A 41,191-nucleotide genomic window follows, 5' to 3' on the forward strand; every position below is an offset into this window, starting at 1 on the left:
GCGCCCTGGCCCAGCCAGGTCAGCGGGTTGAGCGCGATATCCACACCCTGGCCGGCGAGGTCGCGCGGGGAGGAAGGCCCGAGCAGCGGGACGAACATGTAGAAGCCCTCGCCCAGGCCCCAGACCGCCAGGGTTTGGCCGAAATCCTCGGAATGCCCGGGAACGCCCCATTCGCGGGACACGTCGAGCAACCCGCCCAGGCCTAGCGTGGAATTGACCATGAACCGCCCGAGCGTGATCCGCGCCCGGCTGATGTTCCCCTGCATCAGGTCGTTGGCCAGGATGACCGGCGCGCGCAGGTTGCCCAGCAGGTTGCGGATGCCGTTGCGCACCGGCTGGGGCAGGACGTCGCGATAGGCCTCGGCGACCGGCTGCAGCACGAATCGGTCCGCCACCTCATGCACCTCGAACAGGGCGCGGTTGGCGGGCTCGAAGGGGTCGTTGGCCTCGCGGTACTCGGCCAGGCCCTCCGGATCGTCGGCGGGCGGACGCGTGGCGCAGGCGGCGGCAAGGAGGGCGGCGGCGAGCGCGGTCGCGCGCAGCAGGCCGGTTCGGACAGGCGGCATTGCCGCGCCATACAACGTCTCGCGCAAGGGTGGAACCGTTCTGTTGCCCGGGGTTGTTTCGCGAATCACGCGGACCACTCTAACGGGAGACGGTTGGCTCGCGATGAATCGTTGCGTTCCGACCTGTGACGAAACCTTGCCAGCGCGGCCCGGACAGGCGACAGACGCCGCCGCGCCCGAACCGGCGCGAGCGAACGGGAATTGCGCGCGATGAACCACACCACCACCGGCACGCTGGCCCGCTGGCTGACCGGGCCGCGGGTCTCGGCCCTGCCGGCGCCCGCCGAGATGCCGCCGCCGCGCCTGTCCTTCGAATTCTTCCCGCCCAAGAACGACAAGCTCGAGGAACAGCTCTGGGCCTGCATCCGGCGGCTCGAGCCCCTGGCCCCGCGCTTCGTGTCCGTCACCTACGGCGCGGGCGGGTCCACCCAGGAACGCACGCATGCGACCGTCTCCCGGCTGGTGTCCGACACCTCGCTGACGCCCGCCGCGCACCTGACCTGCGTCGCCGCGACGCGGGAGGAAGTGGACGCCGTCGCCCGCCGCTACTGGGATGCCGGGGTGCGGCACATCGTCGCCCTGCGCGGGGACCCGCCGGCCGGCGCCAGCCAGTACACCCCTCATCCGGGCGGCTACGCCCAGGCGGAGGACCTGGTGCGCGGGCTGAAGCGGATCGGCGATTTCGACATCAGCGTCGGCGCCTATCCCGAGACCCACCCGGCCGCGCTCTCGGCCGATTCCGACCTGGATTTCCTCAAGCGGAAGATCGACGCTGGGGCGAACCGGGCGATCACCCAGTACTTCTTCGACACGGAGACCTACCTCCGCTTCCTCGACCGCTGCCTGGCCAAGGGCATCACCGTCCCCATCGTCCCCGGCATCCTGCCGGTGTCGAACTTCCAGCAGGTGGTGAAGTTCTCGGCCATGTGCGGCGCCTCCGTCCCCGCCTGGATGGGCAAGCTGTTCGAGGGGCTGGAGGAGGATGTGGAGACGCGCCGCATGGTCGCGGCCGTGGTCGCGGCCGAACAGGTGCGGCTGCTGCAGGCGAACGGGGTGGACGAATTCCACTTCTACACGCTGAACCGGCCGGACCTGACCTACGCCATCGCCCATATCCTGGGCGCGCGGCCGAAGGCGGCGGGCTGAGGCGGGGCGGGTTCCGCGCCCGCCGGTTTCGGACATATTGGGCGGGGTGGGTGTCCTGGGACTGATGTCCTGGGACGCCGGTCCTCGCGACATGCGCGTTTCGGACAAATTCCGAGCGCCGGGGCGTCGGCCGGTTTCGGACAAATTCGCCGGACGGCTGCGCGGGGCGGTTTCGGACAAATTGGCGGCAGGCATGGCGGCGGGGCCGCCGGCGAGGGACTCGCGGGCGCATCGGGGCGGGCTCTGGCGGGCGCATGGGCGCATCGGCCGGGGACCTCCTGCTGGGTCGCAGCCTAGCCCGGCGGGAGAGGTCAGGGCAAGTTTATTTTCCTATATTGGTGCGGCATCCCGGAGGGGCGCCGCCCCTCCGGGCCTCCCCGCCAAAGGCCGAAAGGCCTTTGGAAACCGATACTTTGGCGCCGTGCGGATGCGGTGGACGCGGCCGGATGAGGTCGGCGATCCTGGCGGCGATGCGAAACGGGACACCATCAGGGCCATGATCCGGCGCGTGCTGCGGCCCGCCACCGCTTTCGCCCTGCTCGGCTTGGCGGCCTGCACAACGCCGGCCCCCGACAGCGCGGCGCTCACCGCGGCCGCGGTCACGTCGGCGCGGCAATCGGAATGCGGCTTCCGCATCGTGCTCCCGACGCGATGGGGCATCCCCGACCGCGAGACGCGAGACCAACTGGACACAGTGGCCATGCTGGCGCGGCGAACGGGCAGGGTGCTCATCTACCCGACCTATGCGCGGGAAGAAGCGGTCAACGACTTCCGTGCCCTCGAAGCGATCGCCATGGGCCATGGCCGGCGGGTGCGGGACCTGCTGGTCGCGCGCGGGGTGCCGGCCGAAACGATCCAAGTGAATGGGCTGGTGAGCCATCCGCAGGCATCGCAAAGCGGCGCCTACGTCGGTGTCTGCGCACCAGGGCGCACCAATATCGAAAATGGCTGGCGCGACCGGCCGGTCGATCCGACGCGGATGGTGCGTGCGCGGATTGGCGGGCGGGCGGATTCGCCCGTCCTCGACATTCCAATCGTCCATCTTGGTCCGTTCTCCTGGAACGATGTCCCCATCGGCGAGGCCGGTTTGAGCGAGTTCAAGCTCGACCGGGCGGACGATCCAGGATCGTTCGCGGATGTCCAGTTTCGCTGCTGGCCGCACATGCAGGATGCGGATTGCAGGCGGCTCTTATCCGTCCGTGTGCAGGAATGGACACCCCGATCCGACACCTATGATGGTGCTGCCGCCGGCAGGCTGCGGACACTTGTCCGCCACGACGACGGCACCGTACCGGAGCATCGACGCATTGCCTTCGCGCGCCGTTGGACCAACGACCCTGGAAGCTCGGCTCACGCGAATTGCTCTCCCCGTAGCCAGACGGGGGCCATCGGGCCGGGGCGCGTCGCCGGAAACGAATGGTCCTGCACTGTGTGGATGGGGCTCGCTCGTGCGCGGATGGCCGCCGCCTTCTGGTTCGACGCGACCAACGAGGCCGAAGCCATTTCAATCGTCGACCGGGCGCATCGCGACCTGCTGCGTTTCGCCCGGCTGGACTGACCGGCGGTGGCGCTGGTAGCCGTGCGCCGCGACGTACGCACCCCGCCGCGTCGTGCTATCCTTCGTCGGTGACCACGCCCGCGCCCATCCCCGATCCCCCGGCTCTCCTCGCCCGCCTGCGCGCGCAGGAAGCCCCGCTGCGCGCGGCCGGCGTCGCCGGCCTGTTCCTGTTCGGCTCGGCCGCGCGCGGGGAAGCCGGCCCGGCGTCGGACATCGACCTTTACATCGACCAGGCGGAACCGGAGCGCTTCGACCTGATCGACCTGATCGCGCTTCGGGACAGGCTGCGGGCGGCGCTGGACGGCGTTCCGGTCGACCTCGCGACGCGAGCCAGCCTGCACCCGGCGCTGCGCCGCGACATCGAGACCTCCGCGACCCGCGTCTTCTGACGCCGCCCCGCTACCCCGCCCTGACCCGCCGATACACCGGCCGCAGCAGGAACGGGCTCAGGAACAGCGGAAACTGGCACAGCGCGAAAAACAGCAGAATCCGCTCATCCGTCGCCGCCGGCAGCACCGCCAGGAACAGCGCCATGTTCCGGTTGCCGGCCAGCAGGCCACCCGCCAGCGCCACCCTCTGCCCCGCCGCCATGAAGGCGAAGGCGGTCACGATGTTCATCCCGAAATTGCCGGCGAAGGCCAGCGCCAGCCCGCCCATCACCCAGGCGGGTTCGGCCAGCAGCTTCGCCAGCATCCCGTCCATCACGCCGAAGCCGTACAGCACCACCAGCCACACCACGGAGCCATCCACCGCCGGGCCGAAGCGCGCCAGCGTCTCGGGTGCGACCACGCGGCGGATGGCGATGGACACCAGCAGCGGCAGCCCCACCACCAGCGCCAGCCGCGCCATCAGCCCCTGCAGCGAAATCGCGAGGTCGATGCCCATCAGCCCCAGCGCCAGCGGCGGCGCGGTGAAGGGCACCAGCAGCGTCGTGATGACGGCCACGACCAGGCTGATCTCCCCATCCAGCCCCACCAGCCGCGCGAAGGCGGGCGACGATGTGGCCGCGCAGCCCATGGCGCTGATCACCAGCGCCGCGCCGAGCGGCCCATCCAGCCCCGCCGCCATCGCGACCGCATAGGTCACCACCGGCAGCACCAGCAGCAGCCAGGCCGAAAGGGCCGCGACCAGCACCGGCCGCCGCAGATAGGCGACGACCTGCGCGAGGTCCACGCGCAGCAGCACCAGCGTCATCAGCCCCGCGACGGTGATGGTCACCACGTCCCGGAACAGCGCGGCGAGCGGCGGGACGAAAAGCCCCACGAAGATGCCGCCCGCGAGCAGCGCGCCGCCCTGTCGGGCGGACCATTCCAGGAATCGCAAAGGCGACAGGGCGGCGGGACCGGCGGTTGGAGGGATGGCACCGCGGTTCTATATCCCCCCACGTGCACACGCCATCCTCGCTCCTCATGCTCCTCGCGGGGCTGGTCCTCACCGCAACCCCGGTCCTTGCCGGCTGCACCGACCCCCCCGCGCCCGCGGTGGAATGGCGGCGCTGCCTGCTCGACCAGGCGGAACTCGCCGATGCGGACCTGACGCGGGCGCATCTGCGCGATGCCTCCTTCCAGCGCGCCGTCCTGACCGGGGCGAAGCTGATCGAGGCCGATGCGATCGAGGCGCGCTTCGTCTCGGCCGACCTGACGGGGGCGGACCTGTCGCGCGCCAATCTCCGCTCGGTGGACTTCACCCGCGCGATCATGCGCGGGGCGACGCTCGCCGGCGCCGACCTCCGCCGCGCGACGCTGTTCCGCGCCGATCTCAGCGAGGCGGATCTCACGGGCGCGAACCTGGCCGGGGCGAACATGTCGGGCGCGATGCTGGGGGGCGCGCGCTGGACGGATGGGCGCAGGGTCTGCGCCGCCGGGTCGGTGGGGAATTGCCAGTAGAAGGCGGGGGAGTGAACTCCCCCGTGCCCCCTCCTTCTTTTTCCGTTGGCAAGCCAGCGCGGATGCGACACTTGCGACCCATGCCCGAAGACAAGGAAGGGAGGGGGTTCGGGGGAGGTTCCCCTCCCCCGACCTTGATCCGATGACCGACTATCTGGACCGCCTGAACCCCGAGCAGCGCGCCGCGGTGGAAGCCGTGGACGGCCCGCTGCTGGTGCTCGCCGGCGCGGGCACCGGCAAGACGCGCGTGCTGACCACGCGCTTCGCCCACATCCTGCTGCAGGGGAAGGCCTTCCCGTCGCAGGTGCTGGCCGTGACCTTCACCAACAAGGCGGCGCGGGAGATGCGGGAACGTGTCGCCGCCATCCTCGGCCAGCCGGCGGAAGGCCTGTGGCTCGGCACCTTCCACGCGCTGGCCGCGCGGATGCTGCGCCGGCATGCGGAGGAGATCGGCCTCACCTCCAACTTCACCATCCTCGACACCGACGACCAGGCGCGGCTGCTCAAGCAGGTGATGGAAGCGGCGAACATCGACACCAAGCGCTGGCCGCCGAACGGGATGATGGGCGTGATCCAGCGCTGGAAGGATCGCGGCCTGGCGCCCGAGGCGGTGACACCCGCCGAGGATTCCGACTACGCGAATGGCCGCGGGACGGAGTTGTACGCCGCCTATCAGGACAGGTTGAAGGCGCTGAACGCCTGCGACTTCGGTGATTTGCTGCTGCATGTGGTGACGCTGCTGCGCACCAAGCCCGACATCCTGGCCGAGTATCACCGCCGCTTCCGCTACATCCTGGTGGACGAGTACCAGGACACGAACCTGGTGCAGTACTACTGGCTGCGGCTGCTCGCGCAGCAGCACCGGAACATCTGCTGCGTGGGGGATGACGACCAGTCGATCTATTCCTGGCGGGGTGCCGAGATCGAGAACATCCTCCGCTTCGAGAAGGACTTCCCCGGCGCGCAGATCGTGCGGCTGGAGAGCAACTACCGCTCGACGCGCCACATCCTTGCCGCGGCCTCCGGCTTGATCGCGAAGAACACCGGGCGGCTGGGCAAGACGCTGCGCAGCGGGCGCGCGGATGCGGAAGGGGAGAAGGTGCGCATCGTCTCGCTGTGGGACAGCGAGGAGGAGGCGCGCATGGTGGGCGAGCGGATCGAGGCCGCGCGCCGGTCGGGGACCTCGCTGGGGGAGATCGCGATCCTGGTGCGCGCCGGCTTCCAGACGCGCGCCTTCGAGGAAAGGCTGATCCTGCTCGGCCTGCCCTATCGCGTGGTGGGCGGTGCGCGCTTCTACGAACGGCAGGAGATCCGCGACGCGCTCGCCTATTTCCGGGTGATGGCGCAGCCGGCGGACGACCTCGCCTTCGAGCGGATCGTGAACGTGCCCAAGCGCGGCCTGGGCGACACCGCGATGCGGGAGATGCACGCGGTCGCGCGCGCGGAGGGCATTCCGCTGAGCCTCGCCGCCGCGCGCGCGCTCGAGACCGGCGCGATCAAGCAGGCCAAGGCGCGGGAGGCGCTGCGCGAGCTGCTGCAGGGCTTCGAGCGCTGGCGCGCCATGCTGCCCGTGGAAGGCCATGTGGTGATGGCCGCGACGCTGATCGACGAGAGCGGCTACGCGGCGATGTGGCAGCAGGACAAGTCGCCGGAGGCGCCGGGGCGGCTCGACAACCTGAAGGAACTGGTGCGTGCGATGGGCGAGTTCGAGAGCCTCGCCGGCTTCCTCGAGCACGTCGCGCTGGTGATGGAGAATGACGAGGCGGCGGAGGGCGAGCGCTGCTCGCTGATGACGCTGCACGCGGCCAAGGGGCTGGAATTCGACATGGTGTTCCTGCCCGGCTGGGAGGAAGGGTTGTTCCCGTCCCAGCGCAGCCTCGATGAGGGCGGGGAGAAGGCGCTCGAGGAAGAACGACGGCTGGCCTATGTCGGCATCACGCGCGCGCGGCGCGTGGCCGTCATCAGCCACGCGGCGAACCGGCGCATCTACGGCAACTGGACGTCGTCCATTCCGTCGCGCTTCCTCGATGAACTGCCGGCGAACGAGGTCGTGGCCGAAGGCGGCGCGCAGCGGGAAGCGCGCAGCCATTCGGTCTTCGCCGGCGGCGGGCTGTTCGCCCAGCGCCCGCGCCGGACGATCGAGGCCGGTGCCTGGGAAGTGAAGGAACGTCCGCCCAAGGAAGGCGCCTTCCAGGTGGGGGAACGCATCTTCCACCAGAAATTCGGCTATGGCCGGATCACCGCGATCGAGGAGAACCGCCTCGACATCGATTTCGAGAAGGCGGGGCAGAAGCGGCTGCTCGACAGTTTCGTGGAGAAGGCGTGATGCGGCCATCCGGTCCCGATGCGCCCGGCGCGCTCTCCCGCCGCCGGGCGGAACCGCTGGAGGCGCTGGTCATCGACGGCCTGCCGGAACACGCCGTGCCGGTCTTCGAGGCGGCGCTCGAGCAGGTCTGCACCACCGTCGCCTATTTCCGCGACGAGCCGACGGACACCTGGCGCGTCGAAGGCGTGCGGGAAGCCGGCGCCAACGAGGCGGAGCTCGAGGCCGCGCTCGCCCTGGCCGCCATGGTCGCGGGCATCGACCCGCCCGCGGTGCAGGTGGCGCCGGTGGAAGCGGAAGGCTGGCTCGCGCGCACCGTGCAGGCCTTCCCGGAGATGCCGGTCGGCCGCCGCTTCCTGATCCGGCCGACGCATGTGCCCGATGACGTGACGCATGGGCGCATCGTACTGAAGCTGGATGCGGGGCTCGCCTTCGGCTCGGGCGAGCACGCCTCGACCCAGGGCTGCCTGATGGCCTTCGAGCGCGTGGCGCATCGGCGGCCGCGTTCGGTGTGCGACCTCGGCAGCGGGTCGGGCATCCTGGCGATGGCCGCGGCGAAGTCCGGCCCGTGCCGCGTGCTCGCCACCGACATCGAGCCCTGGTCGGTGCGCGTGTGCGACCAGAATGCGCGGATGAACGGGCTGGGGCCGCGGCGGATGCGCAGCATCCTCGCCGATGGCTGGAAGCCACGCGCCATGAAGGGCGTGCGCTACGACCTCATCTTCGCGAACATCCTCGCCCGGCCGCTCTGCGCCATGGCACGGGAGTTGGCGTTGCATCTCGCGCCGGGTGGGACGGCGATCCTGGCGGGGCTGCTCGGGACGCAGGCGCGGATGGTGCTGGCCGCGCACCGGCGGCAGGGGCTGGTGCTCGAACGCCGGATCGATGTCGGGCCGTGGACGACGCTGGTGCTCAGGCGCCGCGGCTGAGAAGGCTGCGCTGCGCTTCGTCGGCGATGCGCAGCGCCTTCGCGTTCGCCTCATAGGCGCGGCGGGCGACGATGGCGTCGACCATCGCGCGCTCCATCTCCCCGCTCGCCTGCGCCGCGGTCAGGCCTTCATTGCCGGTCGGCGGGGCGGGGGAGGGATCGCTGCCGCGCGCCGTCGCCGGCGTGGGCGCCGCGATGGTCGCGGCGGCGCGGTCCATGCGGTCCCCCGCGCGTTGCATGCCTTGGACCGAAGCGGAGATTGCGACCTGCATCGTCCCATGCTGCGCGCCGAAGGTTACCCGTCGGTTAACGGGGGCGGGTCACTCCGCCGCGCGCGCCGTCGCGTCGGCATGCTGGCGCAGCCGCGGCATCACTTCCTCGGCCAGGCGCCGCATCGTCTCGGCCTCCCATTCCGCGTTCACGCCGGACCAGTCGAGGCCGGGCATCAGCAGGTGGCCGAAGGGGCCGGCTTCCTCGCGCAGCGCCACCAGGCGGTCGAGCACGCTGCGCGGGCTACCGGCGATGACGCAGGCCTCGATCATGTCCTCGGGCGTCGCGGCCATGGGGTCCATGTCCTCGCGCGGCGTCATGGTGCCGGCCAGGCCCGCGCGCTTCGCGAGGCTGCCGAGGTAGTCGAAGTAGTAGCGCGTCGCGCCCTCCGGCGCCGTGGCGCGCGCGCGTGCCTCGGCATCGCTCGCGGCGATGACCATGTTGCGCGCCACGCGCCATTTCGCGCCGTCCACCGGGCGCCCGGCCTCGGCCAGGCCCTTGGCCATGCTGCGCCAATGCCCCGCGATGACGCGATGGGCGACGAAGTTCGCGCTGATCACGCCCCAGCCGCGCGCGGCCGCGACCGTCACGCCGTAGGATTCCGCCTGCCGCGCCGAGATGTGGATGGAAGGCCCGCCCGGCTGGAAGGGCTTGGGCATGTAGCCCACGCCGTAGTCGGGCAGCACGGTGCGGGACAGGTGGATGGGCCAGGTCTCGCCCTTGATGTCGTAGGGCGGGCCGCCGGCCCAGATCGCCTCGATCGTGGCGATCGATTCCAGCATGCGCTTGCCGCGCTCCATCGGCGCGATGTCGCCGAACAGCTCGAAGTCGGAGGCGAGCCCGCCCGCGCCGATGCCGAGCATCAGCCGCCCGCCCGACATGTGGTCGAACTGCGCGACCTCCGCCGCCACGATCGCGGGATGGTGGTTGGGCAGGTTGATCACGCCCGTGCCGAAGGCCAGCCGCGTGCGGTGCACGAGGCCTGCCATGAACATCAGCGGCGATGCGATGGGCTCGGAGGTGGCGGAGAAATGCTCCCCCACCCACAGCTCGTCGAAGCCGAGCCGGTCGGCCAGCAGCGACTTTTCGGTGTCCTCGGCCAGCGTCTCATGCATCGGCCGCTGCGGCGGGTGCAGCGGCATCATGAACAGGCCGAGGCGCATCGGATGGAATCCCCGTGGAAAGACCGGGGAAGGCTATGCGGTCAGCGCCGGAAGGAGAAGGAGGCGCCGTAGGGCCCGAAGCGCAGGGTGGTGATGCCGTTCGCGGTAGAGGGGAAGTATTCGTCCTGTCCGGCGAGTGCCACGATGCTCACCGGCCCGCCCTCCGGCCCGATCACCCCGGATTGGCGGGCGGCGCGGCAGATCGCGCTGTCGGCGGTGAAGATGCCGGTGCCATAGACGGTGCCAGTGGCGATCTGGGCCGCGCTGCAGCGGCAGGCGAGGTCCTCCGTCCGGCCCTCGAAATCCGCCGGGCAGGCGGGCAGGGCGGCGGCGGCCGGGGCGCGCGGTGCGGGCGCATCGCCGATCGCCGGGGCCACGGTGAAGGACCCGCCCCAGGGGCCGTAGTTGGTCGTCGTGACGCCGTTCGCCGCGCTGCCGCGATAGGCCTGCTGTCCCGGCGCGGGCGTGACGAGGACGACGCCGCCGGTGGATGTGATCGCGCCCGCATGGATGGCGGCGCGGCAGATGCGGCTGTCGGTGGTGTAGGTGCCGGTGCCCCAGACCGTCCCGGTCCGCCCCGCCTCGGCGGTGCAGGAGCAGGTCATCGGCGCGGGCTCGTTCTCGAAGGTCTCGGGGCAGGACTGGATCGCGTCGACGTTGAACGACGCCGGCCAGGGACCGTAGTTGGTCGTCGTGACGCCGTTCTGCGTCGTGCCGGTGTAGGTGGGGCGGCCCTCCGCCGGGCTGACCATCACGAGGCCGCCGGAGACGGGGATGGCGCCGGCATGGACGGCGGCCCGGCAGACGCGGCTGTCGGTGGTGTAGTCCCCGGTGCCCCAGACCTTGCCGGAGACCGCGGCCTCGGTCGAGCAGCTGCACACCAGCGGGGCGGAATGCGCCTGGAAGTCGGCCGGGCAGGGCGCTTGCGCCATGGCGGGGGCGGCGAGCAGGAGCAGCAGCCCCGGAAGGATGAAGAAGCGCATGGCGATGATCCCGCAAAGAACGGGACAGTAGCGCAATATCCGGGCGGGCGGCTATGGCCGATCAGGATTCCCGATCCCGAAGCCATTGATTCCATGGCACTATCGGGTCGGGCCGGATCGGTGCGGGCCCGGTCAGGCGAAGCCGCGGCGGAACCAAGGTCCCGCCGCGGCCCGCAGGGTCAGGCGGCGCCGGAGCTGCGGCGCTGGTCGTTGGCCGGGCGGGGCGCATAGCCCAGGTCGAACACGCGGCCGATGTCGAAGCGGGTCATGCCGATATCGGTCAGTTCCCGGTCCGAGAGCTGGCGCAGCGCGCGATAGGTCTCGATGCGCGCCGGGAAGTCCCGGACCGCGCCGGCGAGCGCCGCGACGAAGCGCCAGGTGCCGATGGCGAAGCGGCGGAGCATGTCGGCCAGCGCGGCATCGCGCGCCGCCGCCGCGGCGAGGCGGATGCGCTCCACCTCCGCCATGCGGGGGCTCTGGAAGGTGGTGGCGGGCAGCAGGAGAGCGGCCTCGGCCTTGGTGATACGGGCGTCCATGATAGGTTTCCTTGGGCGGCGGCCCGGCCCGTTCCGGTGCCGGGTCGCCTGTCAGGCCTGTCATGTAGATGCATCGAGGACACAGGTGATGCGTGAAGGCAACGCATATGACATGCGAAATGCGCATGGTTTCCTGTGGATGAATGCAACTTTGCGGTAACAAGGATCACGACACTGACCCAGTCCGACCGCCTCGCCGCCCTCCGCGCCCGCCTCGCCGCGGCCGGCGTCCAGGGCTTCATCATCCCCCGCTCCGACGAGCATCTCGGCGAATACGTCCCGCCCTCGGCCGAACGCCTCGCCTGGCTCACCGGCTTCACCGGCTCCGCCGGCATGGCCATCGTCCTGCCCGACCGCGCCGCCGTCTTCACCGATGGCCGCTACACGCTGCAGGTGCGCGACCAGGCCGATCCGAGCCTCTGGGAATGCCGCCACATCACCGAGGAACCGCCCGCCGCATGGCTGAAGCAGCACGCCGCGGGGCTGTCCATCGGCTACGATCCCTGGCTGCACGCAGCCCCCGCCATCGAGCGCCTCGCCACGCCGGGCGTCACCTTCGTCCCGCTGCCCGAAAATCCGCTCGACGCCGCCTGGGCCGACCGCCCGGCGCCGCCCAAGGCGCCGGCGCTGGCGCACCCGATCGCCTTCGCCGGCAAGCCGGCCGAGGAGAAGCGCGAGGAAGCCGCCGCCGCGCTGCGCGAGGCCGGTGACGAAGCGGCGATCCTCGCCGACCCGCATTCGCTCGCCTGGCTGCTCAACATCCGCGGCGGGGACCTCGCGCACACGCCGCTCGCCCTCGGCTTCGCGCTGCTGCACGCCGATGCGCGCGTCGACCTGTTCATGGCGCCGGAGAAGGTGCCGGCGGACACCCGCGCGCATCTGGGCAACGCCGTCACCGTCCGCCCGCGCGCCGAACTGCCCGCGGCGATCGACGCGCTGGCCGGCCGCCGCGTGCGCCTGGACGCCGAGGCGACGCCCGCCTGGTTCGCCGACCGGCTGCGCGCCGCCGGCGCCGTCATCGGCACGGGTGAGGACCCGTGCCGCATGCCGCGCGCCTGCAAGAACACCGTGGAGCGCGAGGGCGCGCGCGCCGCGCATCGCCGCGACGCGGCCGCCATGGCGCGCTTCCTCGCCTGGTTCGCGCAGGAAGCCCCGAAGGGCGGGCTGACGGAAATCTCCGCCGCCGCGCGGCTGCTCGCCTTCCGCCGCGACGGCGAGCATTTCCGGGCGGAATCCTTCCCCGCCATCTCCGGCGCCGGGGAACACGGCGCGATCGTGCATTACCGCGTGACGCCGGAGACCGACCGCCGCATCGCGCCGGACGAATGCTACCTGATCGATTCCGGCGGCCAGTACCTGGACGGCACCACCGACATCACGCGCACGCTGTGGACCGGGCCGGGGCCCGCGCCCGCCACGCTGCGCGACCGCGCGACGCGCGTGCTGAAGGGGCACATCGCGCTCGCCACGCTGCGCTTCCCGGCCGGCGTGGCGGGGCCGCACCTGGATGCGCTGGCGCGGCGCGCGCTGTGGGATGCGGGGCTCGACTACGACCACGGCACGGGGCACGGCGTGGGGTCCTTCCTGTCGGTGCATGAAGGGCCGGCGGCGTTCTCGCGCGCCGCGCGCGTCGTGCCGCTGCGCGAGGGGATGATCCTGTCGGACGAACCGGGCTTCTACGCGCAGGGCGAATACGGCATCCGGCTCGAGAACCTGCTGCTCGTCGTGCCCTCCACGCTCGGCGCGGCGAAGCCGTTCCTGGAATTCGAGACGCTGACGCTCGCACCCTTCGACCGCGCGCTGATCGACGCGGCGCTGCTGACGCGGGCGGAGCGGGAGTGGATCGACGCGTATCATGCGCGCGTGCTCGCCGAGGTGGCGCCGCTGGTGGACGAGGCGACGCGGGCCTGGCTTGCGCGCGCATGCGCGCGGCTTTGAAGCGTGCGGGGGAGGGGAACCTCCCCCGGGCCCCCTCCCTTCCTTGTCTGTTGGGGACTGACTTCGGCGGGCCGGTGCTGCGCGTCAGGTGCCGATCGCGAAGCGCAGCAGCAGCCCCGCCGCGGCGGTGACGGCGAGCGTGCGCAGCACGCCGAGCCGCAGGCGGAAGACCGCGACGGCGGCGAGGATCGCGAGCGCGACCGCCGCCGGGTCCACGCTTCCCGGCAGCGGCAGGTCGAGCGTCACGGGCCCGGCCGTGAACCGCAGATGCTCGCGGAACAGCACCTGCAGCGAGAACCAGACGGCGAGGTTCGCCACCACGCCCACCACCGCGGCGGTGATCGCCGCGAGCGCGCCGGCGAGCGTCCTGTTCTCCTGCAACCGCTCGATCAGCGGCGCGCCAAGGAAGACGAAGAAGAAGCACGGCGCGAAGGTGACCCAAAGCGTCAGCACCGAGGCGAGGATGCCGCCGGGCACGCCGCTCAACGCCTCCGACGCCCGGAAGCCCGCCAGGAAGCCCACGAATTGCAGCACCAGGATGAGCGGCCCGGGCGTGGTCTCCGCCAGGCCCAGCCCGGCGAGCATCTCCTCCGCCGAGAGCCAGCCATAGGCCTGCACCGCGTCCTGCGCGACATAGGCGAGCACGGCATAGGCACCGCCCACCGTGACCACCGCCATCTTCGAGAAGAACAGCGCGATGTCGGCATAGGTGCCGCCCACGAAGGCCCACAGCGCCGCGACCGGCGCGAGCCAGAGCACGAGCGCGATCAGCCCCGCCCGCCGCGCCCCGGCGGCGAGGCGCGCCGGCCGGCCGGGATCGGCGGCGAGCACCGCGTCGATCAGCGCCGGGCCGTCATGCTTCGCCGACCCGTGCCCGGCGACCGCGAAGGCGCCCGGCGCGAGATAGCCGACCACGCCGGCGGCGATCACGACCAGCGGGAAGGGCAGGTTCAGGAAGAACAGGGCGACGAAGGCAAGCCCCGCCAGAGCCCAGGCGGGCCTGCCCTTCAGCGCACGGCGGCCGATGCGCAGCAGCGCCTCGACCACCAGCACCAGCACGGCGCACTTCAGCCCGAAGAACAGCGCCGCGACCAGCGGCACCTCCCCGAACAGCGCATAGACCAGCGACAGCAGCAGCATCACCAGCGCCCCGGGCAGGATGAACAGGAGCCCGGCGGCGAGGCCGCCGCGGACGCCATGCATCATCCAGCCGAGATAGGTGGCGAGTTGCTGCGCTTCCGGTCCCGGCAGCAGGGTGCAGAAGTTCAGTGCCTGGAGGAATCGCCGCTCGCCGATCCAATGGCGTTCGTCCACCACCTCCCGGTGCAGCAGCGCGATCTGCCCGGCCGGGCCGCCGAAGGACAGCAGGCCGATCCGCAGCCAGACGCGCAGCGCTGCGGCGAAGGTCGGCAGGCGCGGCGTGGAGGGCGCGTCGGTCATGCGCGGCCCCCCGGTGCGGGCCAGTTGTGGGTCTCCCCGGTCGCGTCGCGCGCCCAGCGGTACAGGGCGTCGTAGAGGCCCATCGCCGCGTCGAGCTGGGCGAGGTCGTCACGATGCATGCGCGACAGGCCGAGGGAGGCTGCGAGCAGCCCTGCCGATTCCGGCGCGAGGTCCAGGCGCCCCGTGTCCGCGCCGCGGACGATCGCGGCGAGGCGCAGCAGCGGGTCAGCGCCGAGGCCGAATTCCTCGATCATGACGTCGAAGGTGCAACGCTCGCCGCGGTGGCTCCAGAAGACGTCCTCGATGTCGAACGGCACGGCGCCGAAGCGTTCGGCGACGGCCTGGACCTCGGATGGCGCGACGAACAGGAAGACGGCGGCGGGATCGACGAAGCGGCGGATCAGCCAGGGGCAGGCGATGCGGTCGATCTTGGGCCGCGCGCGGGTGACCCAGAGCGTGCGCCCCCGTTCGTCGCGCGGCGGCACGCGATCGGGCCGGACAAGAAGGCCTCGGGCCGCGACCCAGGCCTCGAAGCCGCCCTCCAGCGCTTCGGCCCGCCGGCCGGCGTGGCGGAGCCAGGCCGCGACGCCGTGGCTGAGCTTCAGGCCCCGTTGGCACACGACCGCCACGTTGCGGTCCGGCAGGGCATCCGCCCAGGAGGACACGGTCCGGAAGTCGCGCCGGACGGCGCCGGGAAGGCCGCGCGGATCGGCGGCGAAATCCTCGTCGGTCCTGACGTCGAGGATGAGCGGCGCCTCCGGCGTTCCCGCCAGGCGCTGGAGCTGGGCAACGGTGATGATTGCGGTACTCGGCATGACACGCCCTCACTGTCCGTGCGATCACGGAAGCATGGACGCGATACTCGGGCCGAAGCCTCACGGGGCGATCGCGAACGACCCCTGGAGGTGAGAATGGCAATGCACGACGTGGTGGGCAAGTGCCGCGACTGACTCCGGCCGTGCCCCTCCGCGCCACCCGCATCCTTCTGGTCTACGGCCTGATGGGCGAGCTCGTCGCCGCGATGCACCCCTTCGGCCTGGACTACATGCAGCCGCTTGCCGACTGGCTGCGCGACGAAGGTGCCATGCCTTCGGTCGTGCCGCTGCGCACGGCGGAACCGGTCGCGGCGAATGCGCGCCGCCTGGCCGAGGCGATCCTCGCCGAACCCACGCCCGTGTTGTTGATCGCGCACAGCAAGGGCGGGCTCGAGGCGCTGGCGGCGCTGATGGACGACCGCGTCGCGGCGCGCTGCCGCGGCCTGCTCGCCATGCAGTCGCCCTTCTATGGCAGCCCGGTCGCGGATGCGGTGATGGGCAACGGCGCGCTGGGTGCGGCGGCGGGCGGGCTCGCGCGGCTGCTGCGCATCGGCAGCGGGCAGGGCGTGCGGGACCTGACGACGACGGTGCGCGGCGCCTGGATGGAAGCGCAGGCGGAAGGCGTCGCGCGTCTTGTCGCGACGCTGCCGGTGGCGTGCCTGGCGACGGTGATGGAGGAAGGTGCTGCGCGCGGGCGCGAAAGGCTGCACCTTGCGGCCGCGCGCTGGATGGAAAAGCGCGGCCACGGCCCGAATGACGGGCTGGTGCCGCTGGCGAGCGCGCTGGTGCCCGGCGCGCGCCACGTGGTGCTGCCGGGCAGTCATATCGCGACCGTCACGCGGGGTCCCGGGCGGGACCCCGTGGCGTTGATGCGCGCGGGGCTGGCCGCGCTCGGCGTCACTCCGCCTGGCGCAGGCGGTTCTCGTCGATGATGGTCTTCATCCGGTCGATGTCCTGCGCGACGACCGCGGCGAAGTCCCGCGCGCCGAGATGGACGATGGGCGTCTGGATGCGCTCGTGGCCGACGCGCATCGCCTCGCTGCGCACGGCCTGGGCGCAGGCGGCCTCGAAGCGCTGGATCGCCGCTTCCGGCGTGCCGCGCGGCGCGAACAGCCCGTGCCAGATGTGCATGGACAGGTCGAAGCCCTGTTCGCGGAAGGTGGGCGTCTCGGGGAAGTCCGGGAAGCGCTCGGCGGCGAGCGTGGCGATGGCGTGCAGGTTGTTGGCGCGGATCGAGGACGGGTGGTCGTTCATCACCAGCACGTCGCCGCGGGCGAAGGCGATCATCACGTCGGCCGGGCCGCGATAGGTGATGTGTTCCATCTGCACGCCGGCGGCGCGCGCGAACATCACCATGGACAGATGCGGCGTGGTGCCGACGCCGGTGGTGCCGTAGGCGAAGTTGCCCTGGCGCGCGCGGGCGACGACGTCGGCGATGGTGCGCAGCCCGGAATTCTGCGGCGTCATCATGATCAGCGGCGCGCGGTTGACCACGCAGATCGGCGTCAGGTCGGCCGCGGTGTAGCCCGCGTTGCGCATGAAGTTGGGCTGGATGGCGATCGGCCCGATCGGGCTGAACAGCACCGTCTGCCCGTCCGCGCGCCCGCGCACCACGTGGTTGGTGGCGATGGTGCCCGCCGCGCCAGTGACGTTGGTGACGACGACCGGCACGCCGAGGATGGGCTGGAACTCGGCGGCGAGCAGCCGCGCGACGATGTCGGCCGCCGATCCCGCCCCGAAGGCGGTGACGATGGTGACCGGCGCCTGGGCGCGGGCGGGGGATGCGAAGGCGAGCAGGATGGCCGCGAGGGCGGCCAGCGCTGGACGGCGCGGCATGGGCGTCTCCCTGGACATGCTTTGGCGGTCGGACCGCTTTCGAAGCATGCCGGAAGGCGCGGCCGGAATGGAACCGGCTTGTTCTACAGCCCGGCCATCTCCCGGTACTCGGCCTCGGTCAGCGTCCGGACGCCGAGTTCGGCGGCCTTGGCGGCCTTGGACCCGGCATCGGCGCCGACGACGACGAAGTCGGTCTTCTTGGAGACGGACTTGGTCACCTTGGCGCCGAGCCGCTCGGCCTGCGCCTCGGCCTCGTCGCGCGTCAGCGTCTCGAGCGTGCCGGTGAAGACCAGCGTCTTGCCGGCGAAGGGGCTGTCGGCCGCGGAAGCGGCTTCGGCGGCCAGGGGCGGGGCCTCCCGGGCGAGGTCGTCGAGGGCCTCGACCGCGCGCGGCTCGGCGAAGAACTCCACCAGTTCCTCGGCGATGGCGGGGCCGATGCCCTGGATGGAGCCGAGTTCCTCCCGCGCTTCCGAACCGATGATGTGCGCGGCGATCATCCTCGCGCGCCATTCGTCGAGCGTGTGGTAGTGGCGCGCCAGCAGCTTCGCGTTCTGCTCCCCGATCCGGCGGATGCCGAGGGCGAAGATGAAGCGTTCCAGCGGCACGCTCCGCCGGGCCTCGATCGCTTCCAGCAGCTTGGCGACCTTGCGTTCGCCCCAGCCTTCGAGGGCGAGCAGAGCGTCGCGACGGTGGCGCAGGCGGAAGATGTCCGCGGGGCTCTTCACCAGGCCCTGGTCGAACAGGAGCTGGATGTTCTCCTCCCCCAGCCCCTCGATATCCATCGCGCGGCGGGAGGCGAAGTGCTTCAGCCGCTCCACCGTCTGCGCGGCGCAGACCAGGCCGCCGGTGCAGCGGCGCACGACATCCTCCCCATCGCGGATGGCGTGGCTGCCGCAGACCGGGCAGGTGGCGGGGAAGGCGTAGGGCACGGCGCCGGCCGGGCGCTTTTCCGCCACCACGCCGAGGATCTGCGGGATCACGTCCCCCGCGCGCTGGAGGATGACGGTGTCGCCGATGCGGACATCCTTGCGCGCGATCTCGTCCTCGTTGTGCAGCGTCGCGTGGCGGACGACGACGCCGCCGACGGTGACGGGCTGCATCACCGCGCGCGGCGTCAGTGCGCCGGTGCGCCCGACCTGGATCTCGATGTCGAGCAGCACGGTCGTCGCCTGTTCCGCCGGGAACTTCCAGGCCGTCGCCCAACGCGGCGCGCGGCCGACGAAGCCGAGCCGCCGCTGCCAGTCGAGCCGGTCGAGCTTGTAGACGACGCCGTCGATGTCATAGGGCAGCGATGCGCGCTGCTCGCCCAGGCGGCGCTGGAAGGCGGCGGCCTCGGCCTCCCCATCCAGCGGCGTCGAGAGCGGGTTCACCTCGAAGCCCCAGCCGCGCAGCCTGTCGAGGAAGCCGTGATGGCTGTCGGACGGCGCCTCGCTCGCCGCGCCCATCGCATAGGCCAGCAGCCGCAGCGGGCGGGATTCCGTGACGCGGGGGTCGAGCTGGCGGACGGACCCGGCGGCGGCGTTGCGCGGATTGGCCGGCACCACGACGGCGTCGCCGAGCTTCTCCCCTCGCGCGCGGCGCGCCTCGCGTTCGGCCGCGGCCTGTTCCTGCGTGGCGCGGAAGCGGAAGAAGTCGTCCTTCGTCATGAAGACCTCCCCGCGGATCTCGATCCGGGCGGGGAAGGGGGGCTTCAACCGGCGCGGCAGGTCGGCCAGGGTGAGGAGGTTCTGCGTGACGTCCTCGCCCTCCGTCCCGTCGCCGCGCGTGGCACCCTTCACGAAGGCGCCGTCCTCGTACAGCAGGTTGATGGACAGGCCGTCGATCTTGGGCTCGCCCACGAAGCGCAGCGGTTCCTCCGGCGACAGGCCCAGGAAGCGGCGGATGCGGGCGCAGAACTCGCCGAATTCCTCCTCCGAGAAGACGTTGTCGAGGGAGAGCATCGGCTCCCCATGCCGCGACTTGGCGAAGCCTTCGGCCGCCGCGGCGCCGACGCGGCGGGACGGGCTGTCCTCCCGCACCAGCCGGGGGAAGCGCGCCTCGATGGCGCGGTTGCGTGCGACGAGGGCGTCGTAGGCGGCGTCGCTGATCTCGGGCGCGTCCTGGCCATGGTACAGCGCGTCGTGATGTGCGATCTCGGCGGCGAGGGCCGCGAGTTCGGCGGCCGCTTCCGCTTCGGTCAGGCTGTCCGCGTCGCGGCGGCGGAGCGTCGTGTCGTCGGTCATGGCGCGGCTTCGTCGGCGAGGGTGCGATAGGCGGCGCCGTCCAGGATGCGGCCGTCGAACCAGCCTTCCGACGCGGCGCCGATGGCGTTGTAGAACGCCGTGGCTTCGTCGTCTCCCTGGTCCACGCCCCACCAGAGGCAGCCCGCGCCGTCGCTGCGCGCCCGCGCGGCGAGGGCTGCCATCAGCGCGCGCGCCGCCCCGCGCCGGCGGCATTCGGGCCGGACATAGAGGTCCAGCACCATCATCGCCGGCGCCGCGCGCGCCGCGTCGTAGATCAGGTTGCCGGTGACGAAGCCGGCCAGCCGCGCGCCGTCCGCCGCCACCAGCAGCAGCGCGCGCGGCGTGGGCCCGAACAGGTCGCGCGCGACGATCGCGCCGGTCATCGGGACCGGCGGCGTCTCGCCATCGAGGCTGTTGATGGCGTTGATCAGGTCCGCGACCTCGTCCGCCTCCCCGGCCTTTGCTTCGCGAACGATCATGGCGGTGGTTCCGCGGCCAGGTTGAGGAAATCCTGCTGCACGACGGCGAAGGCCATGACGGCTTCGCCCTTGCTGCCGAGCCGCCGGTAGAAGGCATGCGCGACGGCGTTGCCCTGCTTGGCCGTCAGCCAGAGATGCCGCGCGCCGATGGCGTGCCCGCGCCGTGCGGCCGCGGCGAGCAGCGCGCGCGCCACCCCCCGCCTGCGATGCGCCGGCGCCACATAGAGGTCAGCGACGTACAGCCCGCGCTCCGCGTGCCCCGACTCATAGGTCGCGTGCGCCGTGACGTAGCCTATCAGGCTGCCGTCATCGCCCTCGGCGACGACGGCGATGGTGCCTTGGTCGGCGATGACGTCGCGCGCGACATGCGCCTCGGTCAGCAGCTCCGTCGGATCGCCCTGGTCCTGGTTCAGCTCGCGCATCAGCGCGAGCAGCGCCTCGGCGTCCCGCGTCCCGGCATCCCTGATCCTCACGGCACGCCCCTCAGGCAAGGGCGGAAGGCCAGAAAAGGGAGGGGCCCGGGGGAGGTTCGCCTCCCCCGGCCTTCGCTTCACCGGGCATCCTGCATCAGGCTCTCGGCCGCCGCCCGAGCCGCGTCGGTGACCTTCTCGCCGGCCAGCATCCGCGCGATTTCCTCCCGCCTTTCGGCTTCGGGCAGCGCTTCCACGCGCGTCTCGGCGCGCCCGCCGCGCACCTGCTTGGCGACGCGCAGATGGGCCGCGCCGCGGGCCGCGACCTGGGGGGAGTGCGTCACGACCAGCACCTGCAGCCGTTCCGCCACGCGGGCCAGCCTTTCGCCGACGGCGGCGGCGGTGGCGCCGCCGATGCCGGAATCCACTTCGTCGAACACCAGCGTCGGCACCGGCGACCCGCGCGCCAGCACGACCTTGAGCGCCAGCATCAGGCGCGAGAGTTCGCCGCCCGAGGCGATCTTGGCGAGTTGCCCCGGCGCCTGTCCCGGATTGGTGCTGACGAGGAAGGTGACGCGGTCCTGCCCATCGGGGCCCCAGCCGCCTTCCTCCTTCGCCGCGATGTCGATGGACAGCCGCGCGCGGTCGAGCTTGAGCGGGGGAAGTTCCCTGGCGACCGCCTTCTCCAGCCGCGCCGCGGCCTCCCGCCGTGCCTCGGACAGCGCCGCGCCGGCGGCGAGGTAGGCGCGGCGCCCCGCTTCCTCGTCGCGCTCGAGCGCCGCGACGCGCCCCGCGCCGGCGTCGAGTGCCTCGAGCCTTGCGCGGAGGTCGGCGGCGAGGCTCGGCAGGTCGGTCACGGCGACGCTGTGCTTGCGCGCCGCGGCGCGCAGGGCGAAGAGCCGTTCCTCCACCTGTTCCAGCCGCCGCGGATCGGGCCCGCCTTCGGACAGCAGGCGCGACAGGGCGCTCTCGGCCTCGGCCAGCGCGTCCTGCGCGGCGGCCAGCGCGGCGAGCGCGGGCTGCGCGTCCTCGTTCGGCGGCGGCAGGCGTTCCAGGGCGCGGGCGGCTTCCCGCAGCGCGCGTGCGGGTGTGGCGGCACGGCGGTCGCGCGGGGTGAGTTCGGCGATGGCCGCCGCGATCGCCTCGGCGCGGCGTTCGCCCTGCTGGAGGCGCTGGCGCTCGGCAGCGAGGCTTTCGTCCTCCCCTTCCTCGGGCTTGAGGTCGGCGAGCTCGGCCACGGCGTGGCGCAGCCATTCCTCCTCCCGCTGCGCGGCGGCGATGGTCTCGCGCGCCTCGGCCAGCCGCTTCGTGGCGGCGCGCCATGCGGCCCATGCCTCGGCGGTGGCGGCGCGGCGGCGTTCCAGCGCGCCGAAGGCGTCGAGCAGCCCGGCATGGGTCGCGGGATCGGCCAGGCCCACCTGGTCGTGCTGGCCCTGCACCTCGACCAGCGTTGCGCCCAGGCGGCGCAGAAGCGCGACGCCGACGGGCTGGTCGTTGACGAAGGCGCGGGACCGGCCATCGGCCTGCACCACGCGGCGCAGCACCAGGTCTTCCTCCGGCTCGATCCCCTGTTCGCGCAGGATGTCGAAGGCCGGGTGGCCGGCGGGCGGGGCGAAGGATGCGGCGACGGAGGCCTGCGGCTGGCCGCTGCGGACCATGCCCGCCTCGGCCCTGCCGCCCAGGGCGAGGCCGAGGCTGTCGAGCAGGATGGACTTGCCCGCGCCCGTCTCGCCGGTCAGCGCGGTGAGGCCCGCGCCGAAGGCGAGGTCGAGGCGCTCGATCAGCACCACGTCGCGGATGGACAGGCCGGCGAGCACGCCGTGCCCCTCGTCAGAAGAGCCAGTTGAGCGTGCGCGTCACGAGGCCCTGGCGCGCCGGCGTCGCGGGTGTCGCGCCTTCGACCAGCAACGCGTAGGAATCCTGGTACCAGGTGCTGCCCGGGTAGTTGTGGCCGAGCACGGAGGCGGTGCGGCGCGCTTCCTCGGTAAGGCCGAGCGAGATGTAGATCTCGGTCAGGCGGTGCAGCGCCTCGGGCACGTGGTTGGTGGTCTGGTATTCCTCGACCACGCGGCGGAAGCGGCCGATCGCCGCCTGGCGCAGGCCCTGGCGCTGGTACCAGCGTCCGACATGCATCTCCCGCCCCGCGAGGTGGTCGCGGGCGAGGTCCATCTTCAGCCGGGCGTCGCGGGCATAGGCGCTGTCGGGGAAGCGGTTCACCACGTCCTGCAGCGCTTCCATGGCGATCTGCGTCTGGCGCTGGTCGCGCTCGGCGTCGTTGATCTGCTCGTATTGCGACAGGGCGCGCAGGTAGTAGGCGTAGGCGATGTCGCGATGCGCCGGGTGCAGTTGGATGAAGCGGTCGAGCGCGCCGATCGCCTCGGTGTACCGGTTCCGCGAGTACTCGGTGTAGGCGACCATGAGCTTCGCGTTGGTGGCCCAGGTCGAATAGGGGTGCTCGCGCTCGACGGAATCGAAGAGGTCCACGGCGCGCTGGTAGCGGTTCTGCCGCAGTTCCTGCATGCCGGCGGCGTAGAGCGCCTCCGGCGACTGGTCGGACGCATCCGCCGGCGCCGCGCTGCGGCGCACGAGGGACGGGTCCTGCCCGGTGCCTTGCTGGAAGCTGAAGCTGCCGCAGGCCGTGAGCAGGAGGAGAGCGAGTGCAGGCAGGATCGGGCGAATCATCGTCTCGGCCATGGTGTCGGGCCGCTCTATATCACGGCCCGCGGTTCGCCCGCCAAGCGGTACGGATCAGGCCGCGACGGAAGCGGTGGCGCGGGTGCCGGAAAGGCTCTCGGCCATGCCGGGGACGCCGACCATGCGCCAGGCGCCGGCCTCGGCGAACAGGGCGCGGAGCAGGCGGTTGTTGAGCGCGTGGCCCGAGCGGCTGCCGCGGAAGCGCGCGCGCAGCGGCGCGCCGGCGAGGGCGAGGTCGCCCACCACGTCGAGCAGCTTGTGGCGGACGAATTCATCCGTGCGGCGCAGCCCGCCCGGGTTGAGCACCATCGGCCCGTCCACCACCACGGCGTTCTGCAGGTTGCCGCCCTGGGCGAGGCCGGCGGCGCGCAGCCGGGCCACGTCCTCGGCCAGGGTGAAGGTGCGGGCATCCGCCAGGCCTTCGCGGAAGGCGTGCGGGGAGATCCGCATCGAGACCGCCTGGCGGCCGATGGCGGTGTTGGGGAAGTCGATCTCGAGCTCGGCGTCGAAGGCGGGCTCGCGCGCGGGCAGGAGTTCGGCGAAGGCGCCGGAGGCGTCCTCGACGCGGATCGGGCGCAGCACCTCGATCGCGCCGCGCGGGGCGGCGGTGGTGGCGATGCCGGCGCAGTCGATGAGGAAGACGAAGGGGGCGGCGGAGCCGTCCATGATCGGGGCCTCGGGCCCGTCGACCTCGACGACCGCGTCGTCGATGCCGGCGCCGGCGAGGGCGGCCATGACGTGCTCGATCGTGCCGATGCGGGCCTCGCCCTCACCGATCGCGGTGCACAGGCGGGTGTCCACGACGCGGTCGAACAGCGCGGGGATGTCGATGCCGAGGTCGGAGCGGCGGAAGACGATGCCGGTGCCGGCCGCGGCGGGGCGCAGCGTCAGCTCGGCGCGCCGGCCGGAATGCAGCCCGACGCCGACGCACCCGATGGGTGCCTTCAGCGTCCTGCGCCGTCCTGCTTCAGCGGTGACGAAACCGTCCATGCGCCCTGTGCCTTTCTGGGCGGCGCCTGCGACGGGATATCCCGCGACGCACAACGCCCCGGTGCACAGAAGCATCTGCGGCACCGGGGCGCCATTCAACCCTTGTTTCTCTGTATTACGCCGCAACATCTTGAATTCAAAGGATTGTTGCGGCGCAAAATACGGCGGAATCTAGGCGGTTCCGCCCGCGGTTCAGTTGCTCTGGCGCCGGAGGAAGGTTGGGATCTCAAGACCCATCTCGTCCTGCGGTTGTGCCGCACGCGGGGCGGGTCGCGCGGAAGATGCCACCGAGGGCTCCACCCGCATCACCTGCGGCGCCGGCGCGGGGGCCGGGGCGGGGGCCGGCAGGTTGCGGCGCATCATGCTGCTGCCCAGGCCGGTCGCCTTCTGGAACAGGTCGCGCAGGGCGCCGCCGCTCTGGCGCGGCGTCTCGACCACCGCCGGGCGCTGGGCGTGCATGACCGGCGCCGGCTCGGCAACCGAGGGGGCGAGCATGACGGGCGCGTGCTCGACCATGGGCTGCGCCTGGATCTCGACCGCTTCATCCTGCTGGGGGGAGGTGTCGACGACCGCCTGGCGGAGCGTCGCCATTGTGGTGGCCGGCAGCGGCGCGGCGGCGGGCGCCGCGACGGGGCGGATGAAGGAGGTGGTCGCGGGGCGCGGCGCGGCGGCGGGCGCCGCCTGGGTCGCGACCGCCTGGACCGGCGCGCCGCCGCCCATGGCCACGACCTTGAGCGGCACTTCCTGCTTCGCGGACGCGACATCGATGCCGGTCGCGACGACCGAGACGCGCACGCGGCCGTTCATGCCTTCGTCCACCGAGGTGCCGAAGATGATGTTCGCGTCCTCGTCCACTTCCTTGCGGATGCGGTTGGCCGCCTCGTCCACCTCGAACAGCGTCATGTCGTAGCCGCCGGTGATGTTGATCAGCACGCCCTTCGCACCGGCCATCGAGATGTCCTCGAGCAGCGGGTTGTTGATGGCGGCCTCGGCGGCCTTGCGGGAACGGTCCTCGCCCTCGGCCTCGCCCGTGCCCATCATCGCCTTGCCCATCTCGGCCATGACGGTGCGGATGTCGGCGAAGTCGAGGTTGACCATGCCGGGGTTGACCATCAGGTCGGTCACGCCGCGCACGCCCATGTACAGGACGTTGTCGGCCATCTTGAACGCTTCCTGGAAGGTGGTGCGTTCATTGGCCAGCCTGAACAGGTTCTGGTTCGGGATGACGATCAGCGTGTCGACGAACTGCTGCAGCTCCTCGATCCCGCTTTCGGCCGACTTCTTGCGCTTCGGGCCCTCGAAGTCGAAGGGGCGCGTCACGACGCCGACGGTCAGGATCCCGCGCTCGCGCGCCATGCGGGCGATGACGGGCGCTGCACCCGTGCCGGTGCCGCCGCCCATGCCGGCGGTGATGAAGATCATGTGCACGCCTTCGATGTGGCGTGCCAGTTCCTCCATCGCTTCTTCCGCCGCGGCGCGGCCGATCTCGGGCTTGGCGCCGGCGCCCAGGCCCTGGGTCAGGTGCGGGCCCAGCTGCACGCGGCGTTCCGCGCGCGAGTGGAACAGCGACTGGCTGTCCGTGTTGGCGACGAGGAATTCCACCCCGTCCAGCCCCATGGCGATCATGTTGTTGACCGCGTTGGTGCCACCGCCGCCGACGCCGACGACCGTGATGCGCGGGCTGAAATCCGTGTGCGTGCTGGTCGGCACGGTCAGGTTCAGGGTCATGGGCGGGCCTCCTGTCCGAAGTTCTCTACGGGGTCGCTTCGATTCGTGGCGAGAGGGGGCATCACACCTTCTCCCGGACCCAGTTCACGAAGCGGCGGAAGGCGGAACCGGCGCGGGCCGGCCCCGGGGCGATGTCGAGCACGGGGCGGCCTTCGCCGGCGCCCCACAGCAGCAGGCCGACCGCGCCCGCGAAGGCGGGGCCGGAGGCGGCCTCGGCGAGGCCGCGCACCGGCAGCGGCCGGCCGAGCCGTACCTGGCGGTCGAGGATGCGGGCTGCGAGTTCGCGCACGCCGACGAGCTGGCTCGCGCCGCCGGTCAGCACCACGCGCGCGCGCCCTTCCTTGCCCAGGCCCGCCGCGTCGAGCCGCTCGCGGACCAGCTCGAAGGTCTCCTCGAGCCGCGGCTTGATGATGCCCACGACCATGGCGCGCGGGATGCGGGCGATGGCGTGCTCCTCCTCCCCCAGCAGGGGGACGGGGATGAATTCGCGGTCGTCGTCCGCGCCGCCATGCACGCTGCCATGCAGCGTCTTGATGCGCTCGGCATGGGCGACGGGGGTGGACAGCACGGTGGCGAGGTCGTTCGTCACCTGCCCGCCGCCGACCGCGATCTGCGCGGTGTGGACCAGGTGGTGCTCGCTGAAGACGGCGATGGATGTGGTGCCGCCGCCCATGTCGATGACCGTCGCGCCGAGCTCGCGCTCATCGTCCACCAGCGTCGCGAGGCCGGCGGCGAAGGGGGCGGAGACGAGCTCCTCGACCTCCAGGTCGCAGCGCAGCAGCGCGGCGCCGAGGTTGCGCAGGCTCGCCTGCGCCGCGGCCACCATGTGCAGCCGCGCGCCCAGCGTGTCGCAGATCATGCCGCGCGGGTCATCGACGCCCGGCGTCGCGTCCACGGTGAAGCCGAGCGGGATGGCGTGCACCGTCTCCCGCCCTTCCTCCCCCGTGCGGCGGCGGCCTTCGTGCAGGATGGCGCGCAGGTCGTGCTCGGTCACCGCGCGGCCGCCGATCGGCCACTGGATGTTGAGCAGGCGGGAATCCGGCTGGCCGCAGGACAGGTTGACGATCGCGCCGGGAATGCGCGTGTCGGCCATCTCCTCCGCCTGGCCGACGGCGGCGCGGATGGCGCGTTCCGCTTCCTCGAGGTCGACGATCGACCCGCCCTTCACGCCGCGGCCGCGCTGCCAGCCGAAGCCGAGCACGCGCGGGCTGCCGTCGCTCTCGATGCGCGCGATGATGCAGACGGCCTTGGTCGAGCCGATGTCCAGCACGCCGAAGGTGCCGCTGCGCGCGTGGCGCCGGCGGCGCGGCGGCTGGCCGGGCTCGATGGGCGGGGACGTCAGGCGGGCGATCTGGTTCATCCGCGTCTCGCTCGGCTGGCCTGCTGCGGGGTGGGCTGTTCGGCGGGCTCGGCCTGCCGCGTGGGGCGCAGCACGAGCCGGTCCGGCAGGCGAAGGTCGATGGCGGCGAGCGGGCGGTCGAGCAGCCGCGCTTCCCGCTGCAGTTCGGCAAGCCGCTGGATGGCCGCGCCTTCGGCGCCTTCGGGCAGCAGCACGTCGGTGCCGTTGTGCAGGCGGAGGTTCCAGCGCCGTTCATGGATGCGGACCATGGCCTGCACCCGTTCGTGCACGTCGCGCTCCGCGCGCAGCAGGTCGTAGAGCGCCGCGCCCGTCGCATCCGCGCCCGCGCCGACCAGCAGCGGCAGCGGCCCGAACTGGTCGAGCCCATCCGCCGCGACGACCTTGCCCTCGCGGTCGATGATCACGAAGCGGCCATTGTGCTGCCAGATGGCGAAGGGGCGGCGTTCCTCGATGCGGATCAGCAGCGTGCCCGGCAGGCGGCGTTCCACATGGGCGCGCTGCACCCAGGCGATGGTCTCGAGCCGCCGGCGCAGCGCCTCGGGCGAGACGTCGAGGATCGGATCGCCGCGGGAGACGCCGAGCGCCGAGCGGATCATGTCGGTCGGCGTGTTGTGCCGCCCTTCCAGGATCACGTGCTGCACCGTCAGCCCCATCCCTTCGCCGAGGCCGTCGAAGCTGTCGGTCACGCCGCGCACGCGCCCGGCCGGGTCAATCGCGCGCACCGCGAGGAACAGCACCGCGACGGCGCCGAGCCCGGCCACGCCGTAGAGCGCCGGGCGCAGCAGGGAACGCCGGCGCTTGAGCCAGATGCGCAGGCGCGACGGGCGCGCGGGGTCCTTGCGCGCGGAGGATGCGGCCAGGCGTTCACGCGCCCCGCCGCGGGAGGGCTCACGCGCCATGGCGCGCCTCCTTCACCATCCAGGCGCAGAGCGCGGGAAAGGGAATGCCGCAATGCGCGGCCTGTTCCGGCAGCAGCGACGTCGGCGTCAGGCCGGGCTGGGTGTTGACCTCGAGCAGCACGAGCCGGCCGGGCTCGCCGCCCGTGTCGTCGTAGCGGAGGTCGGCGCGCGAGGCGCCGCGGCAGCCGAGCGCCTGGTGCGCGCGCAGCGCGATGTCCATCGCCGCCGCATAGGCGTCCGGATGGATATGCGCGGGCAGGACATGCCGCGACCCTCCGGCGGCGTACTTGCTCTCGTAGTCGTAGAAGGCGCCGGCATCGGCGATGATGTCGGTGACGGCGAGCGCGCGGTCACCCATGACGCCGACCGTGAGTTCCCGCCCGGGGACGAAGGATTCCGCCATGGCATGCGCGCCGTAGCGCCAGTCCCGCGCGATCTCGGCGCGGCGGTTGTCGCCTTCGGTCACGATGAAGACGCCGACGGAGGAGCCTTCGTTCACCGGCTTCACGACATAGGGGCGCGGCAGCGGGTCGGCGGCTTCCAGTTCCTCGCGCGTGACGAGGCAGTGTTCCGCGACCGGCAGCCCCGCCTGGCGGAACACCGCCTTGGCCGCGTCCTTGTCCATGGCGACGGCCGAGGCGCGGAGCCCCGAATGGGTGTAGGGCAGGCCGAGCCAGTCGAGCACGCCCTGGATGCAGCCATCCTCCCCGAAGCGGCCGTGCAGCGCGTTGAACACCACGTCCGGGCGCGGTTCGGTCAGGGCGCGGATCAGCGCGGGAAGGTCCTGCGTCACCTCGACGGGCGTCACGCGGAAGCCGGCCTCGCGCAGCGCGGCCACGACCTGGCGGCCGGAGGAGAGGGAGACCTCGCGCTCGGCCGAGATGCCGCCGAGCAGGACCGCGACGTGCTCGTTCATGCGGGCCTCCCGATGCGCCTGATCTCCCATTCGAGATCGATGCCCGTCGCGGCGCGGACGCGGGCGCGGACGTCCTCGCCCAGCGCCTCGATCTCCGCCGCCGTGGCGCCGCCGGTGTTGATAAGGAAGTTGCAGTGCTTCTCGCTGACCTGCGCCGCGCCCATGCGCAGCCCGCGGCAGCCGGCCGCGTCGATCAGTTCCCAGGCCTTGCGGTCGCCCGGAGGGTTCTTGAAGGTCGAGCCGCCGGTGCGCGCGCGCACGGGCTGGGTGGCTTCGCGGGCGGCGCGGATCTCGTTCAGCCGTTGCGCGATCGCCGCCGCGTCACCGGGCGTCGCGCGCAGCCGCGCGCGCGTGACGACCGCGCGGGGCGGCAGTTCGGCGCGGCGATAGGCGAAGCGGAGGTCGGCCGCGGAAAGGCGCAGCAACCCGTCGCGGGTCGCGACCTCGGCCCAGTCGAGCACGTCCTTGATCTCGGCCCCGTAGGCGCCGGCGTTCATCGCGACCGCGCCGCCGATGGTGCCCGGGATGCCGACGAGGAATTCGAGCCCGCCCAGCGCGTGCGCCGCGGCCGTCTCGGCGACCGTCACGTCGAGCGCGGCCGCGCCGGCGACGATGCCGTCGGCCTCGACCGCGATGTCGCCGAAGCCGCGCGCGAGGCGGATGGTCACGCCCGGCAGCCCGCCGTCGCGGATGACGAGGTTGGATGCCGCGCCGATGATGGTGAGCGGCGTCGCGTCGTCGAGCCCGCGCAGGAGATCGACGATGTCCTCCGCATCCGCCGGTCTGACCAGCGTGTCGGCGTACCCGCCCACGCGGAACCAGGTGCTGGCCGCCAACGGCGCGTTGTGTGCCGCCCTTCCGCGAATGGGCGGAATCCTGGTGTCCAGAGGCCTTTCGGCCTCTGGCGGGGAGAGGCCCGGAGAGGGGCGGCGCCCCTCTCCGGAAATCGCTGCCGCCATCATCACTTCATCGCCCCCGCGAGCCGCCCGCGCGCGCGCTGCTGCAGGTCCTGCAGCTGGGCCGGCAGGGCATGCGCCCATTGGGTGATGTTCCCCGCGCCGAGGCAGACCACGTAGTCGCCCGACTTCGCGATGGCGTTGATCATCTCCGGCAGGCTTTCGGGCCCCGGCAGCGGCACGACGGACCGGTGCCCGCGCGCGCGCAGCCCTTCGACCAGCGCGTCCTTGTCGATGCCTTCGATCGGCTGTTCGCCCGCGGCGTAGACGTCGGCGACGATGACCGTGCCGGCGTCGTTCATGCAGGTGCAGAAATCCTCGAACAGCGTGGCGAGGCGGGAGTAGCGGTGCGGCTGCACCACCGCGATCACGTCGCGCGCGCCGGCCTGCCGCGCGGCCTTGAGCACGGCGGCGATCTCGACCGGGTGGTGGCCGTAGTCGTCGATCACGGAGATGCCGCCCGCTTCGCCCGTGCGGGTGAAGCGCCGCTTCACGCCCTTGAAGCCCGCGAGGGCCGAGCGGATGGTCGCCTCGTCCACGTCCATCTCGACGCCGATCGCGATGGCCGCGAGCGCGTTCTGGACGTTGTGCTGGCCCAGCATGGGCAGGCGCAGCGGCTTCATGGTGCGGGCGCGGCCGGTGGCGCGGTCGGTCACCGTCACCTCGAAGGTCGCGCCCATGCGGTCGGTGATGAGCTTTTCCGCGCGGACATCGGCCTGGGGGGAGAAGCCGTAGGTGACGATGCGCCGGTCGGACAGGCGCGGGATCATCGCCTGGACTTCCGGGTGGTCCATGCAGAGCACGGCGAAGCCGTAGAAGGGGATGTTGCCGACGAACTGGGCGTAGCCTTCCTTCATCGCCTCGGCCGTGCCCCAGTGGTCCAGGTGCTCGGCATCCATGTTGGTGACGACGGCGACGACGGCGGGCAGCTTCAGGAAGGACCCGTCGCTTTCGTCCGCCTCGACCACCATCCAGTCGCCCGAGCCCATGCGGGTGTTGGTGCCGTAGGCGTTGATGATGCCGCCGTTGATGACGGTGGGGTCGAGCTTCGCCGCTTCCAGCACCGCGGCGACGAGGGAGGTGGTGGTCGTCTTGCCGTGCGTGCCGCCGATGGCGATGGACCATTTCAGGCGCATCAACTCGGCCAGCATCTCGGCGCGGCGGACGACGGGGATCAGCCGCGCGCGGGCGGCGACGACCTCCGGGTTGTCGCGCTTGACGGCGGTCGAGACGACGACGACCTGCGCGTCGCCGATATTGGCCGCGTCGTGCCCGACCGCGACGGGAATGCCGCCCGCGCGCAGGCGCTGGACGTTGTAGCCGTCGGCGATGTCGCTGCCCTGCACCTGGTAGCCGAGGGTGTGCAGCACCTCGGCGATGCCGGACATGCCGATGCCGCCGATGCCGACGAAGTGGATGGGGCCGATGTTGAGTGGCAGGGCGCGCATCAGGCGGCTCCCATGGGAAGGCGGCGCGCGCGGGCCAATACCGCGTCGGCCAGCACGCGCGCGGCCTGCGGGCGCGCGAGGGAGGCGGCGGCGGCGGCGGCCGAGGCGAGGCGCGCGGGCACGGTGAAGAGGGAGGTCAGGCGTTCCGCGAGCGCCGCGGGGGTGAAGGCCGGCTGGGGGTAGACCCAGGCCGCGTCGGCCGCGGCGAGCGCGCGGGCATTGGCGGTCTGGTGGTCGTCGATGGCCGAGGGCAGCGGCACCAGCACGGCGGGCCGCCCCGCGCATTCCAGCTCCGCCACGGTCGATGCGCCGGCGCGCGCGACGACAAGGTGCGCGGTGCCGAGCCGCCCGGCCATGTCGGGGAAGAAGGGGGCGAGGTCGGCGACGACGCCGGCTTCCCGATAGGCGGTCTCGGTGCGCGCGAGGTCCTCGGCGCGGCATTGCTGGGTGACGAGCAGGCGGGCGCGGATCGCCTCGGGCAATGCCGCGACGGCGGCGGGCACGACATCGGCGAAGATGCGCGCGCCCTGGCTGCCGCCGGTCACCAGCAGGCGCAGCGCGCCGCCTTCGGGCGGCACCGGATAGGGCTGGCCGGCGAGGGCGGCGAGCGCAGGGCGCACCGGGTTGCCGACCACGGCGGTGGTGGCGCCGGCGGGAACGTTGCTCGTGCCCTCGAAGGACAGGGCCAGAAGGTCCGCCGCGCGCGCCATCAGGCGGTTGGCGCGGCCGAGCACCGCGTTCTGCTCGTGCAGGATGATGGCCGGGCGCGCGCGGCCCATCAGCCGCGCCGCGGCGAGCGGGGGGAAGGAGGCATAGCCGCCGAAGCCGACGACGGCCGAGGGGTGCAGCGCGGCGAGGTGCCCGCGCGCCTGCGCCGTGCCGGCGAGAAGGCGGAAGGCGCCGGAGACGGCGCCGCGCAGCCCGCGCCCGGACAGGCCGGCGCCGGAAAGGACGAAGCGCTCGGCCGCGGCGAAGGCGGCGCTGTCATAGGCGGCGGATCGCGCATCGGTCATCAGCGCGACGCGTTCGCCCCGGCGCAGCAATTCGGCGGCGAGCGCCTCGGCGGGGAAGAGGTGTCCGCCGGTGCCGCCGGCGGCGATGACGATGGGCTGCACGGCCGGGCCCCTCACCGCGCCCCTCCCGCCGCCAGGGCGGGGGCGGGCGAGTCTTCGTGGGTGACGCGCCCGCCGGTGCGGCGGCGCGTGAGGGCGAGCAGCATCCCCATGCCGATGGCGATGGCGAGCACGGAGGAACCGCCATAGGAGACGAAGGGCAGCGTCATCCCCTTGGTGGGGATCAGGTGCAGCGTGGATCCCATGTTGACGAAGGCCTGCAGGCCGAACTGCGTCAGCAGCCCCGCGCCGGCCAGCATGACGAACAGGTCGTGCTCGGCGAGCAGGCGCATCATCCCGCGCACGACGATGAAGGCGAACAGGAAGAGGATGGCCAGGCAGATGACCATGCCGAATTCCTCCCCCGCCACGGCGAAGACGAAGTCGGCATGTGCGTCGGGCAGCACGTTCTTGACCCGCCCCTCGCCGGGGCCGCGGCCGAGCAGGCCGCCATTGGCGAAGGCCTCCAGCGCCACGCTGACCTGGTAGGAATCGCCCGAGGACGGGTCGAGGAAGCGGTGCACGCGCGACTGCACGTGCGGGAACAGCAGGTAGGCCCCGACCGCGGCGGCGATGCCGAGGCCGCCGACGGCGCCGACGAGGAACATGTTCATCCCCGCGACGAAGAACTGCGCGAAGAACACCGCCGCGACCACCAGCAGCATGCCGATGTCGGGCTGGCCCTTCAGGATGCCGGCCACCACGACGAAGAGCCCGACCGCGATGGTCGCGCCCCACACCTTCGACCCCGGCGCCTTGCCCTCGGCGATCAGCCAGGCGGCGACGACGGCGAAGAAGGGCTTCACGAATTCCGAGGGCTGCAGCGAGAAGCCCGGGATCGGCAGCCAGCGCCGCGCGCCCTTGATCTCGGTGCCGATGACGAGCGTCGCCGCGGTCAGCACGATGAAGACGGCGAAGCCCGCGAGTGCGAGCCGCCGCACGCCCTTCACCGAGAGCATCGAGACCGCGACCATCAGCAGCGTCGCCATGCCCAGATAGGCGACCTGCTTGATGAAGAACATGTGGCGGGAGGACGCGCCGATCCGCTCCGCGACGGCGGGCGAGGCGGCGAGCATCATCACGTAGCCGAAGCCCACCAGCGCGAGCAGCGCGGCGAGCGTCCAGCGGTCGACCGTCCACCACCAGCGGCCGAGGGTGGAGGTGTCGGCGCGGGAGAAGGCAGTCATGGCGCGCGCTCCGCGATCAGGGCGCGCGCGAGGTCGCGGAAGCGGTCGCCGCGCGCATCGAAGCCGGTGAACTGGTCGAAGGACGCCGCGGCCGGGGAGAGCAGCACGACCGGCGCGGCGCCCGCGAAGGCGGCGGCGGCGGCGGCGGGCAGCGCGGCCTCGAGCGTGCCGGCGACCTCGTGCGGCACGCCGTGCGCGGCGAGCGTCGCGGCGAAGGCGGGCGCGTCGCGGCCGATGAGAAGCGCGCGGGCGATGCGCGGGAAGTACGGCGCCAGTTGCTCGATGCCGCCATCCTTGGCGATGCCGCCCGCGATCCAGACCACGCGGTCGTAGGAGGCGAGCGCGCGGGCCGCGCTGTCGGCGTTGGTCGCCTTGCTGTCGTTGACGAAGACGACGCCGCCCGACTCGCCCACGCGTTCCTGGCGATGCGGCAGGCCGCCATAGGTCGCGATGCCGTCGGCGACCTCATCCCGCGTCAGGCCTAGCGCGAGGCAGGCCGCCGCGGCGGCGGCGGCGTTCTGCGCGTTGTGGCTGCCGGGCAGCGCCGCGGCGGCGGACAAGTCGAGGATCGCGCCGTCCTCGTCGCGCAGCATCCGCCCTTCGGCCCAGATGCCGCCGGGCTGACGCGCATGGCCCGAGATCGGCACGAGGCGCGCCGGCAGGTCGCGGCCCATCGCGGCCGTCATCGCGTCGTCCTGGCCGAGCACCGCGACATCCTCGCGCCGCTGGCGCGCGAAGATGCGCGCCTTCGCGGCTGCATAGCCCGCCATGTCGCCATGGCGATCGAGATGATCCGGGCTGAGGTTGAGCATGACCGCGACGTTGAAGCGCAGCGTGGCGATTCGCTCCAACATGTAGGACGACATTTCGAGGGTGTAGATGCCCTCGGACCCCAACATGTTGAGAGAGAGCGCGGGCGGGCCGAGATTGCCGCCGGCCTCGGCGGTCCGCCCTGCATGGGTGAGCACGTGCTGGATCAGCGCCGTGGTGGTCGACTTGCCGTTGGTGCCGGTGACGCCGACGAAGCGCGCGCGCGACTGCGCGGCGAGCACGGCGCGATAGAGGAATTCCGCGTCGCAGAGGATCGGCACGCCCGCTTCCGTCGCCGCGCGCGCGGCCGGATGCGGCGCGGGCAGGCGGTGCGCGATGCCGGGCGACAGCAGCAGCGCATCCGCGCGCAGCCGCCCCTCGGTCGGGTCGCGCAGCGGGATGCCGGCATCCTCGGCCGCGGCGCGCGCGTCGGGCCTGTCGTCCCACGCCGCCACCTCCGCCCCCCATTCGGCGAGCCGCAGCGCCGCGGGCAGGCCGGCGCGGCCGAGCCCGACGACCGCGATGCGCGCGCCGAGGAAGGGGGTGAAGGGGGGCGCGGGCCGCGTCATCGGATCTTCAGCGTGCTGAGGCCGACAAGGGCGAGGATCATCGCGATGATCCAGAAGCGGATGACGATGGTGGGCTCCGCCCAGCCCTTCTTCTCGAAATGGTGGTGCAGCGGCGCCATCAGGAAGACGCGCCGGCCCGTGCGCTTGAACCAGAAGACCTGGATGATGACGGAGACGGTCTCCACCACGAAGAGCCCGCCGACGATCGCGAGCACGATCTCGTGCTTCGTCGCGACCGCCAGCGCGCCGAGCGCCCCGCCGAGCGCGAGCGAGCCCGTATCCCCCATGAAGACCGCCGCCGGCGGCGCGTTGAACCAGAGGAAGCCGAGTGCCGCGCCGATCAGCGCCGAGGCGAAGACGGCGAGCTCGCCCGTGCCCGGCACGTAGTGCAGCTGCAGATAGTCGGAGAACAGCCGGTTGCCCACCAGGTAGGCGATCAGCGCGAAGACCGCGGCGGCGATCATCACCGGCACGATGGCGAGCCCATCGAGCCCGTCCGTCAGGTTCACCGCGTTGGACGCGCCCATCATCACCAGCATGCCGACCAGCGGGAACAGCAGCCCGAAGGGGATCAGCAGCTCCTTGAACACCGGCACGGCGAGGGTGGTGGACAGCGGGCCGGGCATCAGCCAGGTGATCCAGACGGCGGCGACGAGGCCGAGCCCCGCCTGCACCGCGAGCTTCATCCGCCCCGACACGCCCTTGGTGTTGCGCTTGGTCACCTTCAGCCAGTCGTCGGCGAAGCCGAGCGCGCCGTAGCCGATCGTCACCAGCAGCACCGCCCAGACCATGCCCGAGCGCAGGTCGGCCCACAGCAGCGTCGAGACCACCAGCGCGCCGAGGATGATCACGCCGCCCATGGTCGGCGTGCCCTTCTTCTCGATCAGGTGGCGCTCGGGCCCGTCGTCGCGGATCGGCTGGCCGCCGCGCTGGAAGGACCGCAGCCAGCGGATGATGGCGTTGCCGAACATCAGGCAGATCACCAGCGCCGTCAGGCAGGCCGCGCCCGCGCGGAAGGTGTGGTAGCGCGCGAGGTTGAAGAGCTGGAAGTCGTCCGCGAAGGGAACGAGGAAGTTGAAGATCACGGCGCGTTCCCCCGCATCAGCTCATCGACCACCACCGCCATGCGGGACCCGAGCGAACCCTTCACCAGCACCGCGTCGCCCGGCCGCAGCGCCGCCCTCAACACCGGCGCGAGCGCGGCCGAATCCGGCAGATGCGCGCCGCGCTTGCCCTCCGGCAGGGCGCGATGGAGGTGGCCCATCATCTCCCCGCAGGTGAAGACCAGGTCGCAGGACGCCGCCGCGTCGGGGGCGAGGGATGCGTGGATCGCGGGCGCCGCCTCGCCCAGCTCGCGCATGTCCCCAAGTGCTGCGAGCCGGCGGTCGGCCCGCTGCGCGGCGAGCACGGCGAGCCCGGCGCGGATCGAGGGCGGGGAGGCGTTGTAGGAATCGTCGATCAGGAGCGCTTCGCCGCCGGGCACCGCGATGCGGCTGCGCCGGCCGCGCCCCGCCGGCGCGCCGAAGGCCGCCAGCGCCCCGGCGGCGACGCGCGGCGAAAGCCCCAGCGCCGCGACGGCCGCGAGCACCGCGCAGGCGTTCAGCGCGACATGCCGCCCCGGCGCGGCCAGCGCCAGGGCGATGCGCTCGCCGCCCAGCACGATCTCGGCGCGCCCGCCCTCGGCATCGCCTTCGTAGGACAGCAGCCGCGCATCCGCGCCCGGGGCTTCCCCATGCGTCAGCGCGCGCAGCCCGGCCTCGGCGGCGCGGGCGCGCAGCCGGGCCGCGAAGCGGCTGTCCGCCGGCAGCACCAGCGCCCCGCCCGGCGCGACGCCCTGCAGGATGTCGCCCTTCTCCTCGGCGATCGCTTCCTCGCTGCCGAGGTTGCCGATATGCGCCGTGCCGACATTCGTGACGACCGCGATGTCGGGCCGCGCGAGGCGCGCGAGCGGGGCGATCTCGCCCCGGTTGTTCATGCCGATCTCGATGACGCCGAAGGCGGCGTCGCGCGGCATGCGGGCCAGCGTCAGCGGCACGCCCCAATGGTTGTTGTGGGAGGCGGCGGAGGCATGCGTCGGCCCGAAGGCCGCGAGTGCCACGCGCAGCATCTCCTTCGTCGTGGTCTTGCCGACGCTGCCCGTCACGCCGACGAAGCGCGCGGCCGAGCGCGCCCGCGCCGCGGCGCCGAGCGCGGCGAGGCCCGCCAGCGTATCGGCCACGCGCAGCAGCGGCGCGCCCGGCGCCGCGCCGGGCGGGTCGCGATCCACCAGCGCCGCGGCGGCGCCGCGCGCCAGCGCGTCCGCCACGAAGTCATGCCCGTCGCGTGCCGCGCGCAGCGCGACGAACAGGTCCCCCGGCGCGATGGTCCGCGTGTCGATCGAGATCCCGGCCACCGCGACGTCCTGGCCGAGCGTCCCGCCCGTCGCCGCGCGCAGCTCGGCCGCGGTCCACAGCGCGGTCATGGCGCGAGGCCCGCCAGCCGCCGCACCACCGCGACATCATCGAAGGGGTGGACGGTGCCGGCGATCTCCTGCCCGCTCTCATGCCCCTTGCCGGCCACCGCCAGCACGTCGCCCGGGCGCAGGTCGGACAGCGCGGCGGCGATCGCGGCTTCCCGCGCGCCGGCATCGATCGCGCCCGGCGCGCCGGCGATCACGGCGGCGCGGATCGCGGCGGGGTCCTCGCTGCGCGGATTGTCGTCGGTGATCCAGACGCGGTCGGCGCCGGCAGCCGCGGCCGCGCCCATCAGCGGGCGCTTGCCCGGGTCGCGGTCCCCGCCCGCGCCGAACAGCACGTGCAGCCGGCCATCGGTGTGCGGACGAAGGGCCGCGAGCAGGCGGGCCAGCGCATCGGGCGAATGGGCGTAGTCGACATAGACCGCCGCGCCGTTCGCCAGCACCGCGGCGCGTTCCATCCGCCCGCGCACGCCGCGCAGGCCGGGCAGCGCGGCCAGCACGCGGTCCGCCGGCTGCCCCGCGCCGATCGCGAGCGCCGCGGCGAGCAGCGCGTTGTCCGCCTGGAAGCGGCCGGGCAGGGGCAGGCGGATCTCGTGCCGCGCGCCGAAGGCGGTGACCTCGAGATCCAGCCCATCCGGCCGCGGGCGGGCGGCGAGGAGGCGCAGCGCTTCCCCCGCATCGCCCACGGTCAGCAGGCGCAGGCCGCGCGCGCGGGCGGTCGCGCGGATCGCGGCGAAGGTCTCGGCGTCCATCTCGGTGCAGGCGGCGGCGGCCGCGCCGGCGGGCAGCAGCGTGTCGAACAGCCGCAGCTTGGCGGCGCGATAGGCCTCCATCGTGCCGTGGTAGTCGAGGTGGTCGCGCGTGAGGTTCGTGAAGCCCGCCGCGGCCAGCACCACGCCATCGAGCCGCCGCTGGTCGATCCCGTGCGAGGAGGCTTCCATCGCCGCCGCGCCGAAGCCCGTGCGCGCGAGGGCCGAGAGCGTCGCATGCAGCGCGACCGGGTCGGGCGTGGTGAGCGAGGGGCCGGGCGGGAAGCCTTCCGCCACCAGGCCGAGCGTGCCGAGGCTCGCCGCGCGCTCGCCGGCCGCGATCCAGACCTGGCGGAGGAAGTCGACCGTGCTCGTCTTGCCGTTGGTGCCGGTGACGGCGACCACGGTGCGCGGCTGGGCGCGATGGAAGGCGGCGGCCATCAGCGCCAGCGTCCGGCGCGGATCGGCCGCGGTGATCAGCGGGCGCACCGGCACGCCGGGCGGCCATTCCGTGCCCTCGGGCGCGAGCACGACGGCCGCGCCGCGCTCGACCGCGTCGGCGATGAAGGCGCGGCCATCGGCGCGCGCGCCGGGCAGGGCGGCGAAGACCATGCCCGGGACCACGGCGCGGCTGTCCGCCGTGAGGCCCGAGATGGGCTCCCCTTCCGGCGCGGAGGCGGCGAGGCCGGCGCGGCGCATCATCTCACCGAGGCGCAAGGCTCGCCTCCCGCTGCGGCGCGGGCGCGGGCGCGGGCTGGGCGGTGGGGCGCGGGCCGGCCGGGCGCGCGGGCGCCGCGGCGGGCGGGGCGATGCCCGGGATGCCGCGCCCGTTCATCGGCATGGCCAGCGCGCGCTGGATCTCGGGCGTCATCGGTTCGGGCAGCAGGCCGAGGATCGGCGCGATGCGGGAGATCACCATGCCCGCCGCCGGCGCGGCGACCCAGCCCGCCGTCGCGTAGCCGTGGCTGCGCGCGTTCGGCTTGGGCTCGTCCACCATCACGTAGACGGCGTAGCGCGGCGCGTGCATCGGGAAGGCGCCGATGAAGGCCGCGATGCGCTTGTTCTCGAGGTAGCCGCCGCGCGGGCCGGTCTTCTGCGCGGTGCCGGTCTTGCCGCCCACGTAGTAGCCCGGCACCTCGGCGCTGCGGCCGGATCCTTCGGTCACGACCAGCCGCATCATGCGGCGCACCAGGTCGGACGTCCGCTCGCTGATCACGCGCGTGCCTTCGCGCGGCGCGGCCGGGTCGTGCATCAGGATCGAGGGCTGGCGCAGGATGCCGCCATTGACCAGCGTCGCGCCGGCGGTGGCGACATGCAGCGGCGTCACCGAGATGCCGTGGCCGAAGCCGATCGTCATGGTGTTGAGGTCGCGCCAGGTGCGCTGGCCGGGGACCAGCGGCAGCGCCGTCTCCGGGATCTCGATGCGCAGGCGCTGCGTCATGCCCATGCGCTGCATGAATTCGCGGTGGCGGTTCACGCCGACGCCGGCGGCCATGTGCGCGGAAGCGAGGTTGGAGGAGTAGGCGATGATCTCCGGCAGCGCGAGCCAGCGGTTCTTGCCGCGGAAATCGTTGATCTCGTGCCGGCCGACGCGGATCGGCCGCGACGCGTCGTAGCCGCCCCAGGGCTGCACCGTGCCGTAGTCGAGCGCCATGGCCGCGGTCAGCAGCTTGAAGGTCGATCCGGGCTCGTAGACGCCGACCGTCACGCGGTTGAAGCGCTGGTCGACGGTCGCCGCGCCGACGTCGTTCGCGTCGTAGTCGGGCAGGCTGACCATGGCCAGCACCTCGCCCGTATGCACGTCCATCACCACGCCGGCGCCGCCGATGCCGTTGAACTCGGTGATGGCGCGCTGGACGGAATCGCGCAGCGCGAGCTGGACGCGGATGTCGAGCGACAGGCGCAGCCGCGCGTTCGGCTGGTCCCGCAGCCGGTCGTTGAAGGACCGCTCGACGCCGGCGATGCCGATGCCGTCCACGTCCACGCCGCCGATGATGTGCGCGGCGGTGCGGCCCTGCGGGAAGTAGCGGCGCTCCGCTTCCTCGAAATGCAGGCCGGGGATGCCGAGCGCGTTGACCTGCGCCACCTCGCGCGGCGTCAGCGCGCGGGCGATGTAGGCGAATTGCCGCTCGCCCGACATGCGCTGGATCAGCCGCTCGCGGTCGAGCTGCGGCAGGATGCGGCGCAGCCGGTCGGCGGCCTCGGCCGCGTTCTCGATCTGGCGCGGATTGGCGTAGAGCGCCGTCAACGGCAGGGAGACGGCGAGGATCTCCCCGTTCCGGTCGGTGACGGTGGCGCGCGCGACCGGCGCCTCGGCCGCGGGCTGCGGCGGGCGGGACAGCGCCGCGGCGCGGCGCGGCTCGGCCGGGTTGAGCACCGTGGCGAAGGCGAGCTTCAGCGCGATGGCGCCGAACAGCGCGGAAAAGCCGAAGGCCGCGATGACCAGCCGCCCGCGGCTGCGGTCGAGGATGGCGCGGCGGTCGAGATCGGGCTGGGTGACGCGCACGAGCGCGCGCGGCGCCTCGGCCTCGGCCGGGCGCCGCAGCATGGACACGGCGGGCGGCGCCGCGCGTGGATCGGGGGGCGGGGGGATCATCGGCGCCTGGCCGTCAGCGCGGCAGCGTCGCGGCGGCGGCGCGCGCGACCGGGACCGGGGGCGCGAGGCTCGGCCCCGACCCGCCGAGGGATGAGGCGATGACGGGCCGGACCACCGGCGCGGGCGCGGGCGGCGTCGCGCCCTCCGCCGTGTGCAGGGCGCGGCGGACCGGCGGCGCGGGGGCTGGCGTCGCCTGCGGCGGTGCCGCGCGCGGCGCGGCGGC

The 41,191-nt window shown here is 72.7% G+C and carries 36 protein-coding genes and 1 pseudogene (1 of these 37 only partly in view); 8 read left to right on the plus strand and 29 right to left on the minus strand.

Annotated elements, in window-relative coordinates; all coding sequences use genetic code 11:
* A protein-coding gene (locus J5Y09_RS07590; protein WP_209351148.1) for an MlaA family lipoprotein crosses the window boundary here: on the minus strand, window positions 1-566 show its 5' portion. 253 nt of this gene lie to the left of the window's left edge; only the first 566 of its 819 coding nucleotides appear in the window; it begins with the start codon at window positions 564-566; its stop codon lies off the left edge, out of view.
* Window positions 567-776: 210 nt separating this feature from the next.
* Here J5Y09_RS07590 and metF point away from each other — a divergent pair, with 210 nt between their 5' ends.
* The 3 genes from metF to J5Y09_RS07605 all read left to right on the plus strand — a co-directional run bounded on the left by metF (window position 777) and on the right by J5Y09_RS07605 (window position 3,659).
* A complete protein-coding gene (gene metF, locus J5Y09_RS07595) occupies window positions 777-1,712 on the plus strand; it encodes a methylenetetrahydrofolate reductase [NAD(P)H] (protein ID WP_209351149.1) in 936 nt (311 codons plus the stop codon).
* A 496-nt stretch (window positions 1,713-2,208) separates the two neighbouring features.
* Complete coding sequence (locus J5Y09_RS07600; RefSeq protein WP_209351150.1) at window positions 2,209-3,270, plus strand: hypothetical protein; 1,062 nt, start codon at window positions 2,209-2,211, stop codon at window positions 3,268-3,270.
* Window positions 3,271-3,338: 68 nt separating this feature from the next.
* Window positions 3,339-3,659 carry a nucleotidyltransferase family protein gene (locus J5Y09_RS07605; RefSeq protein ID WP_209351151.1) on the plus strand — a complete coding sequence of 107 codons (321 nt, stop codon included), beginning with the start codon at window positions 3,339-3,341 and terminating at the stop codon, window positions 3,657-3,659.
* A gap of 10 nt (window positions 3,660-3,669) precedes the next feature.
* On the opposite strand, the gene J5Y09_RS07610 is transcribed toward J5Y09_RS07605, so the two are convergent.
* Window positions 3,670-4,533 carry a hypothetical protein gene (locus tag J5Y09_RS07610; RefSeq protein WP_342451430.1) on the minus strand — a complete coding sequence of 288 codons (864 nt, stop codon included), beginning with the start codon at window positions 4,531-4,533 and terminating at the stop codon, window positions 3,670-3,672.
* Between the two features lie 122 nt (window positions 4,534-4,655).
* Between J5Y09_RS07610 and J5Y09_RS07615 the strand changes: the two genes are divergently transcribed.
* From J5Y09_RS07615 to J5Y09_RS07625, 3 genes are all read left to right on the plus strand, one after another.
* Window positions 4,656-5,156, plus strand: coding sequence for a pentapeptide repeat-containing protein (locus J5Y09_RS07615; protein WP_342451431.1), 501 nt, complete (start codon window positions 4,656-4,658; stop codon window positions 5,154-5,156).
* 142 nt (window positions 5,157-5,298) lie between these two features.
* On the plus strand, window positions 5,299-7,482 hold the full coding sequence (locus tag J5Y09_RS07620; protein WP_209351152.1) for an ATP-dependent helicase: 2,184 nt from the start codon (window positions 5,299-5,301) through the stop codon (window positions 7,480-7,482).
* On the plus strand, window positions 7,482-8,408 hold the full coding sequence (locus J5Y09_RS07625) for a 50S ribosomal protein L11 methyltransferase (protein WP_209351153.1): 927 nt from the start codon (window positions 7,482-7,484) through the stop codon (window positions 8,406-8,408). The genes J5Y09_RS07620 and J5Y09_RS07625 overlap by 1 nt, the downstream gene beginning before the upstream one ends.
* On the opposite strand, the gene J5Y09_RS07630 is transcribed toward J5Y09_RS07625, so the two are convergent.
* The 4 genes from J5Y09_RS07630 to J5Y09_RS07645 all read right to left on the minus strand — a co-directional run bounded on the left by J5Y09_RS07630 (window position 8,392) and on the right by J5Y09_RS07645 (window position 11,359).
* Window positions 8,392-8,625 (minus strand): flagellar basal body rod C-terminal domain-containing protein, encoded by a 234-nt coding sequence (locus J5Y09_RS07630; RefSeq protein WP_209351154.1) that lies wholly within the window; start codon window positions 8,623-8,625, stop codon window positions 8,392-8,394. The two genes, J5Y09_RS07625 and J5Y09_RS07630, sit on opposite strands and share 17 nt — an antisense overlap.
* Before the next feature lie 102 nt (window positions 8,626-8,727).
* Complete coding sequence (locus J5Y09_RS07635) at window positions 8,728-9,840, minus strand: LLM class flavin-dependent oxidoreductase (RefSeq protein WP_209351155.1); 1,113 nt, start codon at window positions 9,838-9,840, stop codon at window positions 8,728-8,730.
* Between the two features lie 41 nt (window positions 9,841-9,881).
* Window positions 9,882-10,823 carry an LCCL domain-containing protein gene (locus J5Y09_RS07640; RefSeq protein ID WP_209351156.1) on the minus strand — a complete coding sequence of 314 codons (942 nt, stop codon included), beginning with the start codon at window positions 10,821-10,823 and terminating at the stop codon, window positions 9,882-9,884.
* 179 nt (window positions 10,824-11,002) lie between these two features.
* Window positions 11,003-11,359: a DUF1127 domain-containing protein gene (locus J5Y09_RS07645; protein WP_245216915.1), complete on the minus strand. Its 357-nt coding sequence runs from the start codon at window positions 11,357-11,359 to the stop codon at window positions 11,003-11,005.
* 174 nt (window positions 11,360-11,533) lie between these two features.
* On the opposite strand from J5Y09_RS07645, the gene J5Y09_RS07650 reads away from it, so the two are divergent.
* A complete protein-coding gene (locus J5Y09_RS07650) occupies window positions 11,534-13,297 on the plus strand; it encodes an aminopeptidase P family protein (RefSeq protein ID WP_209351189.1) in 1,764 nt (587 codons plus the stop codon).
* A gap of 84 nt (window positions 13,298-13,381) precedes the next feature.
* Here the strand turns inward: J5Y09_RS07650 and chrA are convergent, their stop codons facing one another.
* Window positions 13,382-14,737 (minus strand): chromate efflux transporter, encoded by a 1,356-nt coding sequence (chrA, locus tag J5Y09_RS07655; protein ID WP_209351157.1) that lies wholly within the window; start codon window positions 14,735-14,737, stop codon window positions 13,382-13,384.
* On the minus strand, window positions 14,734-15,552 hold the full coding sequence (locus J5Y09_RS07660; RefSeq protein WP_209351158.1) for a chromate resistance protein ChrB domain-containing protein: 819 nt from the start codon (window positions 15,550-15,552) through the stop codon (window positions 14,734-14,736). Before J5Y09_RS07660 ends, chrA begins: the two co-directional genes overlap by 4 nt.
* A gap of 143 nt (window positions 15,553-15,695) precedes the next feature.
* Here J5Y09_RS07660 and J5Y09_RS07665 point away from each other — a divergent pair, with 143 nt between their 5' ends.
* Window positions 15,696-16,484: a lipase family protein gene (locus tag J5Y09_RS07665; protein WP_209351159.1), complete on the plus strand. Its 789-nt coding sequence runs from the start codon at window positions 15,696-15,698 to the stop codon at window positions 16,482-16,484.
* Here J5Y09_RS07665 and J5Y09_RS07670 read toward each other — a convergent pair.
* From J5Y09_RS07670 to J5Y09_RS07770, 21 genes and pseudogenes are all read right to left on the minus strand, one after another.
* A complete protein-coding gene (locus J5Y09_RS07670) occupies window positions 16,450-17,388 on the minus strand; it encodes a tripartite tricarboxylate transporter substrate binding protein (protein WP_209351160.1) in 939 nt (312 codons plus the stop codon). The genes J5Y09_RS07665 and J5Y09_RS07670 overlap by 35 nt on opposite strands.
* Before the next feature lie 83 nt (window positions 17,389-17,471).
* Entirely contained in the window at window positions 17,472-19,610 is a 2,139-nt protein-coding gene (gene ligA / locus J5Y09_RS07675) for an NAD-dependent DNA ligase LigA (RefSeq protein ID WP_209351161.1), read from the minus strand.
* Complete coding sequence (locus J5Y09_RS07680) at window positions 19,607-20,089, minus strand: GNAT family N-acetyltransferase (RefSeq protein WP_209351162.1); 483 nt, start codon at window positions 20,087-20,089, stop codon at window positions 19,607-19,609. The genes ligA and J5Y09_RS07680 overlap by 4 nt, the downstream gene beginning before the upstream one ends.
* Window positions 20,086-20,562, minus strand: a complete 477-nt coding sequence (locus tag J5Y09_RS07685; protein WP_209351163.1) for a GNAT family N-acetyltransferase — start codon at window positions 20,560-20,562, stop codon at window positions 20,086-20,088. Before J5Y09_RS07685 ends, J5Y09_RS07680 begins: the two co-directional genes overlap by 4 nt.
* Before the next feature lie 77 nt (window positions 20,563-20,639).
* Window positions 20,640-22,316 (minus strand): DNA repair protein RecN, encoded by a 1,677-nt coding sequence (gene recN, locus J5Y09_RS07690; RefSeq protein ID WP_209351164.1) that lies wholly within the window; start codon window positions 22,314-22,316, stop codon window positions 20,640-20,642.
* A gap of 13 nt (window positions 22,317-22,329) precedes the next feature.
* Window positions 22,330-23,193: an outer membrane protein assembly factor BamD gene (locus J5Y09_RS07695; RefSeq protein WP_245216917.1), complete on the minus strand. Its 864-nt coding sequence runs from the start codon at window positions 23,191-23,193 to the stop codon at window positions 22,330-22,332.
* 54 nt (window positions 23,194-23,247) lie between these two features.
* Window positions 23,248-24,183: a UDP-3-O-acyl-N-acetylglucosamine deacetylase gene (gene lpxC / locus J5Y09_RS07700; RefSeq protein WP_209351165.1), complete on the minus strand. Its 936-nt coding sequence runs from the start codon at window positions 24,181-24,183 to the stop codon at window positions 23,248-23,250.
* 192 nt (window positions 24,184-24,375) lie between these two features.
* Window positions 24,376-25,911 carry a cell division protein FtsZ gene (gene ftsZ / locus J5Y09_RS07705; RefSeq protein ID WP_209351166.1) on the minus strand — a complete coding sequence of 512 codons (1,536 nt, stop codon included), beginning with the start codon at window positions 25,909-25,911 and terminating at the stop codon, window positions 24,376-24,378.
* Between the two features lie 61 nt (window positions 25,912-25,972).
* On the minus strand, window positions 25,973-27,271 hold the full coding sequence (gene ftsA, locus J5Y09_RS07710; protein WP_209351167.1) for a cell division protein FtsA: 1,299 nt from the start codon (window positions 27,269-27,271) through the stop codon (window positions 25,973-25,975).
* The gene (locus tag J5Y09_RS07715; protein ID WP_209351168.1) at window positions 27,268-28,170 is read right to left on the minus strand and encodes a cell division protein FtsQ/DivIB; all 903 of its coding nucleotides are present in this window, start codon (window positions 28,168-28,170) and stop codon (window positions 27,268-27,270) included. Before J5Y09_RS07715 ends, ftsA begins: the two co-directional genes overlap by 4 nt.
* Window positions 28,160-29,086: a D-alanine--D-alanine ligase gene (locus tag J5Y09_RS07720; protein ID WP_209351169.1), complete on the minus strand. Its 927-nt coding sequence runs from the start codon at window positions 29,084-29,086 to the stop codon at window positions 28,160-28,162. The genes J5Y09_RS07715 and J5Y09_RS07720 overlap by 11 nt, the downstream gene beginning before the upstream one ends.
* On the minus strand, window positions 29,083-30,045 hold the full coding sequence (murB, locus tag J5Y09_RS07725; RefSeq protein ID WP_209351191.1) for a UDP-N-acetylmuramate dehydrogenase: 963 nt from the start codon (window positions 30,043-30,045) through the stop codon (window positions 29,083-29,085). Before murB ends, J5Y09_RS07720 begins: the two co-directional genes overlap by 4 nt.
* A 2-nt stretch (window positions 30,046-30,047) precedes the next feature.
* Window positions 30,048-31,490 carry a UDP-N-acetylmuramate--L-alanine ligase gene (gene murC / locus J5Y09_RS07730; RefSeq protein ID WP_209351170.1) on the minus strand — a complete coding sequence of 481 codons (1,443 nt, stop codon included), beginning with the start codon at window positions 31,488-31,490 and terminating at the stop codon, window positions 30,048-30,050.
* On the minus strand, window positions 31,490-32,620 hold the full coding sequence (murG, locus tag J5Y09_RS07735) for an undecaprenyldiphospho-muramoylpentapeptide beta-N-acetylglucosaminyltransferase (RefSeq protein WP_209351171.1): 1,131 nt from the start codon (window positions 32,618-32,620) through the stop codon (window positions 31,490-31,492). Before murG ends, murC begins: the two co-directional genes overlap by 1 nt.
* Window positions 32,617-33,789 (minus strand): FtsW/RodA/SpoVE family cell cycle protein, encoded by a 1,173-nt coding sequence (locus J5Y09_RS07740; protein WP_209351172.1) that lies wholly within the window; start codon window positions 33,787-33,789, stop codon window positions 32,617-32,619. Before J5Y09_RS07740 ends, murG begins: the two co-directional genes overlap by 4 nt.
* Window positions 33,786-35,168, minus strand: coding sequence for a UDP-N-acetylmuramoyl-L-alanine--D-glutamate ligase (gene murD, locus J5Y09_RS07745; RefSeq protein WP_209351173.1), 1,383 nt, complete (start codon window positions 35,166-35,168; stop codon window positions 33,786-33,788). Before murD ends, J5Y09_RS07740 begins: the two co-directional genes overlap by 4 nt.
* The gene (gene mraY, locus J5Y09_RS07750) at window positions 35,165-36,253 is read right to left on the minus strand and encodes a phospho-N-acetylmuramoyl-pentapeptide-transferase (protein WP_209351174.1); all 1,089 of its coding nucleotides are present in this window, start codon (window positions 36,251-36,253) and stop codon (window positions 35,165-35,167) included. The genes murD and mraY overlap by 4 nt, the downstream gene beginning before the upstream one ends.
* Window positions 36,250-37,629 carry a UDP-N-acetylmuramoyl-tripeptide--D-alanyl-D-alanine ligase gene (locus tag J5Y09_RS07755; protein ID WP_209351175.1) on the minus strand — a complete coding sequence of 460 codons (1,380 nt, stop codon included), beginning with the start codon at window positions 37,627-37,629 and terminating at the stop codon, window positions 36,250-36,252. The genes mraY and J5Y09_RS07755 overlap by 4 nt, the downstream gene beginning before the upstream one ends.
* Entirely contained in the window at window positions 37,626-39,074 is a 1,449-nt protein-coding gene (locus J5Y09_RS07760) for a UDP-N-acetylmuramoyl-L-alanyl-D-glutamate--2,6-diaminopimelate ligase (protein ID WP_209351192.1), read from the minus strand. The genes J5Y09_RS07755 and J5Y09_RS07760 overlap by 4 nt, the downstream gene beginning before the upstream one ends.
* A 1-nt stretch (window position 39,075) precedes the next feature.
* Window positions 39,076-40,968, minus strand: a complete 1,893-nt coding sequence (locus tag J5Y09_RS07765) for a peptidoglycan D,D-transpeptidase FtsI family protein (RefSeq protein WP_245216918.1) — start codon at window positions 40,966-40,968, stop codon at window positions 39,076-39,078.
* Window positions 40,969-40,981: 13 nt separating this feature from the next.
* Window positions 40,982-41,191: pseudogene (locus J5Y09_RS07770) on the minus strand (MotA/TolQ/ExbB proton channel family protein); the annotation flags it as partial.

The organism is Roseomonas nitratireducens (assembly GCF_017813355.1).
GTDB classification, from domain to species: Bacteria; Pseudomonadota; Alphaproteobacteria; order Acetobacterales; family Acetobacteraceae; genus Neoroseomonas; species Neoroseomonas nitratireducens.

Excerpts from the sequence above, each read along its gene's own strand:
- metF (WP_209351149.1), top strand. The coding sequence starts at position 777 with ATGAACCACACCACCACCGGCACGCTGGCCCGCTGGCTGACCGGGCCG.
- J5Y09_RS07600 (WP_209351150.1), top strand. The coding sequence starts at position 2,209 with ATGATCCGGCGCGTGCTGCGGCCCGCCACCGCTTTCGCCCTGCTCGGC.
- J5Y09_RS07620 (WP_209351152.1), top strand. The coding sequence starts at position 5,299 with ATGACCGACTATCTGGACCGCCTGAACCCCGAGCAGCGCGCCGCGGTG.
- J5Y09_RS07625 (WP_209351153.1), top strand. The coding sequence starts at position 7,482 with ATGCGGCCATCCGGTCCCGATGCGCCCGGCGCGCTCTCCCGCCGCCGG.
- J5Y09_RS07630 (WP_209351154.1), bottom strand. The coding sequence starts at position 8,625 with ATGGACCGCGCCGCCGCGACCATCGCGGCGCCCACGCCGGCGACGGCG.
- J5Y09_RS07635 (WP_209351155.1), bottom strand. The coding sequence starts at position 9,840 with ATGCGCCTCGGCCTGTTCATGATGCCGCTGCACCCGCCGCAGCGGCCG.
- J5Y09_RS07640 (WP_209351156.1), bottom strand. The coding sequence starts at position 10,823 with ATGCGCTTCTTCATCCTTCCGGGGCTGCTGCTCCTGCTCGCCGCCCCC.
- J5Y09_RS07645 (WP_245216915.1), bottom strand. The coding sequence starts at position 11,359 with ATGGACGCCCGTATCACCAAGGCCGAGGCCGCTCTCCTGCTGCCCGCC.
- chrA (WP_209351157.1), bottom strand. The coding sequence starts at position 14,737 with ATGACCGACGCGCCCTCCACGCCGCGCCTGCCGACCTTCGCCGCAGCG.
- J5Y09_RS07660 (WP_209351158.1), bottom strand. The coding sequence starts at position 15,552 with ATGCCGAGTACCGCAATCATCACCGTTGCCCAGCTCCAGCGCCTGGCG.
- J5Y09_RS07670 (WP_209351160.1), bottom strand. The coding sequence starts at position 17,388 with ATGCCGCGCCGTCCAGCGCTGGCCGCCCTCGCGGCCATCCTGCTCGCC.
- ligA (WP_209351161.1), bottom strand. The coding sequence starts at position 19,610 with ATGACCGACGACACGACGCTCCGCCGCCGCGACGCGGACAGCCTGACC.
- J5Y09_RS07680 (WP_209351162.1), bottom strand. The coding sequence starts at position 20,089 with ATGATCGTTCGCGAAGCAAAGGCCGGGGAGGCGGACGAGGTCGCGGAC.
- J5Y09_RS07695 (WP_245216917.1), bottom strand. The coding sequence starts at position 23,193 with ATGGCCGAGACGATGATTCGCCCGATCCTGCCTGCACTCGCTCTCCTC.
- lpxC (WP_209351165.1), bottom strand. The coding sequence starts at position 24,183 with ATGGACGGTTTCGTCACCGCTGAAGCAGGACGGCGCAGGACGCTGAAG.
- ftsZ (WP_209351166.1), bottom strand. The coding sequence starts at position 25,911 with ATGACCCTGAACCTGACCGTGCCGACCAGCACGCACACGGATTTCAGC.
- ftsA (WP_209351167.1), bottom strand. The coding sequence starts at position 27,271 with ATGAACCAGATCGCCCGCCTGACGTCCCCGCCCATCGAGCCCGGCCAG.
- J5Y09_RS07715 (WP_209351168.1), bottom strand. The coding sequence starts at position 28,170 with ATGGCGCGTGAGCCCTCCCGCGGCGGGGCGCGTGAACGCCTGGCCGCA.
- J5Y09_RS07720 (WP_209351169.1), bottom strand. The coding sequence starts at position 29,086 with ATGAACGAGCACGTCGCGGTCCTGCTCGGCGGCATCTCGGCCGAGCGC.
- murB (WP_209351191.1), bottom strand. The coding sequence starts at position 30,045 with ATGGCGGCAGCGATTTCCGGAGAGGGGCGCCGCCCCTCTCCGGGCCTC.
- murC (WP_209351170.1), bottom strand. The coding sequence starts at position 31,490 with ATGCGCGCCCTGCCACTCAACATCGGCCCCATCCACTTCGTCGGCATC.
- J5Y09_RS07740 (WP_209351172.1), bottom strand. The coding sequence starts at position 33,789 with ATGACTGCCTTCTCCCGCGCCGACACCTCCACCCTCGGCCGCTGGTGG.
- murD (WP_209351173.1), bottom strand. The coding sequence starts at position 35,168 with ATGACGCGGCCCGCGCCCCCCTTCACCCCCTTCCTCGGCGCGCGCATC.
- J5Y09_RS07755 (WP_209351175.1), bottom strand. The coding sequence starts at position 37,629 with ATGACCGCGCTGTGGACCGCGGCCGAGCTGCGCGCGGCGACGGGCGGG.
- J5Y09_RS07760 (WP_209351192.1), bottom strand. The coding sequence starts at position 39,074 with ATGATGCGCCGCGCCGGCCTCGCCGCCTCCGCGCCGGAAGGGGAGCCC.
- J5Y09_RS07765 (WP_245216918.1), bottom strand. The coding sequence starts at position 40,968 with ATGATCCCCCCGCCCCCCGATCCACGCGCGGCGCCGCCCGCCGTGTCC.